The sequence below is a fragment of the Niveispirillum fermenti genome (assembly GCF_048066175.1).
Classification (GTDB): Bacteria; Pseudomonadota; Alphaproteobacteria; order Azospirillales; family Azospirillaceae; genus Niveispirillum; species Niveispirillum fermenti.
In genome coordinates this window covers 1-55,189 of record NZ_JBLTXA010000008.1, presented here as the reverse complement: position 1 = coordinate 55,189, position 55,189 = coordinate 1, and the positions used below count along the sequence as shown (strand labels likewise).

General features: G+C 66.9%; 53 protein-coding genes, 3 tRNA genes and 1 CRISPR repeat array (1 of these 57 cut by a window edge). Of the genes, 22 read left to right on the top strand and 34 right to left on the bottom strand.

Annotated elements, in window-relative coordinates; translation table 11 throughout:
• On the top strand, window positions 1–106 hold the end of the coding sequence (locus tag ACM9LZ_RS10390; protein ID WP_416619325.1) for an outer membrane protein. The gene continues 488 nt to the left of window position 1, outside the view; only the last 106 of its 594 coding nucleotides appear in the window; its start codon lies beyond the left edge, outside the window; it ends in the stop codon at window positions 104–106.
• A 150-nt stretch (window positions 107–256) separates the two neighbouring features.
• On the opposite strand, the gene ACM9LZ_RS10385 is transcribed toward ACM9LZ_RS10390, so the two are convergent.
• Together ACM9LZ_RS10385 and ACM9LZ_RS10380 are read right to left on the bottom strand one after the other, a co-directional pair.
• The gene (locus ACM9LZ_RS10385; protein ID WP_416619324.1) at window positions 257–928 is read right to left on the bottom strand and encodes an MBL fold metallo-hydrolase; all 672 of its coding nucleotides are present in this window, start codon (window positions 926–928) and stop codon (window positions 257–259) included.
• Window positions 929–1,051: 123 nt separating this feature from the next.
• The gene (locus ACM9LZ_RS10380; protein ID WP_416619323.1) at window positions 1,052–1,603 is read right to left on the bottom strand and encodes a gamma-glutamylcyclotransferase; all 552 of its coding nucleotides are present in this window, start codon (window positions 1,601–1,603) and stop codon (window positions 1,052–1,054) included.
• Window positions 1,604–1,709: 106 nt separating this feature from the next.
• On the opposite strand from ACM9LZ_RS10380, the gene ACM9LZ_RS10375 reads away from it, so the two are divergent.
• Window positions 1,710–2,747, top strand: coding sequence for a DUF2125 domain-containing protein (locus ACM9LZ_RS10375; protein WP_416619322.1), 1,038 nt, complete (start codon window positions 1,710–1,712; stop codon window positions 2,745–2,747).
• Window positions 2,748–2,944: 197 nt separating this feature from the next.
• On the opposite strand, the gene mltA is transcribed toward ACM9LZ_RS10375, so the two are convergent.
• Together mltA and ACM9LZ_RS10365 are read right to left on the bottom strand one after the other, a co-directional pair.
• Window positions 2,945–4,153 (bottom strand): murein transglycosylase A, encoded by a 1,209-nt coding sequence (mltA, locus tag ACM9LZ_RS10370; protein WP_416619321.1) that lies wholly within the window; start codon window positions 4,151–4,153, stop codon window positions 2,945–2,947.
• Between the two features lie 85 nt (window positions 4,154–4,238).
• The gene (locus tag ACM9LZ_RS10365; RefSeq protein ID WP_416619320.1) at window positions 4,239–4,994 is read right to left on the bottom strand and encodes a Tim44/TimA family putative adaptor protein; all 756 of its coding nucleotides are present in this window, start codon (window positions 4,992–4,994) and stop codon (window positions 4,239–4,241) included.
• A gap of 101 nt (window positions 4,995–5,095) precedes the next feature.
• Between ACM9LZ_RS10365 and ACM9LZ_RS10360 the strand changes: the two genes are divergently transcribed.
• Window positions 5,096–5,635, top strand: a complete 540-nt coding sequence (locus ACM9LZ_RS10360) for an FxsA family protein (protein ID WP_416619319.1) — start codon at window positions 5,096–5,098, stop codon at window positions 5,633–5,635.
• Window positions 5,636–5,704: 69 nt separating this feature from the next.
• Here ACM9LZ_RS10360 and trpS read toward each other — a convergent pair whose 3' ends face one another.
• The 4 genes from trpS to dnaK form a co-directional block, all read right to left on the bottom strand.
• Window positions 5,705–6,706 carry a tryptophan--tRNA ligase gene (gene trpS, locus ACM9LZ_RS10355; protein WP_416619318.1) on the bottom strand — a complete coding sequence of 334 codons (1,002 nt, stop codon included), beginning with the start codon at window positions 6,704–6,706 and terminating at the stop codon, window positions 5,705–5,707.
• Window positions 6,707–6,869: 163 nt separating this feature from the next.
• A complete protein-coding gene (murJ, locus tag ACM9LZ_RS10350; RefSeq protein WP_416619317.1) occupies window positions 6,870–8,429 on the bottom strand; it encodes a murein biosynthesis integral membrane protein MurJ in 1,560 nt (519 codons plus the stop codon).
• Window positions 8,430–8,598: 169 nt separating this feature from the next.
• Window positions 8,599–9,741, bottom strand: coding sequence for a molecular chaperone DnaJ (gene dnaJ, locus ACM9LZ_RS10345; protein ID WP_416619316.1), 1,143 nt, complete (start codon window positions 9,739–9,741; stop codon window positions 8,599–8,601).
• A 184-nt stretch (window positions 9,742–9,925) separates the two neighbouring features.
• Window positions 9,926–11,848, bottom strand: a complete 1,923-nt coding sequence (gene dnaK, locus ACM9LZ_RS10340; RefSeq protein ID WP_416619315.1) for a molecular chaperone DnaK — start codon at window positions 11,846–11,848, stop codon at window positions 9,926–9,928.
• 544 nt (window positions 11,849–12,392) lie between these two features.
• On the opposite strand from dnaK, the gene ACM9LZ_RS10335 reads away from it, so the two are divergent.
• Window positions 12,393–12,659 carry a hypothetical protein gene (locus ACM9LZ_RS10335; protein WP_416619314.1) on the top strand — a complete coding sequence of 89 codons (267 nt, stop codon included), beginning with the start codon at window positions 12,393–12,395 and terminating at the stop codon, window positions 12,657–12,659.
• Window positions 12,660–12,822: 163 nt separating this feature from the next.
• Here ACM9LZ_RS10335 and hslO read toward each other — a convergent pair whose 3' ends face one another.
• Genes hslO through ACM9LZ_RS10320 form a run of 3 tightly spaced genes read right to left on the bottom strand, consistent with a single transcriptional unit; the run spans window position 12,823 to window position 15,874 of the window.
• Window positions 12,823–13,794: an Hsp33 family molecular chaperone HslO gene (hslO, locus tag ACM9LZ_RS10330; protein ID WP_416619313.1), complete on the bottom strand. Its 972-nt coding sequence runs from the start codon at window positions 13,792–13,794 to the stop codon at window positions 12,823–12,825.
• A complete protein-coding gene (gene argF, locus ACM9LZ_RS10325; protein ID WP_416619312.1) occupies window positions 13,791–14,705 on the bottom strand; it encodes an ornithine carbamoyltransferase in 915 nt (304 codons plus the stop codon). The genes hslO and argF overlap by 4 nt, the downstream gene beginning before the upstream one ends.
• On the bottom strand, window positions 14,702–15,874 hold the full coding sequence (locus ACM9LZ_RS10320) for an aspartate aminotransferase family protein (RefSeq protein WP_416619311.1): 1,173 nt from the start codon (window positions 15,872–15,874) through the stop codon (window positions 14,702–14,704). Before ACM9LZ_RS10320 ends, argF begins: the two co-directional genes overlap by 4 nt.
• A gap of 252 nt (window positions 15,875–16,126) precedes the next feature.
• On the opposite strand from ACM9LZ_RS10320, the gene ACM9LZ_RS10315 reads away from it, so the two are divergent.
• Window positions 16,127–16,546 (top strand): bactofilin family protein, encoded by a 420-nt coding sequence (locus ACM9LZ_RS10315; protein ID WP_416619310.1) that lies wholly within the window; start codon window positions 16,127–16,129, stop codon window positions 16,544–16,546.
• A gap of 62 nt (window positions 16,547–16,608) precedes the next feature.
• On the opposite strand, the gene ACM9LZ_RS10310 is transcribed toward ACM9LZ_RS10315, so the two are convergent.
• Complete coding sequence (locus ACM9LZ_RS10310; RefSeq protein ID WP_416619309.1) at window positions 16,609–17,217, bottom strand: DUF2889 domain-containing protein; 609 nt, start codon at window positions 17,215–17,217, stop codon at window positions 16,609–16,611.
• A gap of 446 nt (window positions 17,218–17,663) precedes the next feature.
• Here ACM9LZ_RS10310 and pyrF point away from each other — a divergent pair, with 446 nt between their 5' ends.
• The 3 genes from pyrF to ACM9LZ_RS10295 are packed head-to-tail and all read left to right on the top strand — an operon-like array spanning window position 17,664 to window position 19,572.
• A complete protein-coding gene (gene pyrF / locus ACM9LZ_RS10305; protein ID WP_416619308.1) occupies window positions 17,664–18,380 on the top strand; it encodes an orotidine-5'-phosphate decarboxylase in 717 nt (238 codons plus the stop codon).
• The gene (locus ACM9LZ_RS10300) at window positions 18,377–19,030 is read left to right on the top strand and encodes a phosphoribosylanthranilate isomerase (RefSeq protein WP_416619307.1); all 654 of its coding nucleotides are present in this window, start codon (window positions 18,377–18,379) and stop codon (window positions 19,028–19,030) included. The genes pyrF and ACM9LZ_RS10300 overlap by 4 nt, the downstream gene beginning before the upstream one ends.
• On the top strand, window positions 19,027–19,572 hold the full coding sequence (locus ACM9LZ_RS10295) for a GNAT family N-acetyltransferase (RefSeq protein WP_416619306.1): 546 nt from the start codon (window positions 19,027–19,029) through the stop codon (window positions 19,570–19,572). The genes ACM9LZ_RS10300 and ACM9LZ_RS10295 overlap by 4 nt, the downstream gene beginning before the upstream one ends.
• Window positions 19,573–19,656: 84 nt before the next feature.
• Here the strand turns inward: ACM9LZ_RS10295 and ACM9LZ_RS10290 are convergent, their stop codons facing one another.
• On the bottom strand, window positions 19,657–19,899 hold the full coding sequence (locus tag ACM9LZ_RS10290; RefSeq protein ID WP_416619305.1) for a hypothetical protein: 243 nt from the start codon (window positions 19,897–19,899) through the stop codon (window positions 19,657–19,659).
• Window positions 19,900–20,048: 149 nt separating this feature from the next.
• On the opposite strand from ACM9LZ_RS10290, the gene ACM9LZ_RS10285 reads away from it, so the two are divergent.
• Window positions 20,049–20,498: an acyl-CoA thioesterase gene (locus ACM9LZ_RS10285; RefSeq protein ID WP_416619304.1), complete on the top strand. Its 450-nt coding sequence runs from the start codon at window positions 20,049–20,051 to the stop codon at window positions 20,496–20,498.
• A 20-nt stretch (window positions 20,499–20,518) separates the two neighbouring features.
• On the top strand, window positions 20,519–21,871 hold the full coding sequence (locus ACM9LZ_RS10280; protein ID WP_416619303.1) for a class I SAM-dependent RNA methyltransferase: 1,353 nt from the start codon (window positions 20,519–20,521) through the stop codon (window positions 21,869–21,871).
• Between the two features lie 28 nt (window positions 21,872–21,899).
• Here ACM9LZ_RS10280 and adhP read toward each other — a convergent pair whose 3' ends face one another.
• From adhP to nth, 4 genes are all read right to left on the bottom strand, one after another.
• On the bottom strand, window positions 21,900–22,925 hold the full coding sequence (gene adhP, locus ACM9LZ_RS10275; protein WP_416619302.1) for an alcohol dehydrogenase AdhP: 1,026 nt from the start codon (window positions 22,923–22,925) through the stop codon (window positions 21,900–21,902).
• 179 nt (window positions 22,926–23,104) lie between these two features.
• Window positions 23,105–23,181 (bottom strand) — tRNA-Arg (locus ACM9LZ_RS10270).
• Window positions 23,182–23,241: 60 nt separating this feature from the next.
• The gene (hemW, locus tag ACM9LZ_RS10265) at window positions 23,242–24,420 is read right to left on the bottom strand and encodes a radical SAM family heme chaperone HemW (protein WP_416619301.1); all 1,179 of its coding nucleotides are present in this window, start codon (window positions 24,418–24,420) and stop codon (window positions 23,242–23,244) included.
• Window positions 24,421–24,472: 52 nt separating this feature from the next.
• Window positions 24,473–25,108 (bottom strand): endonuclease III, encoded by a 636-nt coding sequence (nth, locus tag ACM9LZ_RS10260; protein ID WP_416619300.1) that lies wholly within the window; start codon window positions 25,106–25,108, stop codon window positions 24,473–24,475.
• A 254-nt stretch (window positions 25,109–25,362) separates the two neighbouring features.
• Here nth and ACM9LZ_RS10255 point away from each other — a divergent pair, with 254 nt between their 5' ends.
• Window positions 25,363–25,845: a DUF2244 domain-containing protein gene (locus ACM9LZ_RS10255; protein WP_416619299.1), complete on the top strand. Its 483-nt coding sequence runs from the start codon at window positions 25,363–25,365 to the stop codon at window positions 25,843–25,845.
• Here the strand turns inward: ACM9LZ_RS10255 and ACM9LZ_RS10250 are convergent.
• The 6 genes from ACM9LZ_RS10250 to ACM9LZ_RS10225 all read right to left on the bottom strand — a co-directional run bounded on the left by ACM9LZ_RS10250 (window position 25,838) and on the right by ACM9LZ_RS10225 (window position 31,154).
• Complete coding sequence (locus ACM9LZ_RS10250; RefSeq protein WP_416619298.1) at window positions 25,838–26,314, bottom strand: universal stress protein; 477 nt, start codon at window positions 26,312–26,314, stop codon at window positions 25,838–25,840. The two genes, ACM9LZ_RS10255 and ACM9LZ_RS10250, sit on opposite strands and share 8 nt — an antisense overlap.
• A 54-nt stretch (window positions 26,315–26,368) precedes the next feature.
• On the bottom strand, window positions 26,369–27,130 hold the full coding sequence (locus ACM9LZ_RS10245; protein WP_416619297.1) for a TIGR02186 family protein: 762 nt from the start codon (window positions 27,128–27,130) through the stop codon (window positions 26,369–26,371).
• Window positions 27,127–28,044 carry a sulfite exporter TauE/SafE family protein gene (locus tag ACM9LZ_RS10240; RefSeq protein ID WP_416619296.1) on the bottom strand — a complete coding sequence of 306 codons (918 nt, stop codon included), beginning with the start codon at window positions 28,042–28,044 and terminating at the stop codon, window positions 27,127–27,129. Before ACM9LZ_RS10240 ends, ACM9LZ_RS10245 begins: the two co-directional genes overlap by 4 nt.
• 102 nt (window positions 28,045–28,146) lie before the next feature.
• Window positions 28,147–28,758, bottom strand: a complete 612-nt coding sequence (locus tag ACM9LZ_RS10235; protein WP_416619295.1) for a pyroglutamyl-peptidase I — start codon at window positions 28,756–28,758, stop codon at window positions 28,147–28,149.
• Between the two features lie 6 nt (window positions 28,759–28,764).
• Entirely contained in the window at window positions 28,765–30,186 is a 1,422-nt protein-coding gene (locus ACM9LZ_RS10230; protein ID WP_416619294.1) for a hypothetical protein, read from the bottom strand.
• Window positions 30,183–31,154: a hypothetical protein gene (locus tag ACM9LZ_RS10225; protein ID WP_416619293.1), complete on the bottom strand. Its 972-nt coding sequence runs from the start codon at window positions 31,152–31,154 to the stop codon at window positions 30,183–30,185. Before ACM9LZ_RS10225 ends, ACM9LZ_RS10230 begins: the two co-directional genes overlap by 4 nt.
• Window positions 31,155–31,714: 560 nt before the next feature.
• On the opposite strand from ACM9LZ_RS10225, the gene ACM9LZ_RS10220 reads away from it, so the two are divergent.
• From ACM9LZ_RS10220 to ccmI, 8 genes are all read left to right on the top strand, one after another.
• Window positions 31,715–34,354 carry an EAL domain-containing protein gene (locus ACM9LZ_RS10220; protein WP_416619292.1) on the top strand — a complete coding sequence of 880 codons (2,640 nt, stop codon included), beginning with the start codon at window positions 31,715–31,717 and terminating at the stop codon, window positions 34,352–34,354.
• Window positions 34,355–34,457: 103 nt separating this feature from the next.
• Complete coding sequence (locus ACM9LZ_RS10215) at window positions 34,458–35,180, top strand: heme ABC transporter permease (RefSeq protein WP_416619291.1); 723 nt, start codon at window positions 34,458–34,460, stop codon at window positions 35,178–35,180.
• 4 nt (window positions 35,181–35,184) lie between these two features.
• Entirely contained in the window at window positions 35,185–35,391 is a 207-nt protein-coding gene (ccmD, locus tag ACM9LZ_RS10210) for a heme exporter protein CcmD (RefSeq protein ID WP_416619290.1), read from the top strand.
• Window positions 35,391–35,861, top strand: coding sequence for a cytochrome c maturation protein CcmE (gene ccmE, locus ACM9LZ_RS10205; protein ID WP_416619558.1), 471 nt, complete (start codon window positions 35,391–35,393; stop codon window positions 35,859–35,861). Before ccmD ends, ccmE begins: the two co-directional genes overlap by 1 nt.
• Before the next feature lie 133 nt (window positions 35,862–35,994).
• A complete protein-coding gene (locus ACM9LZ_RS10200) occupies window positions 35,995–37,983 on the top strand; it encodes a heme lyase CcmF/NrfE family subunit (RefSeq protein ID WP_416619289.1) in 1,989 nt (662 codons plus the stop codon).
• 6 nt (window positions 37,984–37,989) lie between these two features.
• Window positions 37,990–38,535: a DsbE family thiol:disulfide interchange protein gene (locus tag ACM9LZ_RS10195; protein ID WP_416619288.1), complete on the top strand. Its 546-nt coding sequence runs from the start codon at window positions 37,990–37,992 to the stop codon at window positions 38,533–38,535.
• Complete coding sequence (locus ACM9LZ_RS10190) at window positions 38,532–39,044, top strand: cytochrome c-type biogenesis protein (RefSeq protein WP_416619287.1); 513 nt, start codon at window positions 38,532–38,534, stop codon at window positions 39,042–39,044. The genes ACM9LZ_RS10195 and ACM9LZ_RS10190 overlap by 4 nt, the downstream gene beginning before the upstream one ends.
• On the top strand, window positions 39,041–40,441 hold the full coding sequence (ccmI, locus tag ACM9LZ_RS10185) for a c-type cytochrome biogenesis protein CcmI (RefSeq protein ID WP_416619286.1): 1,401 nt from the start codon (window positions 39,041–39,043) through the stop codon (window positions 40,439–40,441). Before ACM9LZ_RS10190 ends, ccmI begins: the two co-directional genes overlap by 4 nt.
• Before the next feature lie 258 nt (window positions 40,442–40,699).
• Here ccmI and istB read toward each other — a convergent pair whose 3' ends face one another.
• From istB to ACM9LZ_RS10155, 6 genes are all read right to left on the bottom strand, one after another.
• Window positions 40,700–41,473: an IS21-like element helper ATPase IstB gene (gene istB / locus ACM9LZ_RS10180; RefSeq protein ID WP_416619285.1), complete on the bottom strand. Its 774-nt coding sequence runs from the start codon at window positions 41,471–41,473 to the stop codon at window positions 40,700–40,702.
• Window positions 41,474–41,484: 11 nt separating this feature from the next.
• On the bottom strand, window positions 41,485–43,005 hold the full coding sequence (gene istA / locus ACM9LZ_RS10175; RefSeq protein ID WP_416619284.1) for an IS21 family transposase: 1,521 nt from the start codon (window positions 43,003–43,005) through the stop codon (window positions 41,485–41,487).
• Between the two features lie 226 nt (window positions 43,006–43,231).
• Window positions 43,232–45,307: a CRISPR direct-repeat array (repeat unit 36 nt; unit sequence GTTGCCGCTGGACCGCGATCTCTGAGCGGCTATCAT).
• Window positions 45,308–45,379: 72 nt separating this feature from the next.
• Window positions 45,380–45,718: a CRISPR-associated endonuclease Cas2 gene (gene cas2, locus ACM9LZ_RS10170; protein ID WP_416619283.1), complete on the bottom strand. Its 339-nt coding sequence runs from the start codon at window positions 45,716–45,718 to the stop codon at window positions 45,380–45,382.
• Window positions 45,715–46,644 carry a type II CRISPR-associated endonuclease Cas1 gene (gene cas1, locus ACM9LZ_RS10165; RefSeq protein WP_416619282.1) on the bottom strand — a complete coding sequence of 310 codons (930 nt, stop codon included), beginning with the start codon at window positions 46,642–46,644 and terminating at the stop codon, window positions 45,715–45,717. The genes cas2 and cas1 overlap by 4 nt, the downstream gene beginning before the upstream one ends.
• Before the next feature lie 15 nt (window positions 46,645–46,659).
• Window positions 46,660–49,908, bottom strand: coding sequence for a type II CRISPR RNA-guided endonuclease Cas9 (cas9, locus tag ACM9LZ_RS10160; protein ID WP_416619281.1), 3,249 nt, complete (start codon window positions 49,906–49,908; stop codon window positions 46,660–46,662).
• Between the two features lie 549 nt (window positions 49,909–50,457).
• Window positions 50,458–50,787, bottom strand: a complete 330-nt coding sequence (locus ACM9LZ_RS10155; protein WP_416619557.1) for a tyrosine-type recombinase/integrase — start codon at window positions 50,785–50,787, stop codon at window positions 50,458–50,460.
• A gap of 133 nt (window positions 50,788–50,920) precedes the next feature.
• Between ACM9LZ_RS10155 and ACM9LZ_RS10150 the strand changes: the two genes are divergently transcribed.
• The gene (locus ACM9LZ_RS10150; RefSeq protein WP_416619280.1) at window positions 50,921–51,136 is read left to right on the top strand and encodes a hypothetical protein; all 216 of its coding nucleotides are present in this window, start codon (window positions 50,921–50,923) and stop codon (window positions 51,134–51,136) included.
• Window positions 51,137–51,336: 200 nt separating this feature from the next.
• Here the strand turns inward: ACM9LZ_RS10150 and ACM9LZ_RS10145 are convergent, their stop codons facing one another.
• The 3 genes from ACM9LZ_RS10145 to ACM9LZ_RS10135 all read right to left on the bottom strand — a co-directional run bounded on the left by ACM9LZ_RS10145 (window position 51,337) and on the right by ACM9LZ_RS10135 (window position 52,084).
• Window positions 51,337–51,564 carry a thioredoxin domain-containing protein gene (locus ACM9LZ_RS10145; RefSeq protein WP_445376600.1) on the bottom strand — a complete coding sequence of 76 codons (228 nt, stop codon included), beginning with the start codon at window positions 51,562–51,564 and terminating at the stop codon, window positions 51,337–51,339.
• A gap of 327 nt (window positions 51,565–51,891) precedes the next feature.
• Window positions 51,892–51,968: transfer RNA gene (locus ACM9LZ_RS10140), tRNA-Arg, on the bottom strand.
• Window positions 51,969–52,007: 39 nt separating this feature from the next.
• Window positions 52,008–52,084: transfer RNA gene (locus ACM9LZ_RS10135), tRNA-Arg, on the bottom strand.
• Between the two features lie 180 nt (window positions 52,085–52,264).
• On the opposite strand from ACM9LZ_RS10135, the gene gpt reads away from it, so the two are divergent.
• A complete protein-coding gene (gene gpt / locus ACM9LZ_RS10130) occupies window positions 52,265–52,750 on the top strand; it encodes a xanthine phosphoribosyltransferase (protein ID WP_416619279.1) in 486 nt (161 codons plus the stop codon).
• Between the two features lie 137 nt (window positions 52,751–52,887).
• Here the strand turns inward: gpt and ACM9LZ_RS10125 are convergent, their stop codons facing one another.
• The gene (locus ACM9LZ_RS10125) at window positions 52,888–53,229 is read right to left on the bottom strand and encodes a hypothetical protein (RefSeq protein WP_416619278.1); all 342 of its coding nucleotides are present in this window, start codon (window positions 53,227–53,229) and stop codon (window positions 52,888–52,890) included.
• A gap of 114 nt (window positions 53,230–53,343) precedes the next feature.
• On the bottom strand, window positions 53,344–53,910 hold the full coding sequence (locus tag ACM9LZ_RS10120; protein WP_416619277.1) for a TrmH family RNA methyltransferase: 567 nt from the start codon (window positions 53,908–53,910) through the stop codon (window positions 53,344–53,346).
• Window positions 53,911–54,128: 218 nt separating this feature from the next.
• Here ACM9LZ_RS10120 and ACM9LZ_RS10115 point away from each other — a divergent pair, with 218 nt between their 5' ends.
• Window positions 54,129–55,139: an asparaginase gene (locus tag ACM9LZ_RS10115; protein ID WP_416619276.1), complete on the top strand. Its 1,011-nt coding sequence runs from the start codon at window positions 54,129–54,131 to the stop codon at window positions 55,137–55,139.
• The last annotated feature ends 50 nt before the right edge of the window (window positions 55,140–55,189 follow it).

The following is a 55,189-nucleotide window of genomic DNA, read 5'->3' as shown; positions in this document are numbered from 1 at the left end:
CCTGACGCAGAATGTCCTGGCCCGCGTGGAATACAACTACACGGACTATGACAAGACCAGGTTCGATGAGAACCAGATCCGCGTCGGCGTCGCCTACCGGTTCTGACGAGCCCCCGTCCCGCCCGCTCCCCACACCGGGCGGCACGCCAGGGCAGGCCCGGTAACGCCCTCAACGGACCTGCCCTTTTCAAGCCCCCGGCGCCAATCCCCAGGCGCCGGGGGTTTTTACATCATCCGCTTGGCCGGCCCGCACCCGTCAACCCCGGCCGGCCACGGCCCGGTCCCCGACATAGGGGTTGGATTGCCGCTCGCGCCCGAAGGTGGACAGGCCGCCATGACCCGGCAGGAACGTGATGTCATCGCCCAGCGGGAACAGCTTTTCGCGGATGGACCGGATCAGGTCATCCATGTTCCCGCCGGGAAAGTCCGTGCGGCCGATCGACCCTTCGAAGATCACATCGCCGACAATGGCGAACCGCGACGGCTCGTGGAAGAACACGACATGGCCGGGCGTGTGGCCGGGGCAATGGAAGACCTGCAGGGTCAGGTCCCCCACCGTGACGCTGTCGCCTTCCACCAGCCAGCGGTCGGGCGTGAAGGGACGGGCATAGGGCATGCCATAGCCGGCCCCGTGGTCCTTCAGCGCGATGATCCAGTAATTATCCTCGATGGCCGGACCTTCCACGGGCACGCCCAGCGCATCCTGCAGGTCGGCCACGGCCGCCGCATGGTCCACATGCCCGTGGGTGACCAGGATGCGCTCGACGGTCAGCCCGTTCTTGGCCACGGCCTGGCGGATCTGGTCCACCCCGCCGCCGGGGTCGATCACGGCGGCGCGCAACGTGCGCGTACACCAGATGATGGAGCAATTCTGCTGGAACGGGGTGACCGGAATGATCACAGCCTTCATCGGGGGTGTCGCACTCATTCCTTCACGCCTTCCGCCATATGGATTTCAGCACCGGATGCGTGGGTGACATCCGGCACCCCGGCTTGTCAACCACGTCATCCCGCATCACGCCCGCTATCACACAAGGCATCACACAAATTATCACACCCGGGCCGCCAGTTCGCCCAGGCCCCGGTCGCGGATGCCCAGTTGCGCCAGATGATCGATCAGGCTGGTCAGATAATCGATATTGCGGCCGGACATGCCGACCCCCTGGCGGATCAGCGCCGCCGTGCCATCCAGGCCCAGCCGGCCGCAATACTGTTCGTGCCGTGGGTTGGCCGTGAAAGCCAGGGCCTGCACATCGCCCCCTTGCGTGCCGACCCGCAGCCGGCGGGGGATATAGACGCTGTAGGCCATTTCCCGCTGCCACAGATAATCCAGCACGCCCGGCACCGCGTCGCCCGCCACGCGATAGACGCGGCCCCGGCAGGACCCGCCCCGGTCCAGCCCCAGCACGGCCCCCGGCCGTTCGGGCGTGCCGCGATGCTGGTGGCTGTAGATGCAGAAACCCCGGTGCCAGCCCCGCAGCAGCCCTTCACGCTGTTCCACGAAGGCGAAGCCCGGATTCCACATCAAGGAACCATAGGCGAAGACCCACAGGTCCGCACCGGGCGGGTGGTCGAAATCGGGAATGGGGGCCGTGTCGTTCATTCCAGGTTGCCGGTTCCATCTCGCAATCGCAAAATGGTACCGCAAGCCGGCGGCGGGCGGAACCGCCCTTGATGCCGATCAACCTTTCGCCAACGGAATCACCGCCATGCTGCGCCGTTACCGCCCGTTGTTCCTGGCCCTGTCAGTGGCCATCCTGCTGCTGCTGGCCTATACGGCCTTCTGGGCCACGGCCGCCGGCCGGCTGCGCACCGCGCTGGCCACCGCCCCCGAACAGGCGCTGGCCGGACAGGGCGTGGTGCTGGCCCTGGGGGACCCGGTGGTGGAGGGCTTCCCCCTGCACCTGACAGTGCGGCTGGCGGGCATGCGGGCGCAATGGCCCAGCGGCACCGTGGTGGAGAGCGGGCCGCTGGAACTGACGGCCTGGGCCTGGGCACCTTCGGATATCAAACTGGCCGGCAAGGGCCCGGTGCGGCTGGACCTGGCGGGGTCTTCCCGCCACGCGCCCGTGGCGGGTCAGGCCGCCGGCCTGACGGGCGCACTGATGCTGGGCACCGGCGGGCAAATCCGGTCCGCCACCTTGATGCTGGAACAGCCGCACACGGCCGCCGCCGGCGATCTGGGTCCCCTGGCAGCGGCCGCCGCGACCGTCACCTGGACAGCCCCTTTGAGGGCACCGGCCGGCCCGACCGATCCGCAGGGCCGGACCAGCCTGCTGATCCTGGGGCTGGACCTGCCGGGCGCCGTGCCGGCCCCGCTGGGCCGCCGGGTCGACCAGATCGCCCTGTCCTTCGAACCGCGCGGCCCCCTGCCCGCCGGGCCCGGTGCGGCGGGACTGGCGGCCTGGCGCGATGGGGGCGGAACCCTTGAAATCCTGGCCCTGCGCCTGTTGTGGAGCGGGATCGACATGCGGATGGAGGGCACGCTGGCCCTGGACCGCACCCTGCAGCCCGAAGGGGCCGGCACGGCCGAACTGTCGGGCAGCGACGCCCTGGTCGACATGATGGTTCGAAACGGCAGCCTGGAAGCAGGTCAGGGCGACGCCGTCAAGGCGGCCCTGGGCATGATGGCGCGGCGGACCGTCGACGGGCGGCATGCCGTGGCCGTGCCCGTCAGCCTGCAGGAAAGCAAGCTGTTCATCGGCCCGATCCCGGTGGCGACAGTGCCGCCCCTGTCATGGGATTGATATGCCGCTCCCCTCAGAGAATCCCGGTAGAGACCTCATATTTTCCTTTATTTTCAGATACTTAAACAAGAGATTTCGGGGATTCTCTGGTCATTTGGGTGTACCATCAATCATGGATGCCCCTTGTATGTCGGATTCAGCTGATCCGTGCGATGGTTTGGCTACGCCGCACGAAGGGCGCAGCGGCGGCCGCCGCATCACCCCAGCGGCGGAGTGACGCCACGGGGCAGCAGCAGCCAGTAGCGGCCCTGGCTTTTCATGAGGCCGGCGCGCTGCTCGGCTTCCGGACCGTGGCCCCAGAACACATCGCCGCGCACCGGGCCGCGGATGGCCCCGCCCGTATCCTGTGCCACCATCAGGCGGCGGATGCGGGTGTCGGCCGCCAGCGGGTCCTGTGCCTCCAGCCAGACGGGCACGCCATAGGCGATGAAGCTGCGGTCCACGGCCAGCGACCGGCCCGGCGTCAGGGCCACGCCCTGCGCACCCACCGGCCCCTCCCCTTCCAACTGGCGGAAGAAGACGAAGGACGGGTTGGTGTCCAGCAGCGCCTTGGCCTCGCCCGGATGGGCCTCCAGCCAGGCGCGGATGGATTGCATGGACACTTCCTCGCGGGTCAGCGCACCGCGCGCCACCAGTTCGCGGCCGATGGCGACATAAGGGTGCCCGTTCTGACCGTCATAACCGATGCGGATCTGGCTGCCGTCAGGCAGCGTCACGCGGCCCGAACCCTGTATCTGGACAAAGAAGGCATCCACCGGGTCATCGACATAGAGCAGTTCCAGGTTGCGGCCCGCCAGGGCCCCGCCCTCGATCGCCTTGCGGTCGGCGAAGGGCTTCAACTGCCCGTTCACGACCCGGCCGGCGATACGCTCCCCCTTCAGGTTGGGCCGGAATTCGCCCAGGTCGACCATCACAAGATCGCCCGGCCGCTTGTAGAGCGGGGTCTGATAGCGGCCCTGGCGGCGGAAGGAACCGCGCAGCGCGCTTTCGTAATAGCCCGTGAACAGTCCCTCGGCAGCACCATTGTCGCTGGCTGCCCAGGGCTGGAACAGGCTTTCCAGCACCTGGCGCGCAGCGGCATGATCACCGGCCGGCAACCGGGCCAGGGCGGCACAGGGCGCCGTCCAGTCGCCGATCCGGCCCATGGCCCCGTCGGGTCCCAGCGCGCGATCCGCGGGCTGCCTTCCCAGCCGCTCGCAGGATTTCAGCAGGGCTGGCAGGGCATCCGCCTGCCGGTCAGCCGTCCAGCCTGGCAGTTCGGCGAAGCTGGCGGGATGCAGCACCAGACGGGCCGGCGGCTTTTCGGGTTCCGGTGCCGGAACCGCCGGCAGGCGGGGCGGCTGGGCGCAGGCGGCCAGCAGGGCAAGGGCAAGGATGGCGGCGATACGGGAGATGGAACGATGCATCGATGGCGGCCTGTGGTCGGTGCGCACAATGAAAAGGGCGCCCGCAAGGGGGCGCCCTGGAAGATCGGTTCGCTGACAGCCCCCGTCAACCGCCGCTGCGCGTTTCGCTGAGCAGCCAGTTCGGGTCGCCGGAACGGGTATTGCGGCTGAAGGTCCAGATATCCGTCACTTCCTCGGGCTGGTTCTCGTCCCCGTCGACGATATTGCCCTGCGCATCGCGGGTGACATGGGTCTGGCGCGTCGTGAAGGTGACGGTACACAGCGCCGTGCGCCCTTCCATCCGGGCGGCCGACAGGTCGACCGCCTCGAAGCTGTGGATACGGCTTTCCAGCGTCTCCCCCGCGGCCTGACGGTCGCGGATGGCGCCGGCGAACCGGTCATAGACATCATCGGCCAGCAGCGGCCGCAGCGTCGGTGTATCACCCTGGGCATAGGCGTTGACGATCATTTCGAATGCCGCGCGCGCGCCCTGCAGGAAGGTGCGCTCGTTGAAATCCGGGTCGGCCGCACGGATCAGGCGCAGGCCATCGACCAGCGACACGGGCCCCGACGGATCGGCCGGCAGGGGCTCTCCCTCCGCCCCGTCGCGGCTGCGCGGCGGCAGCGGAATGACATTGTCGCTGTCCGGGCCATTGACGGTGGGTCCCGTCGACGAGCTGTCATTGCGCTGGGCGAACGGATTGGGGCGTTCCCGCTCCTCCCCATGGCGGCGGCCAAGGACATTGCGCAGGCGATAAATGAAGAACGCCGCGACCATCCCGAAAATCAGAATTTCCAGCCAGACGGCACCCATCGCATCACCCAATATCTGCCCTTGCACACGGCCCGGTGCGATCCCCATCTGACAGTCAGGCGGTCCTCGCCATCCGTCCGTCCGGGCGCTACCATTAACGAAGCCTGTTCGTTAGATAGGCCCTCAATCCGTAAAGAGCAAGGACAGCCATGCGTTTCCTGGTGCCATTACTCCTGTTGCCCCTGATCGAGATTGCCGGTTTCGCCTGGGTCGGGTCCCAGGTGGGCGCGGTGAGCACGGTGCTGCTCGTCGTGCTGTCGGGCATTGTCGGGGTGCTGCTGATCCAGCGCCAGGGGCTGGAAGGCGTGCGCCGGGCCCAGATCGGCCTGCAGACGGGCGAGGTGGCGCCCATGCGGGAGATGTTCGACGGGCTGTGCTTCGCCTTTGCCGGCATCCTGCTGGTGATCCCCGGCTTCTTCACCGACCTTCTGGCCCTGATCCTGTTCATTCCGGGGGTGCGGCGGGCGCTTCTGTCGCGCATGACCATCTTCATGGAGGTGAACGGCGCCCCCGTCCGGCCCCGCCCCGCCCCCGGCCGCACCACCATCATCGACGGCGATTTCCAGGATGTCTCCCGGCCGGAAGGCGGCGATGGCGCCCCGGTGGATGGCGCCCCCGTCATCGGCGACAGGGCCGGTGAGCTGCCCCCACCCGACAGCAAGTGGCGTCCCCCCGGTTCCCCCACCTGACGCGCAAAAGAAAGGCGCGGGTCCCGGGGTGGGAACCCGCGCCTTCTTCGGCCCGATGGGAGGCCTTGTTCAGAAGCGGACCAGACCGACCAGATCCTTCACCTCGTTCATGGTGCGGCCGGCGATCTCGCCCGCACGCTCCGCCCCGCGCTTCAGCAGCCGGTCCAGTTCGGCCCGGTCACCCAGCAGGCGGTTCATCTCACCGGCGATGGGGGCCAGCCTAGCAACGGCCAGATCAGCCAGCGCCCCCTTGAAGGCGCTGAACTGCTGCCCGCCGAATTCCGACAGCACGGCGGCCTTCGTCGTGTCCGACAGGGCGGCATAGATCGTCACCAGATTGGCGGCCTCCGGCCGGCCTTCCAGCCCCTCGGCCGCCGACGGCAGCGGTTCCGGATCGGTCTTGGCCTTGCGGATCTTCAGGGCGATCGTGTCGGCATCATCGGTCAGGTTGATGCGGCTGTACTCGCTCTCGTCGGACTTGGACATCTTCTTGGTGCCGTCGCGCAGGCTCATGACGCGCGTCGCCTCGCCCAGGATCTGCGGTTCCGGCAGGGGGAAGAAATCGTCCGCCTTGTAATAGCGGTTGAAGGCGCCGGCGATGTCCCGGGCCAGTTCCAGATGCTGCTTCTGGTCCTCGCCCACCGGCACATGCGTGGCCTTGTACAGCAGGATGTCGGCCGCCATCAGCACGGGATAGGCGTAAAGACCCAGGACGGCATTGTCCTTCTGCTTGCCCGCCTTCTCCTTGAACTGGGTCATGCGGTTCAGCCAGCCCAGCGGTGTATGGCAGGTCAATATCCAGTTCAGTTCGGCATGTCCCGGCACGGCCGACTGATTGAACAGGATGTTCTTCTCCGGATCGATGCCGGCGGCGATATAGGCCGCCGCGACCTCGCGGATGTTGGACCGCAGGGTTTCCGGGTCGTGGGCGATGGTCATGGCATGCATGTCGACCACGCAGAAGATGGCCTGCGCATCATGCTGCAGCTTCACCCAGTTCTTCAGCGCGCCCAGATAATTGCCGAGATGGAGCTGGCGGGTCGGCTGCATGCCGGAGAAGATAAGGGTCATCGCTATTCTCGAATGCTCGCTTGTGGAAGGCGAAATGCCGGGGAGCCTGTATCGCGTGCCAGCCGATGCCCGGTCAAGCGGCGGGAGGTGGATGGCTGCGCAGTCCTGGTGACCGCGACCCGCCGGCCGGTCCGCCATCATCCCGATGTCAGGATTTCCGATGTCAGGGTTTTGCGCCACCCCGCCGCAGCAGCCCCCTGATCTCTGCCGGGCGCGCCGCCCCCAGCAGGAAGCACAGCGCGAAATAGGTGACCGACGCGCCCGTGACGATGAGCGCCAGGGCCGCCACCTTGACCAGCCCCTGCCCGTCATAAAGCCACGGATGCAGCAGGCGGGCCAGGCCCCAGCCCGCCACCGCCAGCCCGGCGGCCGCCACGCCCATGCGCCACAGCCGCGCGGTCAGCCGCGCATCCAGCGCCAGCAACCCCCGCCGACGCAGACCGATGGCCAACAGCGCCACGTTCAGCCAAGCCGTCAGGCCCGGTGCCAGCGCCAGCCCCACATGGCCCAGCGGCCCGATCAGGGCCAGCGAGACGGCGATATTGCCCAGCAGGACGACGATGGCGATACGCACGGGCCCCTTCGTGTCCTGGCGCGCGAAATAGGCGGAAGACAGGATCTTGGCCGTGATGAAGGCCGGAATGCCGATGGCATAGGCCTGCAGGGCCGCCGCCGTGGCCGCCGTCGCCTCGGCCGTGAAGGCCCCGCCCTCGAACAGCACATGGATCAGCGGCCCGGGAATGGCCAGCAGGGCCACGGTGGCCGGCAGGCCCAGCAGGCCGGCGAATTCCAGCCCGCGCGACAGGCTGGCCTTCGCACCATCATGGTCCCCCGCCGCCATCTGCCGGGACAGGAGCGGCAGCAGGGCCGTGCCCACGGCAACGCCGATCACCGACATGGGCAACTGGTTCAGCCGGTCGGCATATTGCAGGTAGGATACGGCACCGGTCGGCAGCCAGGAGGCCAGGTTCGTGCCGATCAGCAGGTTGAACTGATAGACGCCGGCCCCCAGAATGCCCGGCGCCAGCAGGGCGAACAGCCGCTTCACCCGCGGCGTCAGGCGCGGCCGGCGCAGCGCCAGCCCCATGCCGGCCCGCCGGCAGGCCAGGATCATCCAGGCAAGCTGGGCCAGACCGGCCACAGGCACGCCATAGGCCAGCATCCAGTGCGCCTCCACCCCCAGCGGCCGCGACAGCAGCAGGCCGGAAATCTGGATGACGTTCAGCAGCACTGGCGCCGCCGCGAAAGGCCCGAACCGCCCGACGGCATTGAGTATTGATCCAAGAAGCGCCGTCAGAGAAATCAGCGCCAGATAGGGAAAAGTGATATAGGAAAGAGAGATGGCAAGCCGGAATTGTGCCGGATCATCGGTAAAGCCCGTGGCCAGTACGGCCACGACCCAGGGCATGGAAATCGCCATGATGATTGAGAAAACCATCAAGACAATGACCATGATGGCCAATGCCTCCTCCGCCAGGCCGCGCGCGCTGTCCTGCCCCTCCTTTTCCAGCGTGCCGCTGAACAGGGGCAGGAAGGCGGCCGTGAAGGCGCCCTCAGCAAACAAGGACCGGAACAGGTTGGGCAGGCGGAAGGCGACGAAGAACGCATCGGCCGCCATGCCCGTGCCCAGATAGCGGGCCATCAGCATGTCGCGCACGAAGCCCAGCACGCGGCTGACCATGGTGATGCCGCCGACGGTGGCGATGGCGCGGGCAAAGTTCATGGGGGTCGCTCAGGCTCCGGTGCGATGGAAATGCACCGTTTCAGCCCTTGAGACCGTCACCCCGGCGAAGGCCCGGGGTCCAGTATCGTGAAGCATGGTGCCTGGCAAACTGGACCCCGGCCTTCACCGGGGTGACGGTTGATGATTGGAGGAAGGAAGCTCCCCGCCCTCAATCCTTCAGGTCGGCCCAGAGTTCCTTGACCTTGGCGAAGAACCCCTCCGACTCGGGATTGTGGCCCTTCTCGGCGGCTTCCTTCTCAAACTCCCGCAGCAATTCCTGCTGGCGCTTGGTCAGGTTCACGGGCGTCTCGACCATCACATTGATGTACATGTCCCCCCGCGCCGGGCTGCGCAGAACGCTCATGCCCTTGGATTTCAGGCGGAACTGATGGCCCGTCTGCGTGCCGCCGGGCACGTTCACCTTGGCGCGGCTGCCATCGATGGTCGGTACCTCGATCGTGCCGCCCAGGGCCGCCGTCGTCATGGGGATGGGCACGCGGCAATGCAGGTTGGCGCCATCGCGCTGGAAGAACCGGTGCGGGCTGATCGACAGGAAGATATAGAGATCGCCCGGCGTGCCGCCACGCAGCCCCGCCTCTCCCTCCCCGGCCAGGCGGATGCGGGTGCCATCCTCCACGCCGGCCGGGATCGTGACCTGCAGGGTCTTCTCCTTGCGCACGCGGCCCTGGCCGCCGCAATGGCGGCAGGGGTCCTTGATCACCCGGCCGGCCCCGCCGCAGGTGGGGCAGGAACGCTCGATGGTGAAGAAGCCCTGCTGGGCCCGTACCTTGCCCGCCCCGTTGCAGGTGCCGCAGGTGGTGGGGCTGCTGCCCGTCTCCGCCCCGGACCCGCCGCAGGGATCGCACATGACGCTGGTCGGCACGCGCACCTGCGTGGCGGAGCCCTTGAAGGCGTCCTCCAGGCTGATTTCCAGGTTATAGCGCAAGTCCGCGCCGCGGTTGTTGGTCTGGCCGCCACGGCCGCCACGGCCCATGAACTCCCCGAACATCTCGTCGAAGATGTCGGCAAAGCCGCCGCCGAAATCGAAGCCGCCGGGCCCCGCACCGGGCCGCCCGCCGCCACCGCCCTCGAACGCGGCATGGCCGAACCGGTCATAGGCGGCGCGCTTCTGCTCGTCCTTCAGGCAATCATAGGCTTCGTTGATTTCCTTGAACTTCTGCTCGGCCGTCTTGTCACCCTGGTTGCGGTCCGGGTGGTACTGCATGGCCAGCTTGCGGTACGCCTTCTTCAGCTCATCGGCGTTGGCGGACTTGGCAACGCCGAGAACTTCGTAATAGTCGCGCTTGGACATGGGTGGCCTCTGTTCCTTCTCGCATCCGATCCGGCCGCCCTGTCACAGGCGCAGCCCCCGGACCTGAAGCCAATCCTCACAATTCCACGCCGGTGCCTGCCATGCAACAGGCCCGCCCGGGGAAACCGGGCGGGCCCGCACATGTTCCGGACCGGCGGTCCCGCCCCCGTCGGGGGTCAGGTCATCAGTTCTTCTTGCGGTCGTCGACTTCCTCGAAGTCGGCGTCCACGACCTTGTCGCCACCGGCCGCGTCATCGTCGCCGGCAGATGCCTGCGGACCATTCTCGGCGGCGCCGTCTTCCTGGCCGGCCTTGTACAGGGCCTCGCCCACCTTCATGCTGGCCTGGGCCAGCGCGTCGGTCTTGGCCTTGATCTCCGCGGCGTCATCCCCCCCCATCGCGGCCTTCAGGTCGGCGATGGCGGTTTCCACCGCGGCCTTGTCGGACGGGGAGATCTTGTCCTCATTGTCCTTCAGGGTGCGTTCGGTGGAATGGACCAGACCGTCGGCATGGTTCCTGGCTTCCACCAGTTCCTTGCGCTTCTTGTCTTCGGCCGCATGCTCCTCGGCATCCTTGACCATCTTCTGGATATCGGCGTCCGACAGGCCGCCCGACGCCTGGATGCGGATCACCTGCTCCTTGCCGGTGGCCTTGTCCTTGGCGCCGACATTGACGATGCCGTTCGCATCGATGTCGAAGGTCACCTCGATCTGCGGGACGCCGCGGGGGGCGGACGGGATGCCCATCAGGTCGAACTGGCCCAGCATCTTGTTGTCCGCGGCCATTTCGCGCTCACCCTGGAAGACGCGGATGGTCACGGCCGACTGGTTGTCCTCCGCCGTGGAGAACACCTGGGACTTCTTGGTCGGGATGGTCGTGTTGCGGTCGATCAGGCGGGTGAAGACGCCACCCAGCGTCTCGATACCCAGCGACAGCGGGGTGACGTCCAGCAGCAGCACGTCCTTGACGTCGCCCTTCAGGACCCCACCCTGGATGGCGGCACCGACGGCCACCACCTCGTCGGGATTCACGCCGCGGTTCGGCTCCTTGCCGAAAATCTGCTTCACGGTCTCGATGATCTTGGGCATGCGGGTCATGCCGCCGACCAGGATCACCTCGTCCACTTCCGACGCCTTCAGGCCGGCATCCTTCAGGGCCGCCTGGCAGGGGCCGACGGTGCGGCGCACCAGATCATCCACCAGGGCTTCCAGCTTGGCGCGGGTCAGCTTGATGTTCAGGTGCTTCGGGCCGGATGCATCGGCCGTGATGAAGGGCAGGTTGACTTCCGTCTGAACGGAGGAGGACAGCTCGATCTTGGCCTTTTCCGCGGCTTCCTTCAGGCGCTGCAGGGCCAGCCGATCCTTGCGCAGGTCGATGCCCTGCTCCTTCTGGAACTCCTCTGCCAGGTAATCGATGATCTTGCTGTCGAAATCCTCACCGCCCAGGAACGTGTCGCCGTTCGTGGACTTCACCTCGAACACGCCATCACCGATTTCCAGGATCGACACGTCGAACGTGCCGCCGCCAAGGTCGTACACGGCAATGGTGCCGGCGCCCTTCTTTTCCATGCCATAGGCCAGTGCGGCGGCCGTCGGCTCGTTGATGATGCGCAGCACTTCCAGACCGGCGATCTTGCCGGCATCCTTGGTGGCCTGGCGCTGGCTGTCGTTGAAATAGGCCGGAACGGTGATCACGGCCTGGGTGACCTTCTCGCCCAGATACGCCTCGGCCGTTTCCTTCATCTTCTGCAGGATGAAGGCGCTGACCTGGCTGGGGCTGTACTTGTCGCCCTGCGCCTCGACCCAGGCATCGCCATTGCCGCCCGACACGATCTTGTAAGGAACAAGGGCGCTGTCCTTCTTCGTCACCGGGTCGTCATAGCGGCGCCCGATCAGGCGCTTGATGGCGAACAGCGTATTGTCCGGGTTGGTGACGGCCTGGCGCTTCGCGGGCTGTCCCGTCAGCCGTTCACCGCTCTGGGTGAAGGCGACCATGGACGGCGTGGTGCGGGCACCTTCCGTATTCTCGATAACCTTGGCCTGCGTGCCTTCCATCACGGCCACGCAGGAATTGGTGGTGCCCAGATCGATACCGATAACCTTGCTCATGACGACCTCTCTTTTCCGGCAGACCGCCCGCGGCCCAAATGCCCTCCGGCACCGCGATATGGTCCCCAATGGTTCTGACTGCCGGGTCCGGCCATCCCTGGCCGGGGAACCCAGCCGGCACCGGAAGACCTTCCATGCCGACGCACAGCAGATATAGGCAGGCCCGCGACCATGCGCAACTGTCCTGCCTTCATCCCAAGTTCACAGTTTACGGCAGGGCTGCCTTTCCGTGCGCACGTATCCTTTCGATTCGCCCTGTCCGGAAGGGGTAAGCACCTCCCTACCCTTCCGATGGACCGGCGTTGCGGGAAGGCAATGCCCTTTTATCGCGCACTTTAAATAATCATCCAACGCCAATAGTTGTGAAAGACATCTTACAGCCAGTTGAACCAGCATATGTACTGCCTAAGGTGGTGTATATTTATTAATTCAAAATATTAATACGTTTACATATCCCTTTCCCTCCGGAAACGGTCTAATGTCATCCCTAACAAGATCAAATGATGCGGCATATGCCGATAATTGCTTGTGGGGGCTTGGGATCATGAGCTGTTTAACGGAAGATTTCGACAGTTCCACCCTGGCGGCCGCAGAGGAAGGCGGACCGGAAACGGCATTGGCCATCCGCCGCTGCCTGGAAAGCCTGGTCCAGGAAGCGAAGCGGGGACAGATGGAGGATCTTGCCGAGTTCCTGGCGCTGGCCGTTCTGGCCGCCGACGACGCAGCCCGTGCCCGGCGCAAGCGGCTGATGCGGGCGGCCCCCCCGGAAATGGGCGATCTCGCGCGGCGCAAGGTGGCGGGCACCTGCTGACTGACGCAATATGCCGGTGACGATGTGCCGGTGACGCTGGCATCACCCCGGCGACATGCCGGGAGGGGGCATCACCCCGGCGACATGCCGGGAGGGGGCATCACCCCGGCGACAGGCCGGGAGAGCCGGAACGCCGGGGTCATGCCACATATCAGAAGGCCGGTCAGAAGGCGGCGTGGAGCCGGTCCAGGTCCTGGTCGGTGAAGTCGTAGGTGGCGTTGCAGAACTCGCACGTCACGGCCACCACCCCGTCGATCCGCATGTCATCCAGCTCGGCGCGGTCCAGACTGCGCAGCACGTCGCCCACCCGCTCGCGGGAGCAGCGGCAGCCGGGCCGCAGGGCCGTGCGCGGGTGGATGCGGGGCTGTTCCTCATGGAACAGCCGGTAGATCAGCTCATTGGCGCCAAGCGTCGGGCTCAGCAGCTCATCCGCCGTCACTGTGTCCAGCAACAGGCCGGCGCGGTTCCAGTCCTCTTCCCGCACGCCGGCCTGATGCTCGGTGAAGATACCGGCATCCTCCGGCGGCAGGGCCTGCAGCATGATCGCCCCGCCCACCCAGCGCCCGTCGGCATCCTTGCCCACGAAGCTCTTGATGCTGGCCGCCAGTTGCTCGCTCTGCCGGAAATAATGGCGCACGGCCTCGGCCAGGGTGGCGCCGCGCAGTTCCACGATGCCCTGGTAGCGCTCGGTATGCTCGCCCTGGTCCACGGTGAAGGCGACATAGCCCGACCCCAGAAGGGAGCCCAGGTCGGGCTTGAACCCCCTGTGCCCGCGCTGTTCGGCCAGCCGTTCCAGATCAACCCGGGCATAGCCGCGCAGATCGCCGACGGAGGTGACGTCGGCAACCGTATAGGCCACGGGCCCGTCACCCTTGGTCTGCAAGGTGAAGATGCCGTCATATTTCAGGGAGGAAGCCAGGGTGGCCGCCAGCAGGATGGTGTCCGCCAGCAGCGGCGCCAGTTCCTCCGGATAGGCATGGCGGGTCAATATCTCGTCCAGCGCCGGCCCCAGCCGGATCAGCCGCCCGCGGAAGGAGCTGCTGTCCAGCTGGAACGGCTGGCAGATATCGAACTCGGCCGTCACTTCATCGGTGTCGTGGCGGGGCTGGCCCGCCACGGGGGGTACGGAATTCATCGGTTCAGACACCAGGTCAGGATGCCCTTCTGGGCGTGCATGCGGTTTTCCGCCTCGTCCCACACCGCGGATTGCGGGCCGTCGATGATGGCCGACGTCACCTCTTCCTCGCGATGGGCGGGCAGACAATGCATGAATATGGCGTCTTTTTTCGCCAGGCCCATGATGCGTTCGTTGACCTGGTATGGCTTCAGCAGATTGTGGCGGCGATGCGCATCCTTGTTGTGCATCGACACCCAGGTGTCGGTGACGATGGCATCGGCCCCGGCGGCGGCCGTTTCCACATCGCGGTGGATGGTGACACGGCCATTATGCGCCTTGATCCATTCCAGCGTCTGGTGGGTGGGCGACAATTCCGGCGGGCAGGCGATGCGCAGTTCGAAATCGAACAGCACGGCGGCATGCACCAGGCTTTCGCAGACATTGTTGGCATCGCCGGTCCAGCAGAAGACCGCATCCTTGATCGGGCCCTTGCGTTCCTCGTAGGTCAGGATGTCGGCCATGATCTGGACGGGGTGCGAGCTGTCGGTCAGGCCGTTGATGACGGGGACGGTCGCCGCCTCCGCCATTTCATGCAGCTTCGCCTCATGGTCGGTGCGCAGCATGATGATGTCGACATAGCGCGACAGGACGCGGGCCGTGTCGCCGATCGTCTCGCCATGGCCAAGCTGGATTTCCTTGCCGGTCAGGCAGATCACCTCGCCGCCCAACTGGCGCATCCCCACCTCGAACGACACGCGGGTGCGCGTGCTGGGCTTTTCGAAGATCAGCGCCAGCGTCTTGCCCAGCAGCGGGCGTTCCGATCCCTGGCCGCGCTTCATGAAGGCGGCGCGGTCCAGCATCTCGCGCAGTTCGTCCAGGCTGTGCCGGTGGATGTCCAGGAAATGGCGGGGGGTCTTGTCGATGGTCATTGCGCCAGCTCCTGGCAGGTCTTGTCGATGATGGCGACGGCTTCGGCGATTTCCGGCTCGCCGATGGTCAGCGGCGGCAGGATGCGGATGACATTATCCGCCGCGGGCACGACCAGCAGGCCGTTGCGGCGCAGGGCCGTCACCACGTCCCCGTTCGGTTTGACGCATTTCAGGCCCAGCATCAGGCCCTTGCCGCGCACATCGGCCAGCACGGCCGGATGGCGGGCCACCAGGGCGGCCAGGGCGGCCTCCAGCCTGGTGCCGGTCTCCGCCACCTTCTCCAGGAAGCCGGGGGCGGTGACCACGTCCAGCACGGCGTTGGCGACAGCCATGGCCAGCGGATTGCCGCCGAAGGTGCTGCCATGGGTGCCGGGCACCATGCCGGCGGCGGCCTTCTCGCTGACCAGGCAGGCGCCGACGGGAAAACCGCCGCCGATGCCCTTGGCGATGCACATGACATCGGGCGCCACATCCGCCCATTCATGGGCGAACAGCTTGCCGGTCCGCCCGACGCCGGTCTGGATTTCGTCGAAGACCAGCAGCAGGCCGAACTCGTCCGCCGCCTGGCGCAGCGCCCGCAGATAATCCGGGCTGGCGACGCGGATGCCGCCTTCGCCCAGGATCGGTTCCACGATGATGCCGGCCGTCTGCGGCGTGATGGCGGCGCGCAACTCGTTCAGGTTCTCGAACGGGACCTGGTCGAACGCATCCAGCAGCGGGCCGAATCCGCCCGTCATCTTTTCCGACCGGGCGGCGGCGATGGCTGTGGTGGAACGGCCGTGGAAGGCGCCGCCGACCACGATGAAGCGGGTCTTTTCCGGATGGCCCGTGTCATGATGGTACTTACGCACCGTCTTCACGGCGCATTCCCACGCTTCCACCCCGGAATTGGTGAAGAACATCGTGTCGGCGAAGGTCAGTTCCGTCAGCCGCCCGGCAAGCTGCTCCTGCCCCGCCACGCGGAACAGGTTGGATGTATGCCAGAGCTTGCCCGCCTGCTCGGTCAGCTTCTGCACCAGGTAAGGATGCGCGTGACCCAGGGCGTTCACCGCGATGCCGGCGGTGAAATCCAGGAATCGTCGGCCGTCCGTATCCCAGATATGGGCGCCTTCACCCCGCTCGAACACAATGTCGACGCGGGAATAGGTGGGCATCACGGCAGGGATCACGGCCTCAACTCCATTGAGCCATAGGGTTCGCAACGTGTCGGGCCCTATGCCCGCACGCCGGAACCGCGGACTATTGGGTGGGAGTGTCCGCCTGTCAACTTACCCCCATGCATCCCTCACGTGTCCTGGGCAAGAGCGTTGCGGTTTTAACCCTTTCAGCTTATGAATGAACGCGAAAGAACGGGCTGGTTAACACGCCGCCCATGGAAATCCGACCCAACCGGTCAGCCTCTGGCGGAGAGTATTGAGCCGATGCCCAACGATATCCTGGACCCGCGCAGTTTCCAGCGTCCCGGTTTGAGCGGTGCAGCGGAGGCGGCTGCGGATACGGGACCGTCGGCCGGCGGCATCACCACCATCGCTTCCGAGGCCCGGATCGAGGGGGCGAAGATTTCCCACTGCCATACGCTGCATGTGGCCGGACGCCTGGTCGACGTGACCCTGGTCGACATCAAGATCCTGGAAATCGCCGAGGGCGGCCATTTCGAGGGCACCGCCAATGTCGAGCAGATGCGCGTCAACGGCCGCGCCACGGGCACGATCGAGGTGTCGGGCATCCTGTCGGTGGGCGAGACGGGGAACCTGGAAGGCACCATCCGCTATGGCCGCATCAACATTGCCGATGGCGGCAGCGTGACCGGCTCCCTGCAGACCGGCAAGCCGCAATCCTGATCACCGGCGCGGGGTCGGTCGGCCCCGCGTGATGCACCCGCTTTTTTGGTGCGGCCGGCTTATCAGGGCCGGTCGCCACCCGTGCGGGCGGGTACGGCGAATTCCGGCCATTCCCGCGCCACGACCTCCCCATCGGCCGCCCAGGCGTGGCAGGTATCGATCATGGGCGGGCGCCGCGTGCGGGGTGGCGGGGTTTCCCCCCGGGCCGCCTGGGCGGCGCGCCGTTCCTGATCGCGGTCGTCCATCCAGGTGGCGATGGTCTGGAAGGCCGTGGTGGCCATGGGGCCCAGCAATTCCACCAGATGCGTGCAGCCTTCCGTTCCGCCCAGCCGTTCCTTCACGGCCGCGGTCCAGCCGCTGGCAATCGACAGGCCGACCAGACGCTGGAAATTGTCCGTGATTGCGGGACAAAGGCGATAGGGCGCGGCATCGGTGACCGCCACCACCGCCTGCACCGTCAACCGGCTGTCGAGTGTCAGGCGCATCCACATTTCATGCACGAAGGCGCCGGGCGGCAATTCCCCCCGGTCCCCTCGGAAAAAGGGATAATCCTTGGCATCCGTGATGTGGCCTTCGATGTCCCAAAGCCCGTCGGATCGCCGGTAGCCCTGGCAGGTCACCCGGCGCTGATGCATGCGTTCGCGCGGAACATCGGGCGGCGGCAAGGGCATGGGGTCACTCCCTTTATGGTGTGATGGGCGCTTTGCGCACAGCCGGCGGCAGGCGCCCGGCACCATTCTGGCGGCGGGAACGGGGCAGGGTCAAGGGCTTCCCTTTACGTTCCGGGAAGGTGGTTATTACCAACTTGCGATGAGTAGAACGCATCGCAAGTTGGTCCGGCGGCGATCGCCGCCGCGCCGCTCGTGCGGCGTCGCCAAGCCAACGAATGTTGGCGTCGGCGCAAGCCAACGAATGTTGGCGTCGGCGCAAGCCAACGAATGTTGGCGTCGGCCATTGAGTGCGGTGATCAGAACCAACAGGTTCTGATCACCGCAAAATAGTATAAGGCCATGCCGATCCCCCCGCGTATGGCACTTCTGCCGGATCGGCCCTTCGCCGTGGCCGCGATCCGCGATAAACAGGCCCATCGGAACAGACCCAGCAGGAGCCCCGCGCCATGCGCCCCACCGACCGCGTTTTCGTTGCCCTGGACATGCCGGAGACGGAGGGGGCGAAGGCCATGGCGGCACGTCTGGCCGGCCTGGTCGGCGGGGTGAAGCTGGGGCTGGAATTCTTCATGGCCCAGGGGCCGGCCGGCATCCGCGCGGTGGTGTCGGCGGGCGACCTGCCGCTGTTCCTGGACCTGAAGCTGCACGACATCCCCAATACGGTGGCGGGTGCCGTGCGTTCGGTGGCGCCGCTGGCCCCCACCTTCCTGACCATCCATGCCGGCGGCGGCCCGGCCATGGTCCGGGCAGCGGCCGACGCCGCGGCGGAGGAAGCCGCGCGGCTGGGCCTGGCCCGCATGCGCATCCTGGCCGTGACGGTCCTGACCAGCCTGTCGGATGAGGATCTGGCCGCCGTGGGCCAGGCCCTGCCCGCCGCCGATCAGGTGCGGCGCCTGGCCGCCATGGCCCATGCCAACGGGGCCGATGGCGTCGTCTGCTCCCCGGCGGAGGTGGCGCTGCTGCGCGCCGACCTGCCCGCCGATTTCACGCTGATGGTGCCGGGCATCCGCCCGTCCTGGGCCGCCGTCAACGACCAGAAGCGCGTGATGGGGCCGGGACAGGCCGTGGCCGCCGGGGCCGACCATCTGGTCATCGGCCGCCCCATCACGGCCGATCCCGATCCCGCCGCCGCATCCCGCCGCATCGCACAGGAACTGGGCGCATGAACATCCGGGCCAAGATCTGCGGCATCGGCACGCCGGAGGCGATGCAGGCGGCACTGGATGGCGGTGCGCGCTATGTCGGGCTGGTCTTCTTCCCCAGATCGCCGCGCAACGTGTCCATCGCCACGGCGGCGGAACTGTCGCGCATGGTCCGCACCGGCACGCGCGTCGTCGGCCTGTTCGTCGATCCGGCCGACGACATGCTGGCCGATGTGCTGGCCCAGGTGCCGCTGGACCTGATCCAGCTTCACGGGTCGGAGACGCCGGAACGGGTGGCCGCCATCAAGGCGCGCTTCGCCCTGCCCGTGCTGAAAGCCGTGAAGGTGGCGGAACCGGCCGATCTGGATGCGGCCAGGGCGTTCGAGGGCGTCGCCGACATGCTGCTGTTCGATGCCAAGCCGCCCAGGGGGGCCCTGCTGCCCGGTGGCAACGGGATCCGTTTCGACTGGTCGCTGCTGACGGGACGGCGCTGGGACTGTCCCTGGATGCTGTCGGGCGGCCTGGACCCCGACAATGTCGCCGACGCCGTCCGGGCAACGGGCGCCACGGCTGTGGATGTATCATCGGGTGTGGAGGATGCGCCCGGGCGCAAGAGCCCGGCCCGCATCCGCGCCTTCCTGACGGCTGTGGCCGGAATAAGGGGAACAGCATGACCGGCGCCGGTTTCACCCCGCCGCCGGGCGGCACCGTGGCCGGCTTCGGCCCGCCCGGCCTGTGGCTGCGGGCCCGCCGGCTGGACGATGCCGACGCCATGGCCGCCATGGCGTCGCTGCCGAAATTCAGGTACGGCACCCTGCGCCCGCCCTTTCCCGGTGTGGAGGGGACGCGCGCCTGGATGGAGAAGGGCGGGCCGGACGATCTGCACATCGTCGCCATCCTGGATGACCGGCTGGTGGGTGCCGCCAGCCTGGTGCGCCAGGGGGGCCGGCGCCGGCACGTGGCCGATTTCGCCATCGGCGTGCATGATGATGTGCAGGGGGCCGGCGTGGGCAAGGCCCTGACCCATGCCCTGGTCGATGCGGCGGACCGCTGGCTGGACCTGCATCGCGTGGAACTGACGGTCTTCGCCGACAATGCGGGCGCCATCAGCCTCTACCGGCGGTTCGGCTTCGTGGAGGAAGGACGCCTGCGCGACTATGCCTTCCGCGACGGCCGCTATGTGGACGCACTGTGCATGGGCCGTATCCGGTCCTGAATCCATAATACCGGCGGCCATGAAAAAAACCCCGCCGGCGAGACCGGCGGGGCGTCCTTTCAAGGCGGCCGCGGGGGGAGAGGTTCAGTCCTCCTCGCTGCCTTCCTCGGCATCGGCCTCGATCTGGTCGGCCAGGTCGCGCAGCATGTCGGCCACGTCTTCGTGGCTGGTTTCTTCCACGGCCTGGTTGACGGCCGCCTCGATCATGGCGATGGCCACATAGCCGGAAAGCGCGCCACCTTCCTTCATGGCCGCTTCAAGGTGCTTTTCCGCGACGTCGAGCGCCTTGTCGAAGAGCTGCTCTGCGGTGCTGGTTGGATCGGACATGGATGGTTCCCTTCCGGGCAAGATTGGTCGTTCGGTCCTTCTATCACCGTTTCGTCCGTCCGGCTTGCCAAAATCTTCGTCACCTCCTATGCCCCGGAAGAAGATTCCGTGAATGTCACGCCGGTGCCACCGGCCCAGGAAGAACCCCCATGGCCAGCCCCGCCCATACCACCTTCGAGCGCACCCGCCTGACCGATCCGGACCTGTTCCGGTTCTGGCAGGAGGATCGCGTGCGCTATGCCGACCTGGACCCGGTGGGCCATGCCAACAACAACGCCATCGGTACCTATTTCGAAAATGCGCGCGTCGGCCTTGTCTCCCATCTGGGCCTGCACGCCGCGGCGGGCACCTTCGCCGTGGTGCTGCGCCGGACCGATTTCGAATTTCTGGCGGAGGTGCATTATCCCTCGCCGTTGCGCACCGGCATGGGCATCATCGCCATCGGCAACAGTTCCATCACGGTCGGCGGTGGCCTGTTCGTGGAGGGCCGGCCCGTGGCCACCCACACGGCTATCCAGGTGCTGATCGATCCCGAAACCCGGCGGCCCGTGCGCGTGCCGGATGCGATGCGTGCCAACCTGGCCCCCTATCTGTTTTGACCCCCAGCGGAAAAAATCCCATGCCCCCCCGCAAGCCGCACGCCCGCCGCCCCGGTTCCCGTCCCGCCCAGCGCCCGGCACCCGAGCCGCCCACGCGCGGCCCCGTGGAGGTGGCGATCACGCGCCTCGGCGGCCGGGGCGACGGGCTGGCCGAATGGCAGGGCCACCGCCTCTATGTGCCGCAGACGCTGGTGGGCGACCGGCTGATGGTGAAGTTCGGCGCCCATCGCGGCGACGGATGGGAGGGGGTGCCCGTCTCCCTTCTGGCAGAGGGGCCGGGGCGGGCCGAACCGCCCTGCCCGCATTTCGGCAGTTGCGGCGGCTGCGTCGCCCAGCATATGGACGATGCGACCTATGCCACCTGGAAGCTGGAGGCGCTGACCACGGTGCTCGGGCGCTGCGGCCTGCTGGGGGACGGCGTGACGCTGCACCCGATGGCCCGGACCGAACCGGCCCAGCGCCGCCGCGCCGTGATGAATGCCGTGCGGCGGGGCAGCCGCGTCTGGCTGGGCTTCAACGAGGCGCATTCCCACCGGCTGGTCGATCTGTCCGCCTGTGCCGTGCTGGCCCCGCCGCTGACGGCCCTGATCGCCCCGCTGCGTGAGGCTCTGACACCGCTGCTGGCCGACGGGCAGTCGGTCGACGTGGCCCTGACCCTGCTGGATGACGGGGTCGATATTGTGCTGGAAGGGCTGGCCGCACCGGACCTGCGGACCCTGGAACATCTGGCCGGCTTCGCGCAGGCACAGGATCTGGCCCGCCTGTCCTGGCGCGCCCGGGACGGACAGCCGGCCGAGCCCGTGGCCCTGCGCCGGTCCGGCCTGCTGGGCTTCGGCGATGTCACCGTCTCGCCCGCGCCCGGCGCCTTCCTACAGGCCAGCCGGCAGGCAGAGAGCGCACTGGTCGCCGCCGTGCTGGGGGGTATCGGCCCGGCGACAGCGGTCGCAGACCTGTTTGCCGGCAGCGGCACCTTCACCTTTCCGCTGGCCGCCCACCTGTCGCCGGCCGGACATGTGCATGCCGTGGAGGGTGATCCGGCCGCCTTCGCCGCCCTGTCGGGCGGGTCGCGGCAGACACAGGGCCGGGTGACCGCGGAACGGCGCGACCTGTTCCGCGATCCGCTGGTGCCGTTCGACCTGGACCGGTTCCAGGCCGTTGTCTTCGACCCGCCGCGGGCCGGGGCCCAGGCACAGGCGGCACAGCTCGCGGCATCCGCTGTGCCCCGCGTGGTCGGCGTGTCCTGCAACCCGCTCAGCTTCGCCCGCGACGCCCAGATGCTGATCGATGGCGGCTACCGCCTGACCGACATCCTGCCCGTGGACCAGTTCCTGTGGTCGGCCCATATGGAACTGGTGGGCTGGTTCCAGCGCTGATCCCTGCGAACGGGGCGGGATGGCGGCATCAGGGGGTGACAACGATGCGGCCTTCCACCTTCCCGTTGCGCAGGCGGGTCAGCACGCTGTTGATATCGTCCAGCTTTTCGGTGGCCACCGTAGCCTTCACCTTGCCTTCCCCGGCAAACATCAGGGCCTCGGCCAGATCGGCGCGGGTGCCCACGATGGAGCCGCGGATCGTGATGCGATTCAGCACCACATCGAAGATGGGCACGGGAAAGTCGCCCGGCGGCAGCCCGACCAGGCTGATCGTGCCGCGGCGGCGGGTCATGCCGATGGCCTGGGCGAAGGCCGGGCGGCTGACGGCGGTGACCAGCACCCCGTGCGCCCCGCCGATACTGGCCTGAATCTCCTTCACGGGGTCGACCGTCGCGGCGTTCACGGTCAGGTCGGCGCCCAGCCGCCGGGCCAGGTCGAGCTTGCTGTCGGCCACGTCCACGGCCGCGACATGCAATCCCATGGCCTTGGCATATTGCACGGCCACATGGCCAAGCCCCCCGATACCGCTGATCACCACCCACTGGCCAGGGCGGGCATCCGTCTCCTTCAAGCCCTTATAGACGGTGACACCGGCGCACAGGATGGGCGCGATCTCCGCGAACCCGACATTGCCGGGCAGATGGCCGACATAGCCGGGATCGGCCAGCACATATTCGGCATAGCCGCCATTGACGGAATAACCCGTGTTCTGCTGTGCGGTACACAGCGTTTCCCAACCGGTCGTGCAATGTTCGCAATGACCACAGGCGGTATAGAGCCACGGCACGCCCACGCGGTCACCCTCGCGCACCTGCGTCACGCCGGCCCCGGCCGCCACGACGGTGCCCACCCCCTCGTGACCGGGGATGAAGGGCAGCGGCGGCTTGACGGGCCAGTCGCCGTCGGCGGCATGCAGGTCGGTATGGCAGACGCCCGACGCCGCGATCTTCACCAGGATCTGGCCCGGACCGGGACGGGGCACCGCCACCTCCTCCAGGTGCAGGGGTGCGCCATAGGCATGGACAATGGCGGCTTTCATCTTCTGCGGCAGCATGGGATCGCTTCCCCCTCTGGCTCAAGGCGGCTTGTGTCCGCCCGTTGCGGGATGAAGGCAGCATAGGGACCCCGCATGGCATGGCCATGATCCAGGTCAAACCCCTTCCTGAAGGAAACGGTTTTCCACGCACCGGGGTCCACCGGTGGGGCAAACGGGGGGTATGGCGGGGGAAAATGTGGCGCGCCCGGCAGGACTCGAACCTGCTGCCTCCAGTTTAGGAAACCGGCGCTCTATCCTGATGAGCTACGGACGCCAACCACGCCCCCCATATAGCGGCAATCGCGTGCAGGGGAAAGCCCCAAGCGTGGCCCGATCATGCCAGAAGGGCAGCCAGCACGCCGTTCAGCCGTTCCCGTCCGTCGGTGGTGGCGGCAAGCACGGCGCCGGCGCCATTGCCGCGCCATTCCAGCATACCATGGCGGATCAGGCCATCCAGCCGGCCGGCCGGCAGCCATTGGGCCAGCGGCCGGCCGGTTTCCGCCGCCACGCGCGCCAGGGGCACGCCTTCGGACAGGCGCAGGCCCATCATCAGCATTTCCGTCAGCCGGTCGGCGGCGGACACGGGCTCCAGGGGCTTGGCGCCCGTGCCCGCCGCCAGCGTGCGTTCCAGCCAGATTTCCGGCGCGCGGTGGGTGCGGGTGGCAACCTTGCCCTGGCCGGGCAGCGTCAGCCGCCCATGGGCGCCTGGCCCGATACCGGCATAATCGCCATACCGCCAATAGGTCAGGTTGTGGCGGCTCTCCTCGCCCGGCCGTGCATGGTTGGACACCTCGTAAGCAGGCAGGCCGGCGGCGTTCAGCACCTCCTGCGTGGCGGCATAAAGGTCGCCCTGCACCTCCTCCTCCGGCAGGACCAGGGCGCCGCGCGCATGCAGGGTGTGGAACTGCGTGCCCTCCTCGATGGTGAGCTGGTAGAGCGACAGGTGCCCCACGGCATGGTCCAGCGCACGGGACAGTTCCTGGCGCCAGGCTGCCACGGTCTGGTCCGGCCGGGCATAGATCAGGTCGAAGCTGTAGCGGGGAAAGATGGCGCGGGCCAGACCGATGGCGGCCAGCGCCTCCCCGGCCGAATGCCGGCGGCCCAAAGCCTTCAGGTCGGCATCGTTCAGGGCCTGGATGCCCAGGCTGACACGGTTGACACCGGCCGCGCGGAAGGCGCGGAACTTGTCCGCCTCCACGCTGGTCGGGTTGGCTTCCAGCGTCACCTCGGTGCCAGCCGGCAGGCCCCAGCGCTCATCCGCCCGGCGCAGGATGGCTTCCACCGTCGATGGCGGCATCAGGGATGGCGTGCCACCCCCGAAAAATACCGATGTCAGGGTGCGGCCGGGCGTCAGATCGGCGAAATGGTCCAGTTCGCGCAGCAGGGCTTCCGCCCAGCGCGGCTGGTCCACCTTTTCCCGCACATGGGAATTGAAGTCGCAATAGGGGCATTTGGACGCGCAGAACGGCCAATGCACATAAAGCGCGAAACCCGGATCGGGCGGGGTCGTCATTTCATATCATCCTGGGGGCCATCCTGGGGGGCCATCCTGGGGGGCCGGCCGCCTATTCCAGCACCTTGCCCGTGAAATCGCAAAGGTCGCGGACGATGCAGGCCGGGCAATCGGGCTTGCGCGCCTTGCAGACATAGCGGCCGTGCAGGATCAGCCAATGATGCGCATGCAGCCGCCAGGCGCGCGGCACCCGCTTCAGCAGCCCCTGTTCCACGGCCTCCACATCCTTGCCCGGCGCCAGGCCCGTCCGGTTGGAGACGCGGAAGATATGGGTATCGACGGCGATGGTCGGTTCCCCAAAGGCCACGTTCAGCACGACATTGGCCGTCTTGCGCCCGACGCCCGGCAGTTCCTCCAGCGCTTCGCGCTGACGCGGAACGGCACCGGCGTGCCTGTCCAGCAGAATCTCCGACAGCCGGATGACATTGGCGGCCTTGGTCTTGTAAAGGCCGATGGTCTTGATGTGGTCGCGCACCACGGCTTCGCCCAGCGCCACCATGGCCGTCGGGTTGTCCGCCTTTTCAAACAGGGCACGGGTGGCCTTGTTCACGCCCACATCGGTGGCCTGGGCCGACAGGACCACGGCGACCAGCAGCGTATAGGGATTGGAATATTCAAGCTCCGTCTTCGGTTCCGGGTCGCGTTCGGACAGGCGGCGGAAGAATTCGTCGATGGCGGCGCGCTTCAAGGGGAAAACCTGGACAAGGTGGGGGCGCCCCAGCATAGCGGGCCGCAGCGGCCACCGCAATCGGGCGCCCCTTCCCGGCCACCCTGCCCCGTCCGGCTCCGCCTGTCCTGTTTCTCCTGTCCGGCTCCGCCTTCCGGGCGCGCACACGCCCTTGCCGCGACACAGGCGTCGACCATATCGTAGCAGGCATGAATGATTTGGCCGTATCATCGCCGGATCCGCCGGCCACAGCATCAGCGCCGGAAATCCCGGCGGTGATCCTGTTCCGCGCCGTGATCCACCCGCATCGCAGCCTGAGCCCGGCCGGGTTCCGGCGGCTGATGTGGTGCGTGGGCGGCCTGAGCCTGGGCACCGGCCTGATCTTCTTCCTGAACGGCGCCTGGCCCGTGGTGGGCTTCATGGGGGTCGACGTGGCGCTGCTCTACTGGGCGTTCAAGGCCAGCTACCGCAGCGGGCACGCGCAGGAGACGGTGGAACTGACTGACAGGGCGCTGACCGTGGAACGGGTGGACCCGGCCGCCCGGCGGCAACGCTGGACCTTCCAGCCCACCTGGCTGCGCGTGCATCTGGACGACCCCATCCGCCCCGGCAGCCAGATCACCCTGTCCTCCCACGGGCGGCATCTCGTCGTGGGCAGCTATCTCTGCCTGGATGAACGGCAGGATTTCGCCCGCGCCCTGCGTGCTGCCCTGGATGATTGGCGGGGGCGGCGGCCGGGTGACCTGCCCGTCAGGTGATCGCGTCCAACTGCTCGTCGGAGAGATAGCCCGGCACCACGGTGACGGGGATGCGCAGGTTGCCCGACATCTGGCCCACCACGTGGCTGATCAGCGGCCCCGGCCCGCCGCGTCCCGTGCCCGCGGCCAGCACCAGGATGGAGATGCTGGGCTCCTCCTGGATCAGCTTGATCAGTTCCTCGCTGGTCTGCCCGTCGCGGATATAAAGGGAGGGGACGGAGCCGGCGATATCCACGACATCCTTGGCCAGGCGCTGCATCAATTGCTCCGCCTCCTCCCGCTGCTCCTGCTTCATCAATTCCTCGATGGCACCCCATTGCTGCAATTCCCCCGGCGGGATCACGTTCAACAGGGCGACGTGGCCGCCGGAATTGCGGGCGCGCCGGGCCGCGTAATGCAGGGCCACGGTCATTTCCTCGGTCTCGTCCACGACGACCAGGAAGATGCGGGCCTTTTCGCTCTGGCTCATCGGGTCCTCCAGGGGGAACAGATTCTGTCGGGTCTCAGGCATAAAGGGAATGCGTCAGGGTTTGCGGAACACGATGCCGGCCAGCCAGCCGGCCGTCACGGCCAGCATCACGCCCAGCACGGCATAAAAGACCGATTGCCGCTGGGCGAATTCATAGACATTGGCGGAAAAGCCGATCTTGGATACCAGCAGCGGCGTGGTCTGCGCACTGACCACGTCGCCATTGCGGATCAGGAAGACCGACGCCGTATAGGTCCCCGTGGCCACATTGGCCGGGAAATGGATGCGGGTGCGGAACAGGCGCTGACCCAGAAAGGAGACGGTACCCGTCTCCGTCGCGTAAAGCCCGGCCCGCTGCTTGTTGCGGATCAGGGCGGCACGGAACTCCGCCAGCATCTCCGGCGGCAGCTTGGCCCGTTCGGGCAGCAGGCGGACATAATCCAGCCCGATCTCGTGCCGCAGCAGCACGGGCGGCGGCACCACCCCGTCAAGCGGCGAGGTGACGGCGACCATGTAATAGGCCGGCACGCGCAGGAACACGACATCCTCGGTATTCACCCAGATGCCGGCCACCCGGTCCTTGCGCCGGACCGTCACCTCCCCCTCCGGCCCCTGCACCACGACCGCCACGTCGCCATCCCCGTCGACGGCGCCGAACAGCACGACATCGGTGCCCGTGAAACCCGTGGTGATGGCGATCAGGTGGCTGGACAGGTCGGCCACCAGCGACTGCCCCCAGGCCGGCCGGATGGCCAGCCACAGGCAGAGGCCCGCCAGCAGGGCGACGGGCAGGGCCGACCAGCGCCGCGCCGTCATGTCGCCACCGGCAGGGTGATGGAATAAAGGTCTTCCGGCCGGACGATCAGGTCCACGGCCAGCTTCACGGCCACGGCCAGCACCATCAGCGCCAGAAGGGCGCGCGCCTGCTCGCCCCGCAGCCTGGCCCCGGCGCGCGTGCCGAACTGCGCCCCGACCACGCCGCCGACCAGCAGCAGCAGGGCCAGGACGATATCGACCGTCTGGTTGCCCACCGCCTGCAGGAAAGCGGCAAGGCCCGTGGTGAAGATGATCTGGAACAGCGAGGTGCCGGCCACCAGCGCCGTCGGCATGCCCAGGACATAGATCATGGCCGGCACCAGCAGGAAGCCGCCGCCGATCCCCATGATGGCCACCAGCACACCGCCCACGAAGCCGATCAGCGCCGGCAGCAGCGCGGAGATGTAAAGGCGGGAACGCGGGAACCGCACCTTGAAGGGCAGACCGTGCAGCCAGGTATGGTGATGCAGCTTGGACCGGACGGGCTTTCCCCGGCCCTTCAGCATGGCGCGCACGCTTTCGGCCAGCATCAGGCTGCTGACCGTGCCCAGGAACAGCACATAGGAAAGCGAGATCACCAGATCGATATGGCCCAGCTTCTGCAAAAGCCCGAAAAGCCAGACGCCCAGACCCGTGCCCACCGTGCCGCCGGCCAGCATGACGCTGCCCAGCTTCACATCGACATTGTTGCGCCGCCAATGGGCCAGCACGCCCGACACGCTGGCCCCGACAAGCTGGTTGGCCTGGGTCCCCACGGCCACGGCCGGCGGCACGCCGATGAAGATCAGCAGCGGCGTCATCAGAAAGCCGCCGCCCACACCGAACAGCCCGGACAGGAACCCGACACCGCCACCCAGCATCAGGATCAACAGGGCGTTGACCGAGATTTCGGCGATCGGAAGGTAGATCTGCATGATCCCCAAGGGGCCGGTGGCGAGACGTCTTCCAACTTAACGCCCAAAGGGGCCGGAACCCAAGCGGCAAACGCTCATGCCGCCCACCCGCATGCCCATCCGCTATGCCGGCTGGGCCGCAACGCGCGCCAGGATAAGGCGCGCCGCCCCCTCCAGCCTTTCCGGCGTCATGCCCGTGCGGTGCCCCCTGTCGGCCTCGCGCACCTGATCCGGGAAGGGCGGGACATGGATGAACCCGGCCGGCAGATGGGGCCGGGCATGGCGGATGCCGAAGAAAAGATGGTTGCAGATATAGCCGCCGGCATCGCGGCTGGTCCTGACCGCAATGCCGGCGGCCCCCAGATCATCGATGATCGCGTCCAGTGGCAGCGACGACCAATAGCCCATGGGACCCGCCGGATCGATGGGACGATTGCGGCGCACCTGTCCGTCATTGTCGGGCGCCGTGCTGTCATCCAGGTTCAGGGCCAGCCGTTCGGGCCGGATGGCATCCGTGTCGTAAGCCAGGCCGAACATCACGACGGCATCCGGCGCCGTTGCCGCCACGGCGTCCAGCAGGGCCGGCACGGCCCCGTCGAATGTCACGGGCAGGGTGATGCCCGTGACATCCGCCCCGCCGATGCGCGCACCGTCAAGCCGTTCCGCCAGCCAGGCCGTGGGATTGGCCGCATGGTCCAGGAAAGGCGCGAAGCCGGTGACCAGAAGGCGCGTCACGGCCGGTCAAAGGCCCAGATCGGTCAGGGCCGACAGCAGGTCGCGCGGCTGCGCCAGACCGGCATGGGACTGGTCCGACGCGCCCACGACCAGCAACCGGTCGGCGGCGGCCGAAACACCCAGGCGCTGACCGAAGGAGGCCATGTCGTCGCGCGACGGCAGGACATCGATGCTGCCATGGCCATAGACCAGCACGGGCAGGACGCGCGTCCCGGCCGCCTGCTGTTCGACCAGCGCCGCGGCGGACAGCAGGGCCCGCCAGCAGGGGGTGCGGATGGCGGCCGGCTTGTCATCCGTCGCGTCCGCCCGCATTTCCGCGCCGGCGGCGCCCAGGCCCCAGCGACGGCCGCACAAATCCTCCGTCGCGACCAGGGCGACGACGGGCGTGGCGCCCCGCTGGTCGCTGGCCACGGCGATGATGCCCGACCCCTTGGCCACGGCCGGCGTGCGCACCGTCTGGCCGAACCGGCGGGACAGGGTGGACAGCACGGCTTCCACGGTCTGGGCCAGGGCCACATCGCCGGCCGGCTGGGCCAGACGGTTCCACGACCCGAAGACCAGGGCCGCCACATCCGCCGAGCCGGCAGCGGCCGGCGTGACGGCGGCCGGTGACGGCGCCGGGACCGGCCGCTGTTCCAGGGCGGCGATGCGCCGCGACAGATCGGCAATGGAAGGGGCCGGATCGGTGATGGCCGGACCCGCGGCCGGCCGGTCTTCCAGGGCCGCCAGACGGCGTTCCAGCGCCGCCAGGGCCGGGGACAGATCCACGGATGCCGGGATGGGGCCGGCAGGTGCCTCCCCATCGGTGACCGCCGGTGCCGGTGCCGGTGCCGGTGCCGGTGCCGGTGCCGGTCCATCGCGCAGGTCGGTGCGGATGTCACGCACATCCAGTTGCAGGTCGCGCACGGCACCCACCACCCGCATGATGCTTTCATGCACCTGGCTGATGATGACGTTGAGCTGGTCCTGCCCCACGAAGCCGCCCGTGGGCATGGGCAGGCTGGGCCCCTCCCCCTGCGCCATGGACTGACGCGCCGCGGCGATCCAGCTTTCCAGCCCGGCCACCCGGTTCAACAGGTCGCCCGTGGTCTTGGAGACGCGGTCCAGTTCCTCCGGATAGCGGGAGACCTGCTGACTGACCACACCCGTCAGGTGGGCCAGCCGTTCCCGCAATTCCTGGATGCTCTGGCCCAGGGCGTTGATCTTCATGGTTTCCGGCAACTGGACGACGGCGGAATGCATCGCCGCCAGGTCGGACCGGAAATCGCGCAGCCGCGAGCCCACATGCAGCGCCAGGTCACGGACGATGGTTTCCGCGTAATCGAACGGGTCGACCGATTCCTGGACCTGTCCCACCAGGGGGCCGCCGGTCTCCCCGGTTTCGACCGGCCGGCGCTCATCGGTGGTGTCGCTGGACGGCATGCTCATGGGGCGGCCTCGCTGGAGGAGAGTGTATCGTTCAGGGAAGCCAGGAGGCGGGCGCGGCGCGCTTCGGCATCCTGGCGGCCAAGGCGGGGAACGGCACCGCCAGGTGCCGCAGCGGCCGGCGCGGCGGCGCGCGGCGGGGGCAACGGTGCAGAAACGGGCTTCGCGCCATCCCCGTCGGCGGCATCCGGCCCGTCACCAGCCGCGGGCGCCGCGGCCGGCCGCGGTGATTCGGCCGAAAGGGGGGGCAGGGAAACGCTGATGGGCGCGATCGGCGGACCGCCGACCGGCTCTGCCACGGAAGCGGGTTCGGCGGCAGGGGACGGGGCAGGCTTGCGCGGCGGGACAGCCGCCGCCGGCTGAGGCGGGGAAACCGCCGGGGACGGGCTCGGGCTCGGGGCCGGCGGCGGGACCAGATTTCCCGCCCGCGGCTGCAGCGACGACAGGGGCGGCACGATCGGCCCCTTGGGGATGACCAGCGCGCTGGCCCGATTCAAAGGCTCGGGGATGGCCCCGCCGGCCAGGTCGGTCAGCAGCTTGCGCAGGGCGGCCGCCTTGGTGCCCTTCATCGTCTCCACCCGGGTCTGTGCCTGATGGATCAGGCCGGGTCCGGCCGATAGCTGGAGGAAGTTCACCTGTTCGTGGGTCAGGCTTTCCAGCCGCCATGTCAGATCGTCCAGCAGGTCCTGGCCGCCCACGAATCGGTTCAGAAGCTCGATGATCGCCGTGACGACCGTGGCGTCACGCACGGCGCGGGAGGAAAAGACCGGACCGTTGACCGCCGGACCCGGCAGCGCTTCCAGGCTTGCCAGCGGGAAATCGGCCTCCGGCGGTGGCAGGGCGGTTTCCTCCACGACGCTGTCCTGACGCGGCGGTTCTTCCACCGGTGGCGGAGCCACGGGCGCCGGAGCCGCCGGCTGTGTCACCTCCGGCCGGGCGCCGGTCAGACGGCGCAGAAAAGAGCCAAGCATCGTGTTCTCCGCCATCCCAGGATCAGGGATGGGACCTCTTTGCCGACTTCCCGCACGACGCTGTCCGCGCCCTCGGGCAAGGAAGGCACAACGCATTTCATCCGCATGGCCCGGCGCTTCTCCACCCAGAACGTTCTCTTAGCCGTTATCGTTAGCACGTTCGGTCATATCGATGCAATTTCGCTACCTTGCCGGAGGCATTTTCCCGACAGGTGACGCGACGCGGCCGATGAGTGACACTTGTGTGAAATGCTTCACACTGGCGGCCGGACTGCGCCGCGTATGGGGTTGCCAATCCGGAGACGGCGGGCGCATCTTCGTCCGGATGAATGTTGTTTTGATCCACCGCAATTGGAAAGCCGGGACAACGCAATATTAACGACCGACGGAAGATAGTGCGACCAGCCCTCGGGCCGACCCATTCCATCATCGACAACCGGTGCCCTGTCCCGATGCCATTTCCCACTGCCCCCCATTGGACAGCCCCCGTCACGCCCGGCATTCCGGCCGAAGGCGCACCGGTCAATGGCGCATCTACCGAAGACGCAGGGACCGAGCAGATGGACATGATCCAGCCGCATGGCTGGCTGATGGTGCTGGATGCGCGCAGCCGCCTGCTGCTACAGGCCGGCGCCAACCTGCCCGACCTGCTGGGCCGGCCGCTGGACACGGCGCTGGGCCACCCCGTTGCCGACCTGCTGGGCCCCGCCGCCGCCCGGTCGCTGGACCGGGCCATCACCCAGGCGGGGCAGGATGCCATCGGGCCCCTGTCGCTGCGCGTGATGCGCAACGGGGTGCGGCAGCGCCTGATTGCACATGGTCATTGGGACGCCGCCGGCCTGATCCTGGAGATCGAGGCCACGCCGGCCGCCGGCGATGGCGCCATGCTGACGGCTGGTTTCGGGGCCTCATTGCGCCGGTATCGGCACATGGCCGACCTGGACAGCCTGGCGCAGGCCGCCGCCCATGACCTGCGCCGCCTGACGGGGTACGAACGGGTGTTGCTGATCCGCCTGGCCGACCGGCCGGAACCCGTGATCCTGGCCCAGGATGCGGCACCCGGCATTCCCGATCCGTCCGGTGTGGGCTTCGGCCCGCCGAGCGAGACGGAAAGGATGCTGCTGGAATTGAACCGGGCGCGTGTCATCCGCGACATGGCGGCCCCCGCCATCCCCGTCCTGCCGGCCGACAGCCCGCAGACAGCCCGGCGGGTGGACCTGCGCCGGGCCGCCCTGCGGGCACCGGCATCATCGCTGCGGACACGCGCGGCCTTGCGCGGCATGCGCGGGGTGATGGTGGTCGCCCTGTCGGTGGGCGGCCGGCTGTGGGGCTATCTCTGGTGTGAAAGCCGCACGCCGCGGGCGTTGACGCCCGCCATGCGCGCCCTGTGCGAAGGGCTGGGGGAGATTGTCGGCGCGCAGATCGCGGCGCTGGAGGAACGTGCGATGGCCGCCGCCCGCACCCGTGCGGCGCGGGGGATGGCCCGGCTGGGCCGGCATCTGCGCGAGGCGGTGGAACTGGCCGACGGCCTGCTGGTCGCGCGGGCCGACCTGACCGACATCATCCCGCATGACACGCTGATCATCGGGATCGACGGGGTGCAGCATGGTGGCGAAGGCGGTCCGCCGCTTTCCCACTGGCTGGATCTGCTGGCCTCCGATCAGGTGCTGCGGCGTGACGGCATCGCCTGGTGCGGCGGCCTGCTGGGCGTGACGGTCCCGGACGGCCAGGTCGTGCTGCTGCGCGACACGGGCATTCCCTGGACCGCCGCCGAGCTGGAGGCCGGGCAGGAACTGCACCATCTTCTGTCGGAACGGCAGGCGGAGATCTATCGCCGGCGGACCGAGCAAAGGCTTCATGTCCTGGCCCATTTCGACCCGGTGACAGGGCTGGCGAACCGCGCGCATCTGTTGCGGGCGCTGGATCAGGCATTGGGCGTGGACAGCGACGCCGCCATCACTGTCATCGGACTGGACCGGTTCCGCGCCATCAAGGCCGCCCTGGGGGAAGCCGATGCGGATGCGCTGCTGGCTGCCATCGCCAGCCGGCTGCGCACCTGCGTGCCGCCGGGCGACCTGCTGGGCCGCATCGACACGGGCGAATTCGCCGTCATCTCGTTCGAGAATGGCATGGACCGGGCCGACCGGCTGGCCCCGGCCGTGCGCGACGCGCTGCGCGCACCCCTTTCCGTGGCCGGACGCGAGATGTTCGTGACGGCCAGCCTGGGCGTCGTGTTCTGCGACGGCCGGGGCAACGACGCCCCCGCCCTGCTGCGCGACGCGGAGATCGCCAGCGCGGAGGCGGAAACGGCGGGCGGCAGCGGGCGGCGCGTGTTCGACGACGCCATGCGCGCCCGGCTGACACAACGCAACATCATCTATGACCGCCTGCGCCAGGCCATCTATTTCAGCAATGGCGTGCGCCCCGCCTTCCAGCCCATCGTCCGCCTGTCCGATGGCGAGCTGGTCGGGTTCGAGGCGCTGGCCCGCTGGACCGACCCCGAACATGGGCCCATCCCGCCATCCACCTTCGTGACGGTGGCCGAGCAGACGGGCCTGATCGTGCCGCTGGGCAACCAGATCCTGGTGCAGGCCTGCCGGCAGGCGGCCAAATGGAACCGCGACCGGACGGAGAAGCCGCTTTACGTATCCGTGAACCTGTCGCCCTATCAGCTCGACCCGTCGCGGCTGGATATCGTGCGCTGGGTGGCCGGCGTGCTGGACATGACCGAATGCAGGCCGGAATGGCTGCAGCTCGAAATCACGGAAAGCGGCCTGATCGGCCAGGGCGGGGAAGCGGTCTCCATCCTGAAGGGGCTGCGCGATCTGGGGATCGGGCTGGCCATCGACGATTTCGGCACGGGCTATTCCTCCCTGGCCTATCTTCAAAACCTGCCCGTCGACACGATCAAGATCGATCGCAGCTTCGTGACGGCCATGACCAGCGATCCCAAGGGCGTGGAACTGGTCAGCGCCATCCTGCACATCGTCGGCATCATGGAATTCGGCGTCGTCGCCGAAGGGGTGGAGACGGAGGAGCAGGCCCGGCTGCTGACGCAGATGGGCTGCGAGCGGGGCCAGGGATACCTGTTCTCCCGCCCGCTGGAAGCCGATGCGGCCCTGGCCATGGTGCATCACATGCCCGTCCTGTCCACGGCGCGGCCAAGGGCACCGATATTGCGGGCCGGCCGCTGGGGTTGAGCGCCGGCGGGGCTTGTCCTGGATCAAATGATGGCGCAAATCAGCGCAGGCGGCATGCCCGCCGGTGTGAAACCGGCCGGGCGCGTGCTACATAGGGACCACCATGCATCGTTTCGCCAATCCCGCCCGCTTCCTGCGCCTGGCCGCCCTGGTCCTGCCCTGGGCTTCGGTCCTGTCCGTCCTTCTGTTCGCCGCCGGCCTGTATCTGGGGCTGGTCGCCAGTCCCGGCGACTATCAGCAGGGTGACACGGTGCGCATCATGTATGTGCATGTGCCGGCCGCCTGGACCGCCATGTTCGCCTACAGCTCCATGGCCGTCGCGGCGGCCTGTGCCCTGGTCTGGCGTCATCCGCTGGCGGAGGTCTATTCCAAGGCCGCCGCCCCGCTGGGCGCCGGCTTCACCCTGCTGTGCCTAGTCACGGGCAGCCTGTGGGGGGAACCGATGTGGGGCACCTGGTGGGTGTGGGATGCGCGGCTGACCTCGGTGCTGATCCTGTTCTTCCTGTATCTGGGCTATATGGCGCTGGTCGATGCGTTCGATGATCCGCAGCGCGGCCACCGGGCGGGCTCGATCCTTCTACTGGTCGGCGCCATCAACGTGCCCATCATCAAATTCTCGGTCGACTGGTGGAACACGCTGCACCAGCCGGCCTCCGTCCTGCGCCTGGGCAAGCCGACCGTGCATCCCGACATGCTGTGGCCGCTGATGATCATGGGGGCAGCGTTCCTGACCTATTTCACGGCGACCGTCATCCTGCGCATGCGTGCCGAGCTGGCTGAACGGAAAATCCAGACCCTGCGTCTGACCCAGGCCGGGGGGGTGTGACATCATGGCCGAGTTCTTCCAGATGGGCGGTTACGCCATCTATGTCTGGTCCAGCTATGGCCTGGCGCTGGTGGTGCTGGGCGGATTGCTGGGCTTCAGCCTGGCCGGCCTGCGCCGCAAGGAACGGCTGCTGCGCATGCTGGAGGAAAGCCTGCCGCGCCGCCGCCGCCGCACGGACCGGCAGGACGCCGGTGGAGGGGACACGCCATGATGACGCGCAAGAAGCGCCGGCTCTATATGCTGCTGCTGGCCCTGGCCGGCCTGGGCACGGCGACGGCCCTGACGCTGACGGCCTTCGACGAGAACGTGGCCTTCTTCTTCTCCCCGTCCGATCTGGTCACCCGCCCGCCGGGCGACAAGCTGGTCCGTGTCGGCGGGCTGGTGGAAGGCGGCAGCGTCACGAAGCTGGATGATGGTGTGACCACGAACTTCATCATCACCGACACGGCCCACAGCGTGAAGGTGAGTTTCAGCGGCGCGCTGCCTGACCTGTTCCGTGAGGGCCAGGGCGTGCTGGCCGAAGGCCGGCTGGGCCCCGACGGCACGTTCCAGGCCCGTGAGATCCTGGCCCGCCATGACGAGAATTACATGCCCAAGGAAGTGGCCGACGCCCTGAAGGCATCGGGCGAGTTCCGTCCCGAGGTGCCGGGCCGTCCGGTCTACGGACCGGAAGGGAAGTAACCCGCACCCCGCCCCGCCCTTCCTTCCCCGGCCATGGGTTGCCGGATCGATGGGGAACGGGGAATGGCGGCGAAGCGCCAGGATGACGGCAGCCGGCCGCCACAAGGCAAAGCCCCCGAGCAGCGAGAAGAGCATGATCCCGGAGATCGGACATTACGCCCTGGTGCTGGCCCTGCTGCTGGCCATCGTCCAGTCCATCCTGTCGCTGGCCGGTGCGGCGCGCCGGGATACCGCCTGGATGGAAGCGGGGCGGATGGCGGCCTTCGCCCAGCTCGGCGTCGTGACGATCGCCTTCCTGGCCTTGATGCAGGCCTATGTCGTCTCGGATTTCTCCGTGCTGAACGTGGTGGAGAACAGCCACAGCCTGAAGCCCATGCTCTACAAGGTCTCCGGCGTCTGGGGCAATCATGAGGGCTCGATGCTGCTCTGGGTGCTGATGCTGGCCCTGTTCGGGGCGGCCGTGGCCTCCTTCGGCCGCAACATCCCGCCCACGCTGAAGGCCCGCGTGCTGGGGGTACAGGGGCTGATCGGCTTGGGTTTCCTGCTGTTCATGCTGCTGACCAGCAATCCCTTCGTCCGGATCGATCCGGCACCGCTGGACGGCAACGACCTCAACCCGCTGCTGCAGGACCCCGGTCTGGCCTTTCACCCGCCCTTCCTCTATCTGGGCTATGTCGGCTTTTCCGTCGCCTTCAGCTTCGCGGTGGCCGCCCTGATCGAGGGCCGGGTCGACCCGGCCTGGGGCCGCTGGGTCCGGCCCTGGACGCTGGTGGCCTGGGCGTCGCTGACCATGGGTATCGCCATGGGGTCCTGGTGGGCCTATTACGAGCTGGGATGGGGTGGCTGGTGGTTCTGGGACCCGGTTGAAAACGCTTCCCTGATGCCCTGGCTGGCCGGCACGGCCCTGCTGCATTCGGCCATCGTGGTGGAAAAGCGCGATGCCCTGAAGACCTGGACCATCCTGCTGGCCATCCTCACCTTCTCCCTGTCGCTGCTGGGCACCTTCCTGGTGCGTTCGGGCGTGCTGACCTCCGTCCATGCCTTTGCCGTCGATCCGCAGCGCGGCGTGGCCGTGCTGATCCTGCTGGGTCTGGCGACGGGCGGCGCGCTGCTGCTGTTCGCCCTGCGCGCCCATTCGCTGAAGGTGGGCGGCCTGTTCGCCCCGGTCAGCCGGGAAGGGGCGCTGGTGCTGAACAACCTGCTGCTGTCCGTGTCGGCGGCCGTGGTGCTGATCGGCACGCTGATGCCGCTGCTGCTGGATGTGTTCGGGCACAAGATTTCGGTCGGCGCGCCCTATTTCAACTTCATCACGCCGTTCCTGGCCATTCCGCTGGTCCTGTTCATGGCGGCGGGGCCCTTCCTGTCGTGGAAGCGGGCGGACCTGCCGGGCGTGCTGGGCCGGCTTTGGGTGGCGGGGCTGCTGACCGCCATCGTCGTGCTGGCGGCCCTGTGGCAACAGGGTGTGCGGCCCGTCATGGCCCTGGTCGGCATCGCCATGGCGGGCTGGGCCGTGTTCGGCGCGGTCTGGGAGATCGCCGACCGCGTGAAGCTGTTCCGCGTGCCCGCGCGTGACAGCCTGTCGCGCGCGCGCGGCCTGCCGCTGGGCGCCTGGGGCACGGCCACGGCCCATGCCGGCATGGGCATCGCCATCGCCGGCATGGTCGGCACCAGCTTCTGGCTGACCGAGGATGTCCGGGTGATGGGGATCGGCGATAAGGCCGCCATCGCCGGCTATGAATTGACCCTGGACAAGGTGGAGGATCTGCGGGTCGCCAATTACACGACCGAGATGGGCCATTTCACGGTCCGGCGCGACGGCCAGACCATCGCCACCCTGACCCCGGAACGCCGCTGGTATCCCGTCGCCAAGATGCAGACGACGGAAGCGGCCATCTACACGACCTTCGCCGCCGACCTCTATGCCGTCCTGGGCGAGCCCAATGGCGACGGCAAGGGCTGGGTCGTGCGGCTCTATCATCATCCGCTGGTGCCCTGGATCTGGATCGGCTCGCTGGTCATGGTCCTGGGCGGCCTGCTCAGCGTATCGGACCGGCGGCTTCGGGTCGGCGTGCCTGCGCGCCGGGCTGCCCCCGCCGTCTCCAACCTGCAACCCGCCGAGTAAGCGCCCATGAGTGCCGCCACCCGCCACCGCCTGCTGTTGCTGCTGCCGCTGGCCGTCTTCCTGGTCCTGGGCGGTTATTTCGCGCTGGGGCTGACCCGCGACCCGTCCAAGCTGCCTTCCGTGCTGATCGATAAGCCCGTCCCCGTCTTCGCCCTGCCCGGCGTGACGGAAGGGGGGCCGGGCCTGGCCAGCACCGACCTGACGGGACAGGTGCGGCTGGTCAATATCTTCGCCTCCTGGTGCGCGCCGTGCCGCGTGGAACATCCCCTGCTGATGCGCCTGGCCAAAGAAAAGGGCGTGGCCATCCACGGCATCAACTACAAGGACAAGCCCGAGGCGGCCCGGACCTTCCTGGCACAGTTGGGCGACCCTTATGTCAGTGTCGGCGCCGACCGCGATGGGCGCGTCGCCATCGATTTCGGTGTCTATGGCGTGCCGGAAACCTATGTCATCGACAGGCAAGGCCGCATCCGTCACCGCCATGTCGGGCCGCTGATGCCCCATGACCTGGAAGAGACGATCCTGCCCCTGGTGCGGGAATTGTCCAGATGACGGGCCGGTCCCTGTTCCGCCGGCATCGGACGGGCCTGATGGCCGCTACCCTGTGCCTGTCGCTGGCCCTGCCGGCCCTGGCCGTGCGGCCTGACGAAAAGCTGTCCGACCCGGCGCTGGAGGCGCGGGCGCGGGACATTTCCAGGGAACTCCGCTGCCTGGTCTGCCAGAACCAGTCGATCGACGACAGCGATGCCGATCTGGCCCGCGATCTGCGCGTGCTGGTGCGCGAACGGCTGGTGGCCGGCGACAGCGACCGGCAGGTGCTGGATTTCGTGACGGCGCGCTATGGCGATTTCGTGCTGCTGCGCCCACCCGTCACCAGCTACACGGCGGTATTGTGGGGCGGGCCCTTTGTGCTGCTGGTTCTGGCCGGGCTGGGCACGGCACTTTACCTGCGCCGAAGGCGGCAGGAGGTGGAGCAGACGCCGCCGCCCGCCCTGACGGCGGAAGAAGAGGCGCGGCTGCGCGCCCTGTTGGCCGATGACGAGGCGGGGGGGCGTAAATGATCATGTTCTGGTTGGTGGCCGCCAGCCTGACGGCGCTGGTCCTGCTGCCCCTGCTGCGGGCCCTGCTGCGGCCGGCACCGCCACCGGAAGGGGCGGCCGGCTTCGCCCGCTCCGTCTACGCCGCCCAGGTGTCGGAAATCGAGCGGGACACGGCCCGCGGCATCCTGACACCCGATCAGGCCCGCGCCGCGCGGGCCGAGGTGGGCCGCCGCCTGCTGTCCGCCGCCGACGAGGCGGAAAAGGCCGCGGCCGTGCGCACGGCGGGTCCGGCGGCGCGCACCGCCCTGCTGCTCACCCTGCTGCTGCCGGTGGGGGCCCTGGCCCTGTACCTGTCGGTGGGCAATCCCACCCTGCCCGGCCAGCCATTCGCCAGCCGCCCCGCGGAACGGCCCGTGCCGCCAGAGGTGCTGGAGGCCGTGGCCAAGCTGGAAGCCGCACTTGCCGCCAATCCCGATGATGCCGGCGGCTGGGGTCTGCTGGCCCAGACCTATGCCGCCATGGGCCGGACAGAGGAGGCGGCACAGGCCTGGCGGCATGTGTCGCGGCTGGCGCCCGATGATGTTTCGGTAAAATCCACCCTGGCAGAGGCGCTGACCCTGGCCGCCGACGGCATGGTGGGACCGGAAGCCGTCGGCCTGTTCACCCAGGCGGCCGACGCGGACCCGATGGATGCCCGCGCACGGTATTATCTGGGTGTGGCCCGCCTGCAGGCCGGGGACATCCGCGGGGCGCTGGACCGCTGGACGGCCCTGGTCGCCGACAGCCCCGCCGATGCGCCCTGGCTGCCGACCGTGCGGGACCGCATCGCATCGGCCGCCCGCACCGTGGGACTGGACCCCGCCGCCATCACGCCCGCCCCCCGCCCCGCCGCCAGCGCCCCGCAGGCCGCCGGCGGGTCCGGGGGATCGGCCCCCGCCCTTTCCCCGGAACAGATGCAGGCCATGGCCGGCATGGGGGAAGCCGAACAGCAGGCCACCATCAATGCCATGGTCGATGGGCTGGAAGCCCGCCTGCGCGATGAGCCGGGTGACGTCGAAGGCTGGCTGCGCCTGGCCCGCGCGCGGGAAGTGCAGGGCGACCTGGACGCCGCCCGCGCAGCGCTGCGCGGGGCCACCCGCGCCGATGCCGCCAACCTGCAGGCCTGGCTGGACCTGTCCCGCCTGACGGCACCGGACGATGGACAGACAGAAGGCGGGGCGGAATTCCTGGCCGCCATGGCCCGTGTCCTGGAGCTGTCGCCCGGCAATCCGCAGGCGCTGTACTATCTGGGCCAGCAGGCCGCCAACCAGGGGGACACGGCCCGCGCCCGCGACCTGTGGAACCGATTGCTGGCCCAAATCCCAGCCGATGCGCCGCAGCGGCCCGAATTGCAACGGCGGCTGGACCAGCTTCCATAGGCGGGGGCCATCGTGCCCCCGCCGGCCGAACCCAAGCCCAAGCGGCAAATGTCCGCGACATTCGCCGCATAATATGCGGTGAATATTTAACTTCGGGGCAAATTCGGGGTGAAAGCGCCAGAAGCCTGCGGATTCCGACGAAATCGGCCACCTATTCCGATTTGAAGTCGGGCCAGCGTTCCGATTTCAAATCGGTCCATTATTCCGGTCGATTTCGGCCGGTTGGATGAGATGCCCCTCGTGTCGAAATTGGTGATGTCACGGGGAGGGATGGGTGGTCAAGGTCGATAGGCCTGCTTGCCCTCCGGCCGCGCGTTTGCGCAGGCTTTCGCCGGCGAGGTCGAGGCGGTGGGCGGCGTGGATGACGCGGTCGAGGATGGCATCGGCCAGGGTGGGGCTGCCGATCAGGTCGTACCAGCGATCGACCGGGACCTGGCTGGTGATGAGCAGGGGCCCGCGCCCGTAACGGTCCTCGACAATCTCCAGCAGGTCCCAGCTCTGCTCCGGCGTCAGCGGCTCGGGTCCCCAATCATCCAGGATCAGCAACTGCACCCTGGCCAACGCCTGGAGGAGCTTGGCATAGCGGCCGTCGCCCCGGCCGAGCGCCAGGGTGGCGAACAATCGCGGCATGCGCTGGTAGAGGACAGACATGTTCTCCCGGCAGGCCTTCTGACCCAAGGCGCAGGCCAGCCAGCTCTTGCCGACCCCGGCGGGCCCGGTGATGATCAGGTTCTGGTGCTCGCGGATCCAGCTGCTGGTTGCCAGATGCAGGAACATGCTGCGGTCCAGACCGCGGGCGGCGCGGTAATCGACATCCTCAACGCAGGCATCATGGCGGAGCTTGGCCCGCCTGGCCCTTGCCTCGAACCGTTTCTGGTTGCGGGCGGTGATCTCCTGGTCGAGCAGCAGGCCGAGCCATTCGGCATGGCCGAGCGTGGCCGCCTCGGGATTGGCCGACAGGGCCTTGAACCCTTTCGCCATGCCGGGCAAGCCCAGTTCATGCAGCAGGTCGATGGTGGGATGGGACAGCATCAGGTATCTCCTCAGTGGTAATAGCCGGGGCCGCGCAGATTGCTGTGCAGCAGCGGCATTGTGTCGTCGGCCGGCTTGGCCGCCGGACGGTCGAGATTGTTGTCGAGGATGGAGGCGATGCTCCGGTAGGCCAGGGCGCCGATCTCCAGTGCCCGGGCGGAGACCGCCTCGGCCCGCACATTTCCGGCCCCGCGGTAAAGCCGCAGGATGCCCAGGCAATTGCGGAACGCCTGCTCGGGATGGCGGCGCTGCGCCAGGATGGCGGTGAACAGCCCGGCCGTGTTCGGCCCGATCCGGCCGGCCTCGGTCAGGAACCGCTCGGCCGACCAGTCGGCATAATGGCGATGATGGGCCGGCATATGGTCGGGGTCGGTCCCATGCCGGGGGCCGCCATAACGGCGGGCATGGGCAGCGATCCGCCGGCCACCGCGGAATATCTCTACCGTCCGCGCCGTCAGACGCACATCCACCTGCTGGCGGATCAGCATATGGGGGACCGAGTAATAGAAATGCTCGATGTCGACATGGTAATCGACCCCGACCCAGGCCAGCTTCCATTCGGCATATTCATAGGGCTCGGCCGGCAGGGGCGTCAGCGCCGGCCGCTCCACCGTATCGAACAGGTGCCGGCGGCTGACGCCGATCCGGCGCATCATATGGCCGTTCATCCGATCCAGCATCTCGCCGATCGCGGCATTGGCCTCGGCCAGCGAGAAGAATGTCCGGTGGCGCAGCCGACCCAGGATATAGGTCTGGGCAAACCGCACCCCGGCCTCCACCTTCGCCTTGTCCTTCGGGCGCGACGGCCGGGCCGGCAGCACGCTGAACCCGTAATGCGCCGCCAGGCAGCCATAGGTGCGGTTGATCTCCGGATCATAGAATGATGCCTTTTGGACGCCGGCCTTCAGATTGTCGGGCACCAGCCGCCGCGGCACCCCGCCCAGGAACGACAGGAGCCGGACATGCGCCCCGATCCAGTCCGGCAAAGCCTGGGTCCAGCAGGCCTCCGCATAGGTGAAGTTCGAGGCGCCCAGCACCGCCACGAACAATTCCGCCTCCTTGATCTCCCCCGTCACAGGATCGGCGATCGGCACCTTCTTGCCGGAGAAATCCACGAACAGCTTGTCGCCGGCCACATGGTGCTGGCGCATCGTCGGCGCCAGCCGGCGCTCGAATTCCCGGTAAAGCTCGCAGAACCGGCTGTAGCCGTACCCGGAGGGTTCAGCCCCACGGTACTCCTCCCACAGGATCAGCAGCGTCACACCCGGCCGCCGCATCTCCCGGGCCAGATGCGCCCAGTCCGGCTCGACACGCCGCCGCGCGCCAGGCTTGAAACCCGCCCGCACGAACAGAAGCTGCTCCAGGATCGCGTCCGTAATCTCATCCGGCAACGGCCAGCGCAGTCCCGCCGCCGCCAGCCGCTCCAGATAGTCCGTCATCGTGCTGCGCGCGACGCCGATCCGCTGGGCCAAGGCCCGGTCACTCATGCCGCCGGCAGACTTCAGCCGCAGCAGCTCTCTTATCTTCCGCATCGTCAGCCTCTTCGCCGGCATCCAAACCCTCCAATCCAAAAGGGCAAGGATGCGCCAGGGGTGCTGACACGGGGGGAATCTCAACCCAGCAAAACCGCCGCCTTCACGTCGGAAAATGGCCCGACTTCAAATCGGAACGCTGGACCGAATTCATCTCGGAATAGGTAGCCGATTTCGTCAGAATCCGCAGCTATCATTCAGCCTATTCCTGGCCAATCCGCCATGCGTTGCCGCTGGACCGCGATCTCTGAGCGGCTATCATACCAGCATGTATCAGACCTTTTGGCGACCCGTTGCCGCTGGACCGCGATCTCTGAGCGGCTATCATTGCTCGGCCAGGATGGCGGCCTCGATGCAGTTGCCGCTGGACCGCGATCTCTGAGCGGCTATCATTGTCGGCGCGCACCTGGTGGCGGCGTTGGGTTGCCGCTGGACCGCGATCTCTGAGCGGCTATCATCCGGCCGAAGGCGTGCCGGAGGACCCGCCGGTTGCCGCTGGACCGCGATCTCTGAGCGGCTATCATCAGCAGGTGGAGGCACCGTGGGGCGCCGGCGTTGCCGCTGGACCGCGATCTCTGAGCGGCTATCATCAATGACATACGGACCCATGGGCTTCTTGGGTTGCCGCTGGACCGCGATCTCTGAGCGGCTATCATTTTCAACTTCTTAGCCATGCTGTGTCCTCTCGTTGCCGCTGGACCGCGATCTCTGAGCGGCTATCATTCAGCGCCAAAGAGCATAGCGAACGGGTGAGTTGCCGCTGGACCGCGATCTCTGAGCGGCTATCATGGCTTCCTCCCCCGTATTGATGGCCATCACGTTGCCGCTGGACCGCGATCTCTGAGCGGCTATCATCGGGGACGCGACATCTGCGAGCCTTGGTGCGTTGCCGCTGGACCGCGATCTCTGAGCGGCTATCATTTCACGGGCTTCCGGTGCGGAGAACATTTTGTTGCCGCTGGACCGCGATCTCTGAGCGGCTATCATGTGGGGTGCAGCGTCTGCTCCCCCGGCTGCGTTGCCGCTGGACCGCGATCTCTGAGCGGCTATCATCCTCTGGGCGATTTCCGGCCGCAAGATGTGTTGCCGCTGGACCGCGATCTCTGAGCGGCTATCATTCGTCCGCGCCGGTAGCGCCGCCTTGGATCGTTGCCGCTGGACCGCGATCTCTGAGCGGCTATCATATGCCCCTTTGTAGGGCTAGCCGAAGAGCGGTTGCCGCTGGACCGCGATCTCTGAGCGGCTATCATCGAGTGGCGGTCGCTTCGCCGCCGGATGCGTTGCCGCTGGACCGCGATCTCTGAGCGGCTATCATACAGCGAAGGCCCGCACAACCGCCTGTGTGTTGCCGCTGGACCGCGATCTCTGAGCGGCTATCATCAACACACCCTTGTCAATGTCATTTGTACCGTTGCCGCTGGACCGCGATCTCTGAGCGGCTATCATTCATTGGGCGTTGGGTCAGTGCTGTGGACTGTTGCCGCTGGACCGCGATCTCTGAGCGGCTATCATCGCGCGGCGCGCTCTACCTGATCAGGCGAGTTGCCGCTGGACCGCGATCTCTGAGCGGCTATCATCATCGCGTTCGACGGCGCCGCCCCGCCCTCGTTGCCGCTGGACCGCGATCTCTGAGCGGCTATCATCAAGGCCGTGATGCTGCCCCGGCCGCCGGAGTTGCCGCTGGACCGCGATCTCTGAGCGGCTATCATGTGGCCGCGCGGTGGCGCGATTTTCTGGCCGTTGCCGCTGGACCGCGATCTCTGAGCGGCTATCATTTGACCGAGGAACTGATGGTGGCCTGTTTCGTTGCCGCTGGACCGCGATCTCTGAGCGGCTATCATTTCGCTTTTTGTCGTAGATGCGAGCAATTCGTTGCCGCTGGACCGCGATCTCTGAGCGGCTATCATCACCTCCGGGATCGGGGCGCTGACGGCATCGTTGCCGCTGGACCGCGATCTCTGAGCGGCTATCATATCACTCGGACAGCACGGTGCATTGCACGGTTGCCGCTGGACCGCGATCTCTGAGCGGCTATCATCCTTGCGTGTTGAAACCGGTGGCGCCGTGCGTTGCCGCTGGACCGCGATCTCTGAGCGGCTATCATAGATTCCAGGCCGCAAGACAGTAGACTACAGTTGCCGCTGGACCGCGATCTCTGAGCGGCTATCATTGCGAACGTGACGCCTAGATTGGCTCTTACGTTGCCGCTGGACCGCGATCTCTGAGCGGCTATCATTTGGATATGCTCTGGATCGTCTTGCTCAGTGTTGCCGCTGGACCGCGATCTCTGAGCGGCTATCATAGATGAGCCATCATGTCCTTGATGTTAAAGGACATGATGGCTTTTCTGCATCTGGAAACCTGGCCATATCCGTCAAAAAAGAGCGAGTTGGTCAGGGTTTTTCCTCGGTTTGCGGCGGCGCTGGCTGGAGAATCGCACGATATTCTCGTATTGCCGGTCGGTAAAAGTGAGTACATGCACCTCTCCCTGGGTTGGAAGGTTGCTCTCGATTCGCCGCATATAGGTCTCGAACTGCTCCTTGCCGCTGCAAAATCGGGCATAGACAGAGAATTGGCTCTTCTCAAAACCCTCGTCCAGAAGGAATTGCCGGAATTTCGTGGCGTCACGGGATTGCGCCTTCGAGGCGACGGGCAGGTCGAACATCACGAAAATCCACATGAGCCGATATCCGCTGAGTTGTGTGGCGGTCATGGCACCAGCCTGCCTAGATCGGCCACCGCTGCCGGCAGCGGTGGCGGCGGCAGTTCCAGCACATCCGCCCGGCCCACCGTGAAGGCGTTGGCCAGACTTTGGGCGGCGCGGGTGGCTGCCATTGTCACGGTGGTGGTACCGCCCGCCCCAGGCAGGTCGAATGCGATAAGGCTGGCATATGCGCGCTTTGCCACCGGGTCGACCGAGACGACACCCTTGTCCAGAAGCCGCAACGTCAAGGCATCTACCAGGGGCCGGAATGGCTCCACCAGGTCGTCCGCCAGGGTGAAGGCGTTGCCGCGATTGGCATGGTGGATACCGATTGATGGGTGCAGCCCCGCCGCGACGGCGGCGCGGGCACAGAGCGAGCGCATGACCGTATAACCGTAATTCAGCATGGCGTTGGCATCCGCCGCCTCCCGGTCACGCCGGAAATCCTCGCCCATCAGCAGGGGCCAATAACGGCGGGCGGCCTGCGCTTCGACATTGCCGGCATCGCCCGAAGTGACCTTGCGTATCAGAAGGTCGAAGGCGTCGGCGGGCTTGTCGTGGGCAACCAGCACCGCCCGTTGCCAGTCGATCTTGGCTACCACCACCCGCCGCCACAATTGCTTGACCAGGGGACGGCCTGCCTCCCATTGCGCGCGGAAGCGGGCGTTCTGAGCATGGTGCCCGTCGATAGGCAGGCAGAGTGCCACCGGCGCATGGTTGGAACCACACACCACCATGATGGCGCCCCGTTCCGCCAAGGCCACCAGCACGCTGGTGGTCCAGGTGACGCCATGGGCATGGACGATGACGGCCGCCACATCGTCCAGCGGGATGCGCCCCACTTCCTGCCTGTCCTCGCTGACCACCATGAATCCGCGATGGGCCGACAGGTGTCTTCCATCGGTGGCGATGTCGACGATCCGTTCCAGACCCATGGCCCACCTATCCCGTCAGCCTTCCGGCTTCGGCCGCGTCCGACGGCGGGTTTTGCGGGCGGGGAAGCCAGGATCCTGGACGCGCCCCAACTCGTCCACCCGCACCTGCCGCGCCTTCTGCCGCGACAGGCTGCCTGCGGCTGCAAAGACATAACGGAACGGATCACTATCGTTGGGCAACCCGTGGCGTTCCTTCAACTTGCCAGCCTCGTTCGGCTCGGCCAACACGATCTCCCCGCCCTGCCCGAACTTCACCACACGCAGCAGGCGCCGGCCACCGCCATCGGGCTCGATCGCAATCAGGTCGTCCTGCCGCAGGCTCAGCACCTTGCGCGCTGTCGGGCAGTCGCGGCGGATGGTGGATATCCATCCGGGCTGGTGGGCGTTGAACATGGTGACGACGTCGGCCTTCCAGCTTCCGTCCGGCAATTCCCAAACATCGTAGCGATAATTGCTGTCACCCTTGTAAGCCTTGTAGGGCACGCCATCGGGTCCGGCGATGGGAATGACCTTCAACCGCCCCGTCAACCGAAGACGCCGGATGCCCCGAAAATGCAGGGGGCCGAGTTCGGGAAAGCGCGAGAGCGCCTTCTCGAACTCCTTGCCTTCCTTGCCTTGCGTGAATTGCCGCAGGGCGGCACGCAGGTCCGGGTCACGGACATCATCGATATCGCCCGGCTTCAGGCCCATCAAGGGCTTGCGGACGACCACCAGATACCGCCCCTCCTTGTCCGCCGGACCGGCCAGCCCATAGGCCGTATCATTATGCAGCTTGCCCGCCGTCTGATCGCGGCCCTTGGCAAGACCCGCCTTGGAGGCCGTGCCATGGTCGGGACGGTGCCAGACGGTGATGAAAGCCAAGGTGCGGCGCAATTCCTCCCGGAAGCCTTCCCACGGGTCCGGGACGATCACCCGTTCCCGCCCCTCCCCTCCTTCCAGGGCCGAGGCGCGGGATATGCCCTGCAGAAGCGAGCGGTCGGTGACGGCTACAACGAAGGCGTCAATCGTGTGGTGGCGATGGTCCAGGCGGTTCTTGGTGCCGGCGAAATTATGATCGGGCAACAGTTCGTTCAGCCCCAGTTTGCGCCGTATCAATTCCGTCAGGCGGCCAGGGGAGACCCAGACATGGCCGCTGCCCTCCCCCTTCTCCGGGTAGAGCGCCTCCAGATATTCGCGCGCCAGCCGCGACATGTACTGGGTATCCACCAGGTGCCGGGCAATGAAACCACCCTTCTCGTCGAATCGCTTCATCGCGTCGGGTTCAAACCGCCAGCGCTTCTCCTTGGGCAGGCGCGCGGCACGCGCAGCGATGTCTGGCCAAAGGTCGGTATGGCCCCAAGCCTCATAGGGCGACATTTTCCGTTTGCGCCGGTTCCATTCGCGCAAGCACAGGATCTTGTTGCCGTTGCCATCGTCCCAGGTGGCGTCGAAGGGCAGGATATGGTCCACCTCGACCGCGTCGGAAAACAGCATGGAGGGTGAAATTTGCACCCCGCTATAGATGCAGCGGCGATCCAGGCAATTTTCGTCGTTTAACTCCTCCCACAGTTTCAGCCGCGCGCGGTTGGCGCCGGTGTTGGGCTGGCCCAGTTCGGCCAGCTTCTTCGACCGTGCCTCCGCCTTGACGCGGTTGCGATTGTTTTCCCGTGACAATCGCTGCTTCTCCTCCTCGGTCAGCTTCAGTTCCCGCCCCAGTTCGATAGCGATCTGTTCCGGCCGGCCATAGGTCTTGATCAATCGGTTGACGATGCGGCGTAGGCGGTTCAGCGCGATATGCACGGTGGGGTTGGTCAGACGGCCGATGCGCATTTCCTCCGGATCATTCTTCTCACCAGTGCCGGGCAGCAGGTGGCGTTCCAGGGTGACGCCGTAATAAGGCAGATCGGCCAGCACTTCGCCCGTGCGCATATCGCTGTGATGGCCCAATCCCGCCACCTCCACCGCCTCGCTATAAACAATCACGTTGGCCTGCAGCGCCTCGATCAGCCGCCGCGTCGCCGTTTCCCCGAAACGGCCGAAGCCCGACGGCAAGTGGGCCGCCGCAACCGCCCTGGCTTGCTCCGCGTCCAGCCCGTGCTCTTCGCGCAGCCAAGCATCCAGAAGTGTACCATCCTGCTCGTCGATCAGGCGGGACAGGATGGACCATTGCTTTTCCAGCGAGAAATGCGCCCAACGCGATCCGAAGCGGGTCTTGGCCGCCATCTGGGCAAAGACCTCGTCCCCCGCCAGATCCTTGCGGTTCTCCCCTTCCTTGTTGAAGCGGGCCTCGGGTTCCAGTTTCAATACCTTGCTGCGCAAGCTCTCGAAGCTGACCTTGGCCTTATCCTTCAGCTTCAACAACAGCAGGTCGCGCTGCTCGCACGTCAGCTTCGTCGCCACCTCTCCGGCCCGGACGACCCGCAACGCGTTCACCTCTTCCAACAGCCGGCGGCGCTGAAACAACGGATGGGCCTTGGGCAGGCGCGGCTCGCTGTTGAGCAGGGTGCATTTGCCGATCCGTGGCTCCTTCAATGGGCGCTGATGGAAGATAGCCTCATGCAGCAGCGCCCGGTTCTCCGGTGTCAGCAGGCCGGGATGATACGGAGCCTGCGCGTCCCAGATGGCCTCGAATTCCTCTTCCACCAGTTCGCGGCCGGGATAGAAATCATAGCCGTTACCCTTCGCCTCCTCCCCGGTTTCTGGACGCAGACGGGTGCGCACGCTGGGGATTTTGTTCTCATCCGGCGCCGACTCGCGGCGTCCATGTAGGAACTCACCCATGGTACGGGCGCCATCCTGTTCGATGGCTTCGCGCAGCCGGTTGATGCCCAGGGCGACCTTGCCCGCGTCATCGTCCGTGCCCCGGTCGGTCTTGCGATTCGACTTGAAGCCGCGGCGTTGGTTCAGGTGAAAGAAGGCACGGCCCAGATGGTGGGGCGGCAGCGCCTCGTCCAGGGCGCGGGTGCGCAGGGCATAAGGGTCCAGCAACTCCAGCGCCTTCGCCCTGGCGGGATCGGCGGGGAACAGGCCCGCCAGGGTCAGCCGCGCCAGCAGCTTGACCTGCCGCCCCAGAAACCGGTCGCGCCGCCGCCGCATGGCCCGCGCCGCGCGGCGTTCAACCCCCAATGGCGTTCCCTGTTGGTCGCCACGCGACGGCGCCCGGCCGTCACCGAAAATATGGCTGCCCGCGGCCAGGATACCGCTCGGAAAACCCTGTTCATCCAACAGGATAGCACACCACCCCAACGACCCCGCGCCCATGTCTAAGCCCAACCGCCAGCGCATTTCCCCTCCGGTTGTAAATTTAAGTTCTATGTGGGAAGATGCCATCCTTGACTTTGTCAATTTTAACCATAACGTCAAGTCTCAGCTTGATTGAGTGACATCCCCTCCAAAGGAAGAAACGAAATCAAGGTAGGCGTCGCTCACTATTAGAGTATTATTTCCTTCCACCGAAAGATACCCGACCATCGCGCAAACGATGGTCGGGTGACGCACTTCAATAAGCTGTGTTACTGGGAACACAAGCTCTATGTGTTGCAGCTTGACAAGTTCCTGATCTTATGTCTATGTACATTTTATCAGAGATCGCGGTCTGGCTGTTAACAAGCAGTCATCTGCACCAGATAAGGGCGGCGCTCCGGCGCCGCCTTTTTACTTTCTGACGTCGCCTTGCCCGTACCGCAACGCAACCTCCCCGTCCATGCCCCCCAACGGGTGGTGACAATCCAAGTATCCGGCGGGCATCTTCACGCGAAGTAGGATCTGCACAGGCCGCAGATTGCCGGTCAGTTTGTAAATGAGGGCAGCCTTGGTTTGTCGCAGGGAATGGGCTCATAATCCTCCCGGCGCGGGCCGATCCCTATTACCCATTCCTCGACGAGGCGCGCCTGCTGACAGGTGCTGATAGGCTTTGCGTGCGACCCGGCTGGGGAAGACGTAATCAGCAAGCGTCCCGCCCCGACGTTCCAGCCAAGCCCGGAGGCTCTTGCGGGCCGTTTCCATCAATTCGAACTGAACTGGCCGGCCTGTTTTCTTCTGAACAACCAGGGCACGAGACCGGATTTCCCCACCACGAACGATATCGCCGATCTTCATCCGGACAAGGTCGCAGCCACGTAGCTTGCTATCGATGGCCAGATCAAATAAAGCGCGGTCACGCAGCCGCTGCTGGTGGTCGAGCCAGAAACGGATGGTCTAGACCTGCTGTGGTTTCAGGGCCCGCTTGGCACCGATCCGCCTGCCAGCATTCCAAGGCTTGTTTCCTTTCGCGCCAGGATCAAACGCTGAACGTCCCATGACATCCTCCATCGCGGCCGTGTTTGACCCAACGGAAAGGTACGTCCATTGTCCGCCGTCAGCCCCCTATGGGACGGGCCACTTCTGTCCCATAGGGGCTGACGGCGGACAGGTCGGCAGCAACGTCTCGCTGTTGGCCGATCCGGATGGTGATGGCGTTGCCGACCTGACTATGATCATGGCCGGCATCACCAGTGCCGAACTGGTCTTGTAGTCAACGGAGGAGAGCCGACGGAAATATCGGCTCTCCTCCAGATTCTGTCAGACAAACTGTCCTTCGCCGGGCGACTTTGCATCCGTCCGGAATGTGCGTATACCATAGCAACCTGGACGAGTTGTTTGCCGGGTGGCTTTGCGAACAAGACACTCGTCCCAATGTCTGCTTACCGGGCGACCATTGCGACGGCGGAAAGGCTATAATGGGCGCGCAAAGCGCGCGGCGCCTAGGCCCGGGTCACCCAGCCCTAGTTCGGCATAGGGTGTGCCCTTCTTGCGCAGCAGGTCACGCACCGGAATGCCCATGCTGGCGATCAGCCCGACCAGCGTCTCCCGCACGGGCGGGGTCTTCAGGTACTCAATGATCGCCGGTTCCACCCCGCTGTTGCGGACCATGGTCAGGGGCTTGAGAGTGGTGAGGCTCACCTTTATGAAAGATCGCTCCGGCCCCACGCCCCACACGAGTCGAGGGGCGGGCCGACAGCCATGCAAACCTTGTAAAGCGGTGTCCCGTGGGATGTGGGGCCATCGGGGCATCACGGGCGATGGAGGGGTGATATAGATGCCGTCTTCGCCACTGGCCACCGCGCGGGTACACGACGTCCGGCACTTGGCCACCAGCGTGACCCAGGTTTTACCCGGCTTTTGTAGGGTGGGATGCTCAACCGTGGGGATGGCGTGGGGCAGGCCCAGTGGCTTGCCAGGGCGTTCGGCCCGGTAGGGCAAAAACACCAATGATTTCAAATGGTTGGCTGGCGCGCCCGAAAGGATTCGAACCTCTGACCCCCAGATTCGTAGTCTGGTGCTCTATCCAGCTGAGCTACGGGCGCATCGCCATGATCGACCGGGCTGGTGAAGATATTCGGAAATGGCGCGCCCGAAAGGATTCGAACCTCTGACCCCCAGATTCGTAGTCTGGTGCTCTATCCAGCTGAGCTACGGGCGCGCTGTCTTCCGATTTCCGGTTCCCGGGAAGGGCACCAGCCGGTGAGGTGCGGCTTTTATCCGATGCTGGCGGGGATTGCAACGGGATTCTGCGTCGCATGGGTGAGAGGCGGGCCGGCGTGGATTGCCGGGAAGCGTGTCATGGGATATTCCTGCCCGAAACCATGAAAGCAGGCCCGCCTTGAGCAACAAGATCCAGAACCCCGAAAAGAATTTCCCCGTCACCTGGGAGGAGTTGCACCGCAACGCCAAGGCCCTGGCCTGGCGGCTGGCCGACCATGCCAAATGGAAAGGCATCATCGCCATCACCCGCGGTGGCCTGGTGCCGGCCGCCATCATCGCACGCGAGCTTGATATCCGCGTGGTGGAGACCATTTCGGTCAAAAGCTATGACCACCAGACCCAGGGCGAGATCCGCGTGCTGAAGGCCGCATCCGCCGTGGAAGATGGCGGCAAGGACTGGCTGCTGATCGATGATCTGGTCGATACCGGAAAGACGGCGGCCCATGTGCGCAAGCTGCTGCCCCACGCCCATTTCGCCACCATCTATGCCAAGCCGGCGGGCCGGACGCTGGTGGATACCTTCATCACGGAAGTCAGCCAGGATACCTGGATCTTCTTCCCCTGGGACCTGCTGCCCGTCAGCTACCTGCAGATCGAGCGCTGAGCGGCCGGGCGAGACCAGCGGATATTGACGACATCCCCGTCGGGGGGCGCTGCCCGGTGGGCAGCGTTCCCGGTTCCCACCGGAACCGGCCCGGCCGTGTTCCGGCTCAATCCGGGCTCCTTCAATCCGGGTTCAGTTCAATCCGGGTTCAGCGTGTCGCGCAGGCGCGGCGCGCTTTCGATCATCTGCCGGGCGTCGGACCGGTCATTCGGCGATGTCATGGTACCGCCCATGCCGAACACCTGGTCCCCGCGCGGCGGCAGGGATGGCGGTGCCCCGAACTTGGCTTGCAGGCGCCGGTATTCCTTTTCGTGATATTCCAGCGATTCCTGGAAATCCGGCTCGCCATTGCGCGGTGCGGTCACGATCACCTCGTCCGTCACCTCTGCGGGCGGGGACGTCGGTTGCTGTGCCCAAGCCGGCATGGCCGGCAACAGCAGCAAACTGGCGAACAGGATGGGACGGACGACGGCGTTCATGGCGTGCCTCATCATTGTCAACCCATCATAGCAGAGATGGGCCCAAGGCGCGCGGTTTCACACCCGTCCAAAAGGCCAGACCCGGGCCGGATGGCCGAGACCGGCCGCCACCCCCTATTCCCATCCGCCTAGAAGAGGCCGCATACGCAGGCTTTCCTTGTTGCGCACGCGCACCTTGCCATGCACATGGTCCGGCATGGCATCGCGCGGCCCGCCGACGCGCACGGGGCGTTCGGCGAAGCGGCCGAGCGAGATCATGCGGTCATAGGTGACGATGGCCGCCGCCACCGAGACATTCACGCAGAACTTCGTGGGGATCTTCACGACATGGTCGCAGCGGGCCAGCATGGCGGGTGACAGGTTGCCCCGTTCCGGTCCGAACACATAGGCGGCGCGCAGCGGATGGCGGAAGCTGGGCAATTCGGCCGCATCATCGGTCAGTTCACAGCCGACAAGCTGGCATCCGGCCGGCAGCGCCATGTCGTCGATCGACCGCCAGCCATAATAGGGCACATGATCGACGCCGCCCGACGTGTCGGTGACGCGCAGCGCACCGGCATCGACCACGGCATTGACGGAAAAGACGAAGCTGGCACCGAACGCATGGCCCGTGCGCATGATGGTGCCGAGATTGCCGGCCTTGCTGATGCCTTCGGCGCCCAGGGCGAAATAACCGCGCATGATGATCCGATGCCACTGCGATGGAGGGGATGAAAAGGGGATGGAGGGTTTAGCGGGGATTCCTTGCACAGATCGGCCGGGCACGGCAAGGTTCGCCGCCCTGCCACCACCAATGTCCCCCCGTCATGACCGGTCCCGCCGATCCAAGTCCGCCCCATGTCCATGGACCCGGGTGCGGCCACGCGCCCCGCACGGGCGACGGGGCCGATCTCGCCGTGATGCTGCCCGACAACCGCACCAACCCGATCCTGGTGCAGCTCACGCGCGGTCCCATGGTGGAAAGCCTGCATCGCGGCCGCGCCGTGGCGGTGGGGGCCGACGGCGCGGTGCTGGGCGCCTGGGGCGACGTGAAGGCACTGGTCTATCCGCGATCGGCCAACAAGGCGATGCAGGCGCTGCCGCTGGTGGAAACGGGGGCGGCCGATGCCTTCGGCCTGGGGTCGGAGGAACTGGCCCTGGCCTGCGCCAGCCATGGCGGGGAGCCCATGCATACCGACCGCGTCAGCGCCTGGCTGGCCCGCCTGGGCCTGACGGCCGGCGATCTGGAATGCGGGACCCACACCCCCTACCACCCGCCCACGGCAGACGCGATGCTGCGCCGGGGCGAGGCGCCGACCCCGCTGCACAATAATTGCTCGGGCAAGCATGCCGGCATGCTGACGACGGCCCTGCACCGGGGCGAGACCATCCGGGGCTACGTGTCCTACCAGCATCGGGTGCAGCAACGCATCCTGGGCACGATCGAACAGGTGACGGCACAGGACCTGACCCGCGCGCCGTGGGGCACGGATGGCTGTTCCATCCCCACCATCGGCCTGCCACTGGAAGCGCTGGCCTTCGGCATGGCCCGGATGGCCGACCCGCAGGACCTGCCCCCGGCCCGCGCCGATGCCGCCACCCGCCTGCTGGATGCCTGGGGCCGGCATCCGGAACTGGTGGGCGGCACCGACACGTTCGACACGGGCTTCATGCGGGCCCTGTCGGGGCGCATCCTGTGCAAGGCCGGGGCGGAAGGTGTGTGCGTGGCCGTGATCCCGGACCAGGGCATCGCCGTGGCCGTGAAGATCGATGACGGGGCCGGCCGCGCCGCCGGCCCGGCCATGGCCCATGTGCTGCGCCGCCTGGATCTGGTGACGGCCGCCGAATGGACCGGGCTGGAAGAACTGGCCCACCCCGCCATCCGCAACCGGGCCGGTGCAAAGGTCGGGGGCCTGTCAGCGGGGTTCTGATACCCACTTGCGATGAGTAGAACGCATCGCAAGTGGGTCCGGCGGCGACG

Coding starts and splice junctions, on each gene's coding strand:
- ACM9LZ_RS10385 (WP_416619324.1), bottom strand. CDS start 928: ATGAGTGCGACACCCCCGATGAAGGCTGTGATCATTCCGGTCACCCCG.
- ACM9LZ_RS10380 (WP_416619323.1), bottom strand. CDS start 1,603: ATGAACGACACGGCCCCCATTCCCGATTTCGACCACCCGCCCGGTGCG.
- ACM9LZ_RS10375 (WP_416619322.1), top strand. CDS start 1,710: ATGCTGCGCCGTTACCGCCCGTTGTTCCTGGCCCTGTCAGTGGCCATC.
- mltA (WP_416619321.1), bottom strand. CDS start 4,153: ATGCATCGTTCCATCTCCCGTATCGCCGCCATCCTTGCCCTTGCCCTG.
- ACM9LZ_RS10365 (WP_416619320.1), bottom strand. CDS start 4,994: ATGGGGATCGCACCGGGCCGTGTGCAAGGGCAGATATTGGGTGATGCG.
- ACM9LZ_RS10360 (WP_416619319.1), top strand. CDS start 5,096: ATGCGTTTCCTGGTGCCATTACTCCTGTTGCCCCTGATCGAGATTGCC.
- trpS (WP_416619318.1), bottom strand. CDS start 6,706: ATGACCCTTATCTTCTCCGGCATGCAGCCGACCCGCCAGCTCCATCTC.
- murJ (WP_416619317.1), bottom strand. CDS start 8,429: ATGAACTTTGCCCGCGCCATCGCCACCGTCGGCGGCATCACCATGGTC.
- dnaJ (WP_416619316.1), bottom strand. CDS start 9,741: ATGTCCAAGCGCGACTATTACGAAGTTCTCGGCGTTGCCAAGTCCGCC.
- dnaK (WP_416619315.1), bottom strand. CDS start 11,848: ATGAGCAAGGTTATCGGTATCGATCTGGGCACCACCAATTCCTGCGTG.
- ACM9LZ_RS10335 (WP_416619314.1), top strand. CDS start 12,393: ATGAGCTGTTTAACGGAAGATTTCGACAGTTCCACCCTGGCGGCCGCA.
- hslO (WP_416619313.1), bottom strand. CDS start 13,794: ATGAATTCCGTACCCCCCGTGGCGGGCCAGCCCCGCCACGACACCGAT.
- argF (WP_416619312.1), bottom strand. CDS start 14,705: ATGACCATCGACAAGACCCCCCGCCATTTCCTGGACATCCACCGGCAC.
- ACM9LZ_RS10315 (WP_416619310.1), top strand. CDS start 16,127: ATGCCCAACGATATCCTGGACCCGCGCAGTTTCCAGCGTCCCGGTTTG.
- ACM9LZ_RS10310 (WP_416619309.1), bottom strand. CDS start 17,217: ATGCCCTTGCCGCCGCCCGATGTTCCGCGCGAACGCATGCATCAGCGC.
- pyrF (WP_416619308.1), top strand. CDS start 17,664: ATGCGCCCCACCGACCGCGTTTTCGTTGCCCTGGACATGCCGGAGACG.
- ACM9LZ_RS10300 (WP_416619307.1), top strand. CDS start 18,377: ATGAACATCCGGGCCAAGATCTGCGGCATCGGCACGCCGGAGGCGATG.
- ACM9LZ_RS10295 (WP_416619306.1), top strand. CDS start 19,027: ATGACCGGCGCCGGTTTCACCCCGCCGCCGGGCGGCACCGTGGCCGGC.
- ACM9LZ_RS10290 (WP_416619305.1), bottom strand. CDS start 19,899: ATGTCCGATCCAACCAGCACCGCAGAGCAGCTCTTCGACAAGGCGCTC.
- ACM9LZ_RS10285 (WP_416619304.1), top strand. CDS start 20,049: ATGGCCAGCCCCGCCCATACCACCTTCGAGCGCACCCGCCTGACCGAT.
- ACM9LZ_RS10280 (WP_416619303.1), top strand. CDS start 20,519: ATGCCCCCCCGCAAGCCGCACGCCCGCCGCCCCGGTTCCCGTCCCGCC.
- adhP (WP_416619302.1), bottom strand. CDS start 22,925: ATGCTGCCGCAGAAGATGAAAGCCGCCATTGTCCATGCCTATGGCGCA.
- hemW (WP_416619301.1), bottom strand. CDS start 24,420: ATGACGACCCCGCCCGATCCGGGTTTCGCGCTTTATGTGCATTGGCCG.
- ACM9LZ_RS10250 (WP_416619298.1), bottom strand. CDS start 26,314: ATGAGCCAGAGCGAAAAGGCCCGCATCTTCCTGGTCGTCGTGGACGAG.
- ACM9LZ_RS10245 (WP_416619297.1), bottom strand. CDS start 27,130: ATGACGGCGCGGCGCTGGTCGGCCCTGCCCGTCGCCCTGCTGGCGGGC.
- ACM9LZ_RS10240 (WP_416619296.1), bottom strand. CDS start 28,044: ATGCAGATCTACCTTCCGATCGCCGAAATCTCGGTCAACGCCCTGTTG.
- ACM9LZ_RS10230 (WP_416619294.1), bottom strand. CDS start 30,186: ATGAGCATGCCGTCCAGCGACACCACCGATGAGCGCCGGCCGGTCGAA.
- ACM9LZ_RS10225 (WP_416619293.1), bottom strand. CDS start 31,154: ATGCTTGGCTCTTTTCTGCGCCGTCTGACCGGCGCCCGGCCGGAGGTG.
- ACM9LZ_RS10220 (WP_416619292.1), top strand. CDS start 31,715: ATGGACATGATCCAGCCGCATGGCTGGCTGATGGTGCTGGATGCGCGC.
- ACM9LZ_RS10215 (WP_416619291.1), top strand. CDS start 34,458: ATGCATCGTTTCGCCAATCCCGCCCGCTTCCTGCGCCTGGCCGCCCTG.
- ccmD (WP_416619290.1), top strand. CDS start 35,185: ATGGCCGAGTTCTTCCAGATGGGCGGTTACGCCATCTATGTCTGGTCC.
- ccmE (WP_416619558.1), top strand. CDS start 35,391: ATGACGCGCAAGAAGCGCCGGCTCTATATGCTGCTGCTGGCCCTGGCC.
- ACM9LZ_RS10200 (WP_416619289.1), top strand. CDS start 35,995: ATGATCCCGGAGATCGGACATTACGCCCTGGTGCTGGCCCTGCTGCTG.
- ACM9LZ_RS10195 (WP_416619288.1), top strand. CDS start 37,990: ATGAGTGCCGCCACCCGCCACCGCCTGCTGTTGCTGCTGCCGCTGGCC.
- ACM9LZ_RS10190 (WP_416619287.1), top strand. CDS start 38,532: ATGACGGGCCGGTCCCTGTTCCGCCGGCATCGGACGGGCCTGATGGCC.
- ccmI (WP_416619286.1), top strand. CDS start 39,041: ATGATCATGTTCTGGTTGGTGGCCGCCAGCCTGACGGCGCTGGTCCTG.
- istB (WP_416619285.1), bottom strand. CDS start 41,473: ATGCTGTCCCATCCCACCATCGACCTGCTGCATGAACTGGGCTTGCCC.
- istA (WP_416619284.1), bottom strand. CDS start 43,005: ATGCGGAAGATAAGAGAGCTGCTGCGGCTGAAGTCTGCCGGCGGCATG.
- cas2 (WP_416619283.1), bottom strand. CDS start 45,718: ATGACCGCCACACAACTCAGCGGATATCGGCTCATGTGGATTTTCGTG.
- cas1 (WP_416619282.1), bottom strand. CDS start 46,644: ATGGGTCTGGAACGGATCGTCGACATCGCCACCGATGGAAGACACCTG.
- cas9 (WP_416619281.1), bottom strand. CDS start 49,908: ATGCGCTGGCGGTTGGGCTTAGACATGGGCGCGGGGTCGTTGGGGTGG.
- ACM9LZ_RS10150 (WP_416619280.1), top strand. CDS start 50,921: ATGACATCCTCCATCGCGGCCGTGTTTGACCCAACGGAAAGGTACGTC.
- ACM9LZ_RS10125 (WP_416619278.1), bottom strand. CDS start 53,229: ATGAACGCCGTCGTCCGTCCCATCCTGTTCGCCAGTTTGCTGCTGTTG.
- ACM9LZ_RS10120 (WP_416619277.1), bottom strand. CDS start 53,910: ATGCGCGGTTATTTCGCCCTGGGCGCCGAAGGCATCAGCAAGGCCGGC.
- ACM9LZ_RS10115 (WP_416619276.1), top strand. CDS start 54,129: ATGCTGCCCGACAACCGCACCAACCCGATCCTGGTGCAGCTCACGCGC.